The 55,853-nt window shown below is 61.0% G+C and carries 57 protein-coding genes (1 of these 57 running past the window's edge); 30 read left to right on the top strand and 27 right to left on the bottom strand.

Annotation, left to right across the window (positions count from 1 at the left end; genetic code table 11):
* Positions 1–392: 392 nt before the first annotated feature.
* The gene (locus tag ACR0KX_RS10455) at positions 393–1,586 is read right to left on the bottom strand and encodes a Zn-dependent hydrolase (RefSeq protein WP_170623173.1); all 1,194 of its coding nucleotides are present in this window, start codon (positions 1,584–1,586) and stop codon (positions 393–395) included.
* A 135-nt stretch (positions 1,587–1,721) separates the two neighbouring features.
* Between ACR0KX_RS10455 and ACR0KX_RS10460 the strand changes: the two genes are divergently transcribed.
* Genes ACR0KX_RS10460 through ACR0KX_RS10475 form a run of 4 tightly spaced genes read left to right on the top strand, consistent with a single transcriptional unit; the run spans position 1,722 to position 5,213 of the window.
* The gene (locus ACR0KX_RS10460; protein WP_170453666.1) at positions 1,722–2,372 is read left to right on the top strand and encodes a histidine phosphatase family protein; all 651 of its coding nucleotides are present in this window, start codon (positions 1,722–1,724) and stop codon (positions 2,370–2,372) included.
* Positions 2,373–2,382: 10 nt separating this feature from the next.
* The gene (locus tag ACR0KX_RS10465) at positions 2,383–2,997 is read left to right on the top strand and encodes a glutathione S-transferase family protein (RefSeq protein ID WP_480708401.1); all 615 of its coding nucleotides are present in this window, start codon (positions 2,383–2,385) and stop codon (positions 2,995–2,997) included.
* 14 nt (positions 2,998–3,011) lie between these two features.
* Positions 3,012–4,067 (top strand): saccharopine dehydrogenase, encoded by a 1,056-nt coding sequence (locus ACR0KX_RS10470; protein WP_170453664.1) that lies wholly within the window; start codon positions 3,012–3,014, stop codon positions 4,065–4,067.
* 3 nt (positions 4,068–4,070) lie between these two features.
* Positions 4,071–5,213: a saccharopine dehydrogenase C-terminal domain-containing protein gene (locus ACR0KX_RS10475; RefSeq protein WP_170623177.1), complete on the top strand. Its 1,143-nt coding sequence runs from the start codon at positions 4,071–4,073 to the stop codon at positions 5,211–5,213.
* Positions 5,214–5,333: 120 nt separating this feature from the next.
* Here the strand turns inward: ACR0KX_RS10475 and ACR0KX_RS10480 are convergent, their stop codons facing one another.
* The 4 genes from ACR0KX_RS10480 to ACR0KX_RS10495 form a co-directional block, all read right to left on the bottom strand.
* Positions 5,334–5,534 (bottom strand): YjiS-like domain-containing protein, encoded by a 201-nt coding sequence (locus tag ACR0KX_RS10480; RefSeq protein WP_170453662.1) that lies wholly within the window; start codon positions 5,532–5,534, stop codon positions 5,334–5,336.
* A gap of 49 nt (positions 5,535–5,583) precedes the next feature.
* Entirely contained in the window at positions 5,584–5,811 is a 228-nt protein-coding gene (locus ACR0KX_RS10485) for a YjiS-like domain-containing protein (protein WP_170521357.1), read from the bottom strand.
* 148 nt (positions 5,812–5,959) lie between these two features.
* The gene (locus ACR0KX_RS10490; RefSeq protein ID WP_170521355.1) at positions 5,960–6,277 is read right to left on the bottom strand and encodes a DUF3775 domain-containing protein; all 318 of its coding nucleotides are present in this window, start codon (positions 6,275–6,277) and stop codon (positions 5,960–5,962) included.
* Between the two features lie 87 nt (positions 6,278–6,364).
* Positions 6,365–7,135 (bottom strand): DUF1365 domain-containing protein, encoded by a 771-nt coding sequence (locus ACR0KX_RS10495; protein ID WP_170623178.1) that lies wholly within the window; start codon positions 7,133–7,135, stop codon positions 6,365–6,367.
* A gap of 247 nt (positions 7,136–7,382) precedes the next feature.
* Here ACR0KX_RS10495 and ACR0KX_RS10500 point away from each other — a divergent pair, with 247 nt between their 5' ends.
* The 3 genes from ACR0KX_RS10500 to ACR0KX_RS10510 all read left to right on the top strand — a co-directional run bounded on the left by ACR0KX_RS10500 (position 7,383) and on the right by ACR0KX_RS10510 (position 9,054).
* The gene (locus tag ACR0KX_RS10500) at positions 7,383–7,940 is read left to right on the top strand and encodes a sigma-70 family RNA polymerase sigma factor (RefSeq protein WP_480626599.1); all 558 of its coding nucleotides are present in this window, start codon (positions 7,383–7,385) and stop codon (positions 7,938–7,940) included.
* Between the two features lie 10 nt (positions 7,941–7,950).
* Complete coding sequence (locus ACR0KX_RS10505) at positions 7,951–8,601, top strand: ChrR family anti-sigma-E factor (RefSeq protein WP_170623180.1); 651 nt, start codon at positions 7,951–7,953, stop codon at positions 8,599–8,601.
* A gap of 66 nt (positions 8,602–8,667) precedes the next feature.
* Positions 8,668–9,054, top strand: a complete 387-nt coding sequence (locus tag ACR0KX_RS10510) for a hypothetical protein (protein ID WP_170623181.1) — start codon at positions 8,668–8,670, stop codon at positions 9,052–9,054.
* Between the two features lie 3 nt (positions 9,055–9,057).
* On the opposite strand, the gene ACR0KX_RS10515 is transcribed toward ACR0KX_RS10510, so the two are convergent.
* From ACR0KX_RS10515 to ACR0KX_RS10540, 6 genes are all read right to left on the bottom strand, one after another.
* Positions 9,058–10,287 (bottom strand): DNA recombination protein RmuC, encoded by a 1,230-nt coding sequence (locus ACR0KX_RS10515; RefSeq protein WP_170623609.1) that lies wholly within the window; start codon positions 10,285–10,287, stop codon positions 9,058–9,060.
* A 57-nt stretch (positions 10,288–10,344) separates the two neighbouring features.
* Entirely contained in the window at positions 10,345–12,201 is a 1,857-nt protein-coding gene (gene mutL, locus ACR0KX_RS10520; protein WP_480708402.1) for a DNA mismatch repair endonuclease MutL, read from the bottom strand.
* 288 nt (positions 12,202–12,489) lie between these two features.
* Positions 12,490–13,419: a metal ABC transporter permease gene (locus ACR0KX_RS10525; RefSeq protein ID WP_170623185.1), complete on the bottom strand. Its 930-nt coding sequence runs from the start codon at positions 13,417–13,419 to the stop codon at positions 12,490–12,492.
* On the bottom strand, positions 13,416–14,621 hold the full coding sequence (locus ACR0KX_RS10530; RefSeq protein ID WP_170623187.1) for a metal ABC transporter permease: 1,206 nt from the start codon (positions 14,619–14,621) through the stop codon (positions 13,416–13,418). The genes ACR0KX_RS10525 and ACR0KX_RS10530 overlap by 4 nt, the downstream gene beginning before the upstream one ends.
* Before the next feature lie 3 nt (positions 14,622–14,624).
* On the bottom strand, positions 14,625–15,428 hold the full coding sequence (locus tag ACR0KX_RS10535) for a metal ABC transporter ATP-binding protein (protein ID WP_170623189.1): 804 nt from the start codon (positions 15,426–15,428) through the stop codon (positions 14,625–14,627).
* Between the two features lie 3 nt (positions 15,429–15,431).
* Positions 15,432–16,385: a metal ABC transporter solute-binding protein, Zn/Mn family gene (locus ACR0KX_RS10540; protein WP_170623191.1), complete on the bottom strand. Its 954-nt coding sequence runs from the start codon at positions 16,383–16,385 to the stop codon at positions 15,432–15,434.
* A 203-nt stretch (positions 16,386–16,588) separates the two neighbouring features.
* On the opposite strand from ACR0KX_RS10540, the gene deoC reads away from it, so the two are divergent.
* The 3 genes from deoC to ACR0KX_RS10555 are packed head-to-tail and all read left to right on the top strand — an operon-like array spanning position 16,589 to position 20,766.
* Positions 16,589–17,587, top strand: a complete 999-nt coding sequence (gene deoC, locus ACR0KX_RS10545) for a deoxyribose-phosphate aldolase (protein ID WP_170623193.1) — start codon at positions 16,589–16,591, stop codon at positions 17,585–17,587.
* A gap of 10 nt (positions 17,588–17,597) precedes the next feature.
* Positions 17,598–19,931: an aldehyde dehydrogenase family protein gene (locus ACR0KX_RS10550; protein ID WP_170623195.1), complete on the top strand. Its 2,334-nt coding sequence runs from the start codon at positions 17,598–17,600 to the stop codon at positions 19,929–19,931.
* Positions 19,932–19,956: 25 nt separating this feature from the next.
* The gene (locus tag ACR0KX_RS10555; protein WP_170453649.1) at positions 19,957–20,766 is read left to right on the top strand and encodes an SDR family oxidoreductase; all 810 of its coding nucleotides are present in this window, start codon (positions 19,957–19,959) and stop codon (positions 20,764–20,766) included.
* A 105-nt stretch (positions 20,767–20,871) separates the two neighbouring features.
* On the opposite strand, the gene ACR0KX_RS10560 is transcribed toward ACR0KX_RS10555, so the two are convergent.
* From ACR0KX_RS10560 to ACR0KX_RS10595, 8 genes are all read right to left on the bottom strand, one after another.
* Entirely contained in the window at positions 20,872–22,047 is a 1,176-nt protein-coding gene (locus ACR0KX_RS10560; RefSeq protein WP_170623199.1) for a S41 family peptidase, read from the bottom strand.
* Between the two features lie 146 nt (positions 22,048–22,193).
* Positions 22,194–23,504 carry a M16 family metallopeptidase gene (locus ACR0KX_RS10565; RefSeq protein ID WP_170623201.1) on the bottom strand — a complete coding sequence of 437 codons (1,311 nt, stop codon included), beginning with the start codon at positions 23,502–23,504 and terminating at the stop codon, positions 22,194–22,196.
* The gene (locus ACR0KX_RS10570) at positions 23,501–24,838 is read right to left on the bottom strand and encodes a M16 family metallopeptidase (RefSeq protein WP_170623203.1); all 1,338 of its coding nucleotides are present in this window, start codon (positions 24,836–24,838) and stop codon (positions 23,501–23,503) included. Before ACR0KX_RS10570 ends, ACR0KX_RS10565 begins: the two co-directional genes overlap by 4 nt.
* 80 nt (positions 24,839–24,918) lie before the next feature.
* Positions 24,919–25,434 (bottom strand): DUF3035 domain-containing protein, encoded by a 516-nt coding sequence (locus ACR0KX_RS10575; protein ID WP_170623205.1) that lies wholly within the window; start codon positions 25,432–25,434, stop codon positions 24,919–24,921.
* A 49-nt stretch (positions 25,435–25,483) separates the two neighbouring features.
* Positions 25,484–25,960: a signal peptidase II gene (lspA, locus tag ACR0KX_RS10580; protein ID WP_170453644.1), complete on the bottom strand. Its 477-nt coding sequence runs from the start codon at positions 25,958–25,960 to the stop codon at positions 25,484–25,486.
* Positions 25,960–27,549, bottom strand: a complete 1,590-nt coding sequence (purH, locus tag ACR0KX_RS10585; protein WP_170521328.1) for a bifunctional phosphoribosylaminoimidazolecarboxamide formyltransferase/IMP cyclohydrolase — start codon at positions 27,547–27,549, stop codon at positions 25,960–25,962. Before purH ends, lspA begins: the two co-directional genes overlap by 1 nt.
* Before the next feature lie 22 nt (positions 27,550–27,571).
* Complete coding sequence (locus tag ACR0KX_RS10590; RefSeq protein WP_480708403.1) at positions 27,572–29,311, bottom strand: heparinase II/III family protein; 1,740 nt, start codon at positions 29,309–29,311, stop codon at positions 27,572–27,574.
* A 90-nt stretch (positions 29,312–29,401) separates the two neighbouring features.
* Positions 29,402–30,658, bottom strand: coding sequence for a transcription antitermination factor NusB (locus ACR0KX_RS10595; protein ID WP_170623212.1), 1,257 nt, complete (start codon positions 30,656–30,658; stop codon positions 29,402–29,404).
* Positions 30,659–30,747: 89 nt separating this feature from the next.
* Between ACR0KX_RS10595 and ACR0KX_RS10600 the strand changes: the two genes are divergently transcribed.
* Positions 30,748–30,924: a DUF1674 domain-containing protein gene (locus ACR0KX_RS10600; protein WP_170623213.1), complete on the top strand. Its 177-nt coding sequence runs from the start codon at positions 30,748–30,750 to the stop codon at positions 30,922–30,924.
* Between the two features lie 4 nt (positions 30,925–30,928).
* Here ACR0KX_RS10600 and ACR0KX_RS10605 read toward each other — a convergent pair whose 3' ends face one another.
* A complete protein-coding gene (locus tag ACR0KX_RS10605) occupies positions 30,929–31,783 on the bottom strand; it encodes a LysR family transcriptional regulator (RefSeq protein ID WP_170623215.1) in 855 nt (284 codons plus the stop codon).
* Between the two features lie 97 nt (positions 31,784–31,880).
* Between ACR0KX_RS10605 and tmpA the strand changes: the two genes are divergently transcribed.
* From tmpA to ACR0KX_RS10620, 3 genes are read left to right on the top strand one after another with little or no spacing between them, the layout of a single operon-like run.
* On the top strand, positions 31,881–33,017 hold the full coding sequence (tmpA, locus tag ACR0KX_RS10610) for a 2-trimethylaminoethylphosphonate dioxygenase (RefSeq protein ID WP_170623218.1): 1,137 nt from the start codon (positions 31,881–31,883) through the stop codon (positions 33,015–33,017).
* Positions 33,014–33,604, top strand: coding sequence for a (R)-1-hydroxy-2-trimethylaminoethylphosphonate oxygenase (gene tmpB / locus ACR0KX_RS10615; RefSeq protein WP_170623220.1), 591 nt, complete (start codon positions 33,014–33,016; stop codon positions 33,602–33,604). Before tmpA ends, tmpB begins: the two co-directional genes overlap by 4 nt.
* The gene (locus tag ACR0KX_RS10620; RefSeq protein WP_170623222.1) at positions 33,601–34,269 is read left to right on the top strand and encodes an ureidoglycolate lyase; all 669 of its coding nucleotides are present in this window, start codon (positions 33,601–33,603) and stop codon (positions 34,267–34,269) included. The genes tmpB and ACR0KX_RS10620 overlap by 4 nt, the downstream gene beginning before the upstream one ends.
* Here ACR0KX_RS10620 and ACR0KX_RS10625 read toward each other — a convergent pair.
* Both ACR0KX_RS10625 and dapB read right to left on the bottom strand, forming a co-directional pair.
* Positions 34,256–34,918, bottom strand: a complete 663-nt coding sequence (locus ACR0KX_RS10625; protein ID WP_170623225.1) for a DUF2306 domain-containing protein — start codon at positions 34,916–34,918, stop codon at positions 34,256–34,258. The two genes, ACR0KX_RS10620 and ACR0KX_RS10625, sit on opposite strands and share 14 nt — an antisense overlap.
* 60 nt (positions 34,919–34,978) lie before the next feature.
* Entirely contained in the window at positions 34,979–35,788 is an 810-nt protein-coding gene (dapB, locus tag ACR0KX_RS10630; protein WP_170735815.1) for a 4-hydroxy-tetrahydrodipicolinate reductase, read from the bottom strand.
* A 91-nt stretch (positions 35,789–35,879) separates the two neighbouring features.
* Between dapB and rbfA the strand changes: the two genes are divergently transcribed.
* From rbfA to ACR0KX_RS10665, 7 genes are all read left to right on the top strand, one after another.
* On the top strand, positions 35,880–36,275 hold the full coding sequence (gene rbfA / locus ACR0KX_RS10635; RefSeq protein ID WP_480708404.1) for a 30S ribosome-binding factor RbfA: 396 nt from the start codon (positions 35,880–35,882) through the stop codon (positions 36,273–36,275).
* Positions 36,272–37,015: a phosphodiester glycosidase family protein gene (locus ACR0KX_RS10640; protein ID WP_480708405.1), complete on the top strand. Its 744-nt coding sequence runs from the start codon at positions 36,272–36,274 to the stop codon at positions 37,013–37,015. Before rbfA ends, ACR0KX_RS10640 begins: the two co-directional genes overlap by 4 nt.
* Positions 37,016–37,069: 54 nt before the next feature.
* Positions 37,070–37,975 carry a tRNA pseudouridine(55) synthase TruB gene (truB, locus tag ACR0KX_RS10645; protein ID WP_480583826.1) on the top strand — a complete coding sequence of 302 codons (906 nt, stop codon included), beginning with the start codon at positions 37,070–37,072 and terminating at the stop codon, positions 37,973–37,975.
* A 21-nt stretch (positions 37,976–37,996) separates the two neighbouring features.
* Positions 37,997–38,500, top strand: coding sequence for a DUF1643 domain-containing protein (locus tag ACR0KX_RS10650; RefSeq protein WP_170623226.1), 504 nt, complete (start codon positions 37,997–37,999; stop codon positions 38,498–38,500).
* Positions 38,501–38,595: 95 nt separating this feature from the next.
* Positions 38,596–39,618 carry a calcium-binding protein gene (locus ACR0KX_RS10655; protein ID WP_170623228.1) on the top strand — a complete coding sequence of 341 codons (1,023 nt, stop codon included), beginning with the start codon at positions 38,596–38,598 and terminating at the stop codon, positions 39,616–39,618.
* Positions 39,619–39,761: 143 nt separating this feature from the next.
* Entirely contained in the window at positions 39,762–40,031 is a 270-nt protein-coding gene (rpsO, locus tag ACR0KX_RS10660) for a 30S ribosomal protein S15 (RefSeq protein WP_170453629.1), read from the top strand.
* A 242-nt stretch (positions 40,032–40,273) separates the two neighbouring features.
* The gene (locus ACR0KX_RS10665) at positions 40,274–41,365 is read left to right on the top strand and encodes a Hint domain-containing protein (RefSeq protein WP_170521302.1); all 1,092 of its coding nucleotides are present in this window, start codon (positions 40,274–40,276) and stop codon (positions 41,363–41,365) included.
* A 65-nt stretch (positions 41,366–41,430) separates the two neighbouring features.
* Here the strand turns inward: ACR0KX_RS10665 and ACR0KX_RS10670 are convergent, their stop codons facing one another.
* Positions 41,431–43,032, bottom strand: a complete 1,602-nt coding sequence (locus ACR0KX_RS10670; RefSeq protein ID WP_170623230.1) for a BCCT family transporter — start codon at positions 43,030–43,032, stop codon at positions 41,431–41,433.
* Positions 43,033–43,234: 202 nt separating this feature from the next.
* Positions 43,235–43,993, bottom strand: a complete 759-nt coding sequence (locus ACR0KX_RS10675; RefSeq protein ID WP_170623232.1) for a DUF3299 domain-containing protein — start codon at positions 43,991–43,993, stop codon at positions 43,235–43,237.
* Between the two features lie 283 nt (positions 43,994–44,276).
* Here ACR0KX_RS10675 and pnp point away from each other — a divergent pair, with 283 nt between their 5' ends.
* The 6 genes from pnp to ACR0KX_RS10705 all read left to right on the top strand — a co-directional run bounded on the left by pnp (position 44,277) and on the right by ACR0KX_RS10705 (position 50,413).
* A complete protein-coding gene (gene pnp / locus ACR0KX_RS10680) occupies positions 44,277–46,427 on the top strand; it encodes a polyribonucleotide nucleotidyltransferase (protein ID WP_170453626.1) in 2,151 nt (716 codons plus the stop codon).
* A gap of 208 nt (positions 46,428–46,635) precedes the next feature.
* Positions 46,636–46,908, top strand: coding sequence for a PepSY domain-containing protein (locus tag ACR0KX_RS10685; protein WP_170453625.1), 273 nt, complete (start codon positions 46,636–46,638; stop codon positions 46,906–46,908).
* Positions 46,909–46,931: 23 nt separating this feature from the next.
* Positions 46,932–47,441 carry a helix-turn-helix domain-containing protein gene (locus ACR0KX_RS10690; RefSeq protein WP_170453624.1) on the top strand — a complete coding sequence of 170 codons (510 nt, stop codon included), beginning with the start codon at positions 46,932–46,934 and terminating at the stop codon, positions 47,439–47,441.
* 153 nt (positions 47,442–47,594) lie between these two features.
* Positions 47,595–48,284 carry an outer membrane beta-barrel protein gene (locus ACR0KX_RS10695; protein WP_170453623.1) on the top strand — a complete coding sequence of 230 codons (690 nt, stop codon included), beginning with the start codon at positions 47,595–47,597 and terminating at the stop codon, positions 48,282–48,284.
* A 240-nt stretch (positions 48,285–48,524) separates the two neighbouring features.
* Entirely contained in the window at positions 48,525–49,538 is a 1,014-nt protein-coding gene (locus ACR0KX_RS10700; RefSeq protein WP_170623236.1) for a Hint domain-containing protein, read from the top strand.
* A 113-nt stretch (positions 49,539–49,651) separates the two neighbouring features.
* Positions 49,652–50,413, top strand: coding sequence for a glycosyltransferase family 25 protein (locus ACR0KX_RS10705; RefSeq protein ID WP_170623610.1), 762 nt, complete (start codon positions 49,652–49,654; stop codon positions 50,411–50,413).
* 40 nt (positions 50,414–50,453) lie between these two features.
* Here ACR0KX_RS10705 and ACR0KX_RS10710 read toward each other — a convergent pair whose 3' ends face one another.
* Positions 50,454–51,104, bottom strand: coding sequence for a peroxiredoxin (locus ACR0KX_RS10710; RefSeq protein WP_170521286.1), 651 nt, complete (start codon positions 51,102–51,104; stop codon positions 50,454–50,456).
* A gap of 211 nt (positions 51,105–51,315) precedes the next feature.
* Between ACR0KX_RS10710 and ACR0KX_RS10715 the strand changes: the two genes are divergently transcribed.
* A complete protein-coding gene (locus ACR0KX_RS10715; protein ID WP_170623238.1) occupies positions 51,316–52,755 on the top strand; it encodes an aldehyde dehydrogenase family protein in 1,440 nt (479 codons plus the stop codon).
* Between the two features lie 54 nt (positions 52,756–52,809).
* Here the strand turns inward: ACR0KX_RS10715 and ACR0KX_RS10720 are convergent, their stop codons facing one another.
* Together ACR0KX_RS10720 and ACR0KX_RS10725 are read right to left on the bottom strand one after the other, a co-directional pair.
* Complete coding sequence (locus ACR0KX_RS10720) at positions 52,810–53,244, bottom strand: glyoxalase superfamily protein (RefSeq protein WP_170623240.1); 435 nt, start codon at positions 53,242–53,244, stop codon at positions 52,810–52,812.
* Between the two features lie 177 nt (positions 53,245–53,421).
* A complete protein-coding gene (locus ACR0KX_RS10725; RefSeq protein WP_480708406.1) occupies positions 53,422–54,273 on the bottom strand; it encodes a methylated-DNA--[protein]-cysteine S-methyltransferase in 852 nt (283 codons plus the stop codon).
* A 130-nt stretch (positions 54,274–54,403) separates the two neighbouring features.
* On the opposite strand from ACR0KX_RS10725, the gene nth reads away from it, so the two are divergent.
* Positions 54,404–55,048, top strand: coding sequence for an endonuclease III (gene nth, locus ACR0KX_RS10730; RefSeq protein ID WP_170453702.1), 645 nt, complete (start codon positions 54,404–54,406; stop codon positions 55,046–55,048).
* Positions 55,045–55,853 carry the 5' portion of an adenosine kinase gene (locus ACR0KX_RS10735; RefSeq protein WP_170521279.1) on the top strand. It continues 181 nt past the right edge of the window, so 809 of the gene's 990 nt are visible here — the first part of the coding sequence; it begins with the start codon at positions 55,045–55,047; the stop codon falls past the right edge of the window. The genes nth and ACR0KX_RS10735 overlap by 4 nt, the downstream gene beginning before the upstream one ends.

Here is a 55,853-nt window from a genome sequence, read left to right on the forward strand (position 1 = left end):
CAGCGGATACTGGACAGGCATCTCCCAGCCCGCAAAATCAACCAGCTTACCTCCCAACTCAACGTGCAAGGCGTACAAGGGCGTGCGTTTCGGTGAGGTCATGGCGAAAACCTTCTGTGGTTCAATTTGTCAGAACGCATATCCGCCAGTCTGACCAAAGTTGCATTTTTTGCAACGATTCAGCCCAGGATTTCCGGCCAGAGCCGCCACCGGACCGGCCAGTATACGGGTGCATGCATCCCTGATGTTCCTATAGGAAACTTTTTTCCGTTACGCAACACTCGCAAAACGATCACGGTGGCACAGCTTCGTGAAGATCCGCAGCGGAGGCCAAACCTGTATGACATAGCTTAGAATTTTCCACCATATATCAGTGAATTGGCAACCAAGTGTCAATTCTGACCGTTCAATTCGGCGACGGCATGTTCCAGCACCCGGAGACCGGCGATCAGGTCACTCTCAGCCGTGTCTTCGGCAAAATCATGGCTGATTCCGTTGATCGAGGGCACAAACAGCATCGCAACCGGCATCAGGCGTGACACGTTGGTGGCATCGTGCAAGGCCCCCGAAGGCATCTGTTGCCAATTGCCCGGCGCGACCTGCTCGGCACCCCGCTCTAACGCACTGCGCAGCGTCTTATCCATGGCAACAGGCTCGAGCCCCAGCATCGTGCCGAAATGCAGCACCATCCCCAGTTCCACGGCCACGCTTTCGGCAGTTTCCCGGACGATATCTTCCATGCGGACCAGACGATCTGCATCGCCATCGCGCCATTGCGTCGAGAATCGCACCCGCCCCGGCACGATGGAGGAGGCATTGGGATGAAGATCCACGCGCCCGATGGTCCAGACGGTTTGCGGCGTTACCACATTCTGAAACCGATCATTCAGGCGCGCATTGAACAGGGAGAGGGCCTGAAACGCATCACGCCGCAGATGCATGGGTGTGGTGCCCGCATGGTTCTGCTGACCCTCGAACGTGATCGACATATCGCGAATGCCGACAATATCCGTGACAACGCCGATCTGCTGATCTGAGGCGTCAAGCGCAGGGCCCTGTTCGATATGCATCTCGATGAACCCGCTGAACCGGGAAGGGTCCACAAAGCCTTGTGAAAGGTCGGCCATACCCGATCGCGCCTCAGCAAATCGGACACCGGAACCGTCGGTCAACGCATCCGCCTTCTCCAGCGGCAACCCGCCGGACCAGACCGCGGACCCGGTGGTGACGCCAAAGCGCCCCTCTTCATCCTGAAAACTCACGACCGAGATTGGGCGGTCGCTGGATCGCGCCACTTCAAGCGCAGCGATGACGCCCAGCGCGCCGTCCAGCCAACCGCCTTCGGGCTGGCTGTCGGAATGCGACCCCATCAGCAAAGACGGACCGTCTGCCAACCCGAACAAGTTCCCGACCGGGTCGAAATGCGGTGTCAGGCCAGCCTCGGCCATGCGCCTGGCCAGCCATTTCCGCGCAGCGATATCGGCCTGTGAATAGGCGGGACGGACCACCCCCTTGCCAACACCAGACGCGCCGAATGTGCGCAGCATGTGCAGATCGGACAAGAACCGTTTGTGATCGACTGGCATTGACCCCCTCCTACGCTATCCGCGCCGAACATAGCCACAAATGACCCCGCAGCGAGGATTTTTTCGGGCGGGCGCGAAACCCCTCTGGTCCCTGCATGGAACGTGCCCTAAGACGTCTGCGTAAGAGGGACCGACATGTCACATATCACTTTGGTGCGTCACGGGCAGGCCAACACGGCGGCGCGGGACGAGAAGAACTATGACAAGCTCAGCGATCTGGGGCATCAACAGGCCCGCTGGCTGGGTGCGCATCTGCGGGACACGCGCAGCCATTATACGCGCGTCTATTGCGGCACCCTGACCCGCCACGCCGAAACCGCCTCCAGCATGGGGCTGAATGATCCGATCCGAGACGCGCGGTTGAACGAGATCGAGTATTTCACGATTGCCCAACTGTTCGAGGAGCAGCACGGCGTTGCGGTCCCCACGGATCGCGAAGGCTTTGTCGAGCACCTGCCCAAGACCTTCGCCGCCTGGGCCAAGGGTGACATCGAGAACGCGCCGGAAACTTTCGACCAGTTCGAAACCCGCGTTCGCGATGCCCTGCGCGACATCGGAACCGAGGGAGGGCCAGCCATCGTTGTCACCTCGGGCGGGTTGATCTCGATGGTGGTGCGGCAGGCGATGGGGCTGGACATACCATCCATGGCACGAGTGGCCCTTGCCATCATGAACACGTCGATGCATCGTCTGCACCCGATTGGCGCGCATCTCAGCCCGGTCCTGTTCAACGCCGTCCCGCATCTGGAGGCCCCCGACCGGCAGTTCGCGCAAACCCATCTGTAAGGAGGCCCCGATGCAGCTTTATTATGCCCCCCGCACCATCTCGGTCGCTGTTGCCATCGCGCTGGAAGAGGCGGGGCTGGACTATGAGGCCATCAGGCTGGACTTCGCCGAGGGGGAGCAGACGAAACCCGCTTACAAGCAGCTCAACCCCAAGGGTCGGGTGCCGGCGCTGGTGGTCGATGGTGGTATCCTGACCGAAACCGGCGCGTTGCTGGACTATATCGCAGCCGTTGCCCCCAAGGCGGGGCTGGTGCCGAATGATCCGGTTATGGCGGCGCGAATGCGCGAGGTGATGTATTACCTCGCCTCAACCATGCATGTGAACCACGCCCACAAAATTCGCGGGCCTCGCTGGGCTGACAGGAAATCCAGCTGGAAAGACATGAAGGACAAGGTCCCGCAGACGATGACCGCGTCCTGCGACTATATCTCGTCGAACGGGCTGCGCGGGCCGTTTGTGCTGGGCGATCAGTTCTCGCTGGCGGATGCGTATCTGTATGTCGTTTGCAGCTGGCTTGAGGGCGACGGCGTTGACGTCTCGGCCTTTCCCAAGATTCTGGCCTTCCGCGAGGCGATGGAGGCGCGCGCATCGGTACAGGCGGTGCGGGCCGCCGGAATGCTCTGACAAAAGGACAACGCATGACACATCTCTGGGTCCGGGCAGAACAGCGCCCGAACGAGGAACGGGTGGGGCTGACCCCCGACGGGGCCGCCGCCCTGATCGCGGCTGGTATCCACGTGACGGTCGAGGAAAGTTCGGTTCGCGCCATTGCGATTGATGGCTACAAGGCCGCCGGTTGCGAGATCGCTGCTGAAAATTCCTGGCCCGAAGCGCCGCTAGATGCGATCATCTTCGGCCTCAAAGAACTGCCCGAGGACGGCACCCCCCTGCCCCATCGCCACATCATGTTCGGCCATGCGTATAAGGGCCAGCATTCGGGCCGCGCATTGCTGGAACGGTTCAAGGCTGGCGGCGGCACGCTGTATGATCTGGAATATTTGGTGGATGAGGATGGCCGCCGGGTCGCCGCTTTTGGCTACTGGGCGGGCTATGCCGGGGCTGCCGTCACGCTGAAAACATGGGCCGCGCAGCAACGCGGACAGCAATGCCCACCGGTTGGCGTCTATCCCGGCAAAGATGCGCTGAATGCCGAACTGCTGGCGGAACTGGACGCCACGGGCGCAAACCGCCCCCGCGCCATCGTCATCGGTGCCCTTGGCCGTGTCGGCACCGGGGCGGCGGATCTGTGCGAGGCGATGGGTGTTTCCGTCACCAAATGGGACATGGCCGAGACCGCCAGCGGCGGGCCGTTCCCCGAAATTCTGAACCACGACCTGTTCCTGAACTGCATCTTCGCCCGCCCCGGCACACCCGCCTTTGTCCCGCAAGAGGCCTTGACCGCCCCGCGTAATCTGACCGCTATCGGCGACGTCGCCTGCGACCCGGACAGCGATTACAACCCGGTGCCCGTGTACGACCGCGCCACCACATGGGACGCCCCCGCCCTGCGCGTGGCCACAGACCCGGTGATGGACGTGATGGCCATCGACAACCTGCCATCGATGCTGCCGGTCGAAAGCTCGCAAGACTACGCCGCGCAACTGCTGCCCTCTCTGCTGACGCTGACCGATCTGGACAGCGGCGTCTGGGGCCGGGCAGAAGCAACCTACAAAACCCATATCGAAGGGATCTGAACGATGACCATTCACTGGTGTGGCACCGGCCTGTCGGCCATCCCCGGCCTGCGCCGCCTGATCGAAGGCGGGCACAAGGTCACCGTCTGGAACCGGACCGTCGAAAAAGCCCAGGCCGAGGTCGGAGACCTGACCGACGACATCCGCGCCTTTGACATCGACGCCTTGGGCGCGGTTCTGGCAAAAGGCGACGTGATCGTTTCGATGCTGCCGGGCGACTGGCACGTGCCTCTGGCGGAACTGGCGATTTCGAAACAGGCCAACTTCGTCTCGTCGTCCTACATCGCGCCCGAGATGCGCGCGCTGGACGACAAGGCCCGCGAGGCCGGTGTGGCGCTGGTCAACGAGGTCGGGCTGGACCCCGGCATCGACCACCTGATGGCGCACGCGCTGATCGACGACTACCGCGCCTCGGACGCGTTTGATGCGGAAAACCACCTGAGCTTTATCTCGTATTGCGGTGGCATCCCCAAGCACCCCAACCCGTTCCGCTACAAGTTCAGCTGGTCGCCGCTGGGTGTGCTGAAAGCCCTGCGCTCACCTTCGAAATCGATCCGCGACTACGCCCCGCTGGACGTCGTCCGCCCATGGGACGCGATCAGCAGCTACATCGCCCCCCTGCCCACCCCGGAAAGCTTTGAGGTCTACCCGAACCGCGACTCGATCCCCTTCATGGCGCAGTACCATTTCGAGGATCACTGGCCGGTCAAGGAATTCGTCCGCGGCACCCTGCGCCTGAACGGCTGGGCGGATGCGTGGGCGGATGTGTTCACGGAAATCGAGACCCTCTCGGGAGCGCAAGGCGACGCCCGCCTGAAAGAGATGTCGGACCAGTTCTGGACCGAAAACGCCTATGACGAGGGCGAGCCCGACCGCGTGGTCCTCTGCGTCGCCCTGAAGGCCGAGAAAGACGGCATTCCGGTCTGGCACAAAACCTACGTCATGGACGCCTGGGGTGACCAACGCGGCACCGCCATGGCGCGGCTGGTGTCGATCCCGGTCTCACTGGCCATCGAGGCCGTCCTGGACCGCGCCATACCCGCAGGCGTGCACGCGGCCCCCAGCGATCCGAAACTGGTACAGGATTGGATGGCTGAGATCGATACGCTGGCGCAGCATCTGCAAGTTGTGGATCATCTGGCCTAAGGCTGGTCACGACACCCGAAACACCAAATAGCCATTCCGTTTCGACTGGAATGGCTATTTGATTTCAGCGGTCACCAAAGACAACGCAAGCTCTTGACGTGGTCGCGTCAGACGACCCCTTCAAATGTAGCGCTGGATTGTGTCCTCGACATCACTTCGGTTTATGCCAAGCTCCGACAGCTCGTGATCTGACATCCGGTTCAACTCCTGAGCCGCACACACAATATCGGCACTGATCGCGCGTATCTTCATTGCACGATCAAACAGTAATAAGGCGCTTGCCGCAGGCGTCATTTCACTCACAGGGTTTCCGTCAAACATCTTTCAACCTCCCGACATGTTCCAAAACCAATGGTGTTCCGTTGCGCCTTCATCTGCGGAGGCGCGGGCCGTTGTAGGTATTGTCATATGCAATCTGGTTGATCTGACTGCGAGGGACGCCAATGTCCTGCAATTGACGGTCGCTCAGGTTTTCCAATACGCGGGTGGCTTGTGCATATGTCCGACGCCGGTTGAGTTCGATGCGGGCGTCTGCGTAGGTGGACATCAGGGAAGCAAGCAGGCTGTTCTGCGGTCTGGCGGTGTGCAAAAGTTCCATTTCTCTCTCCTCCTTGAACTCGGGGTTTCAGGCCGTCTGAGTTCAAATAAAGGAGCGGGTCATTAACGAAGCTACGCGGCCTCGTTAATGTTCGTTAACTTTTTGAGATGGGGGATCGCACCGTATCAAACCAGGGCGCTGGCCGAGGCTACATCAGATCATTCTCAACATCCTCAGCCGAAATCCCCAGCGCATCCAGCCCGTTCTCCAGGTGATCCGACAGGTGCGGCGTGCCGATCAGGTAATCCGCACAGGGGGTCGAGGCTTCGGATTTGGCCGTTGCGATGGCTTCGGCAAGATCTTCGGCGAAAAAGCTCTCGCGGCCGATCCACATGATGGCCACCAGTTCGGCCTGTTCGTCCTCGCTCATGCGGTCGACAAAGGCGCGCAATTCGCCCTCTGCCCGTTCCAGCTCGCGGCCCATCATGGCCACCTGGGCGACTTTTCTTGCCGAAATTTCCAGCATGTCTTCAGCTCCTCGTGTTCGCGGTTCACGGCCATCTGACCTGTTCGCCACGCCCGAGTCTTTGATCTTACGCAAACAAGGCCCGCGCTAGCGCCGGACCCGCGATACCGGGTGATCGGGCACCGGCGCGGTGCGAAACGGGCGGAAGCGCGCCTTTTTCAGCCACAGCTTCATCGCCTGCCAGACGATCAGCGTGAATGTCCGCCGCGCCCCAAACGGGCGGCGCAGCAGCGACCAAAGGATCGTGCGGTTGGTTAGCGGTTGGCGTGGTCCGGTCAACGTGGCGATCAGGCCACCGCCCTTTCGTCCGTAATCGATCCAGACCCCAACCCGCTCGGGCCGATAGTCAAAGCGGAACGTGTACCTTCCTTCGACGACCTGAAACGGCGAAACATGCATCAGCTTGTCCGCAACCACCCGATCCGACGGGTCGATCGGCACGAAATCCGGCTTGTGGCAGACATAGCTGTGGCGGGTGCCATAGGTGTTCGTGACCTCGGCCACCACGGCGTATAGCTGATCCTTGCTGTCGAAGCAGAACCAGAAGCTGACCGGGTTGAACACATGGCCCAGCACGCGGGGCTGCGTCAGCAACATGATCTGCGCGGGCGGCGGCACATCCATGTCATCGAACCGCGCCCGCAGCCATTGTGCGCCGACACCCTGCCCCGGTTCTCCGCCATGATCGGTGCCGCGCCAGTTGGTAACGTTTGCCCGGTCGATCGAGAACAGGAAAGGTGTCTCGGGGTCGGCCTCGGGGTCCAGCAGGATATAGTCGACCGAATAGCGAAACGCATTCCGTATCGCGCCTTTGCGTCCGTGATAGGTGTGACCTGCGATATGATCGATTTTCTTCATTTCGCCGCGTATCCGCTGTGCCTGTAAACTGTTCAAATGGCGCTCTTTTCCGCGAACACCGTTTGTATCCAATACGAAACCTAGCGCAGATTGGATTATTTTGTCGCGCGAAAGTGATCCGTCTTGGGCCACCCACCGTAATGTGGTTATGTTTACCGAGATCAATACCGTGACCTTGGACGAACCCGCGGCCGAACGGGCCGCCCCTCAGCCTTGGCGCGCAAAGAAACGCTTCAAGGGTAGACAGGTGAACGGAACGAAAGCCAGTTGCGACACCAGAACCGAGTGGGTGGACCATGTCCGGCGCATCCGGGACGCGCAGGATCAGGCGGCTTTTGCCGAGCTGTTCCAGCACTTCGCTCCACGCATCAAGGCGTTCCTGATGAAATCAGGATCAGACGCCGCGATGGCTGAAGAATGCGCGCAAGAGGTGATGGCGACCTTGTGGCACAAGGCCCATCTGTTCGATCCGGCACGGGCAACGGTGGCCACCTGGGTGTTCACCATCGCTCGGAACAAACGCATTGACGTGCTGCGCAAGCAACGCCGCCCCGAACCCGAAGAGCTAGGATGGGGACCCGAGGCCGAGCCGGATCAGGACGATGTCATTGCGCTGCAACAGGAAACCGCGCAACTGCGCAATGCCCTGTCGGCGTTGCCAGAGGCGCAGAGACAGCTGATCGAGAAGGCGTATTTCGGAGACCTGAGCCATCGAGAGATTGCATCTGAGACCGGATTGCCGCTGGGCACGATCAAATCACGGATACGGCTGGCGCTGGACCGCTTGCGCCACGCGATGAACTGAGATGAGTAAGATGAGCAACCCGATCAAACATCACCTGACGGACGATCTGCTGATGGCTTATGCCGCCGGCTCTCTGCCCGAAGCGTTCGACCTGATGGTCGCGACGCATCTGTCGCTGTGCGACCATTGCCGCGCACGGGCCGAGAGCTTTGACGCTGTGGGTGGGCATGTTCTGGAAGAGCAATCCGATGCAATGAGCATGAGCGATACGTCTCTGGCTGCCACAATGGCCCTGATCGCCCAAGGCGCGCCGACCCCCAAGCCCGCCCGTCCGGGCTGCGCCGTCCTGCCGACCCCTCTGCAAGACTATGTCGGCGGAACTGTGGACGACATCAAGTGGAAGCCCATTGCCATGGGTGTCAAACAGGCGATCCTGCCGACCACAAACGAGGCGACCGCGCGGCTGTTGTTCATTCCGGCGGGTGTGGCCGTGCCGGATCACGGGCATAACGGCACCGAACTGACCATGGTTCTGCAAGGCGCTTTTTCGGACGAAGTGGATCGCTTTGCTCGCGGCGATGTCGAGATCGCGGATGAGGAACTGGAACACACGCCGGTGGCGGATATGACAGAGGATTGCATCTGTCTGGCCGTGACAGATGCGCCGCTGAAATTCACCAAACTGGTGCCGCGTTTGCTTCAGCCCTTCCTGCGTATCTGAGCCACCGATTTCGCGCCCGCGAGAACACGCGACGTAAGGGGTAGGAATGTGATCCCAAGAATCCTGATGACATTGGCGTTTGTTTGTGTTGCCCCCATCGCCTCGGCCCAGATGAAGGCCGAGGTGCAGTTCGAGCCGGGCAATTTCGGCACGATGGTCAGCGGGACTGTCACTGGCGATGAGTATTTCGACTATTCGCTGGATGCGCAGGCCGGGCAAGAGATGTTCGCCGAACTTCAAGTCAGCGACACCAATGGAAATGGAGTGATTTATTTCAACATCCTGCCACCCGGCAGCGATGGCGTGGCGATCTACAACGGGTCAATTGAGGGCAACACCGCCCGGATCACCCTGCCCGCAGATGGAGACTATACAATCCGTGTCTATCTGATGGGCAACGACCGCGACTCGGGAAAGACGGTTGGGTACAATCTGGACCTGTCGATCCAATAGGCCCTAGCCTTCGGTCTTGCCCAACGGAACCACGTTTGTGTGATCGTCGGGGGCCAGTTCCTCGAAATCGAAATTGTCCAGCCGCTGCGCCCTGCGGCCCGCCTTTTCCGCGCTGATCTTAATTTCCGAGATATCCTTGGCCGCCTGTCCGAAATGCCGGTCCAGATTGGATACCCGGTCGCCCAGACGTTCCACATCCTTGTGCAGCAGGCCCAGTTCCTTGCGGATTGCCCCTGCCTGTTCCCGCATCCTTGCGTCTTTGAGGATCGCGCGCATGGTGTTCAGTGTCGCCATGCAGGTGGTGGGCGAGACGATCCAGACTCGTTTCGAAAAACTCTCCTGCACCAGTTCCGGGAATTTGGCGTGCAACTCGGCATAGACCGCCTCGGACGGCAGGAACATCAGCGCGCCGTCGGCGGTTTCGCCGTCCAGAATGTATTTCTCGGAGATATCGTTGATATGCTTGCGCACCGTGCTGCGGAACATCTGCACCGCCGCTTTCAACTCGGCGTCGTTGGTGGACGCGATCAGCGCCTCATATGCCTCGAGCGGGAATTTACTGTCGATCACAATCGGCCCCGGCGGGTTCGGCAGGTTGATCAGACAATCGGCGCGCCGTCCGTTCGACAGCGTCGCCTGCAACTGAAAACTGTCCGAGGGTAGCGCCTTGGAGACGATGTCGTTCAACTGAATCTCACCAAACGCCCCGCGCGTCTGTTTGTTCGACAGAATATCTTGCAGCGACAGCACATCGCCCGACAGTTTGGTGATATTGTCCTGCGCCTTGTCGATGGCGGCCAGACGTTCCTGCAACTGTGTCAGGGATGTTGCGGTCTGTTTCGATGAGCCGTGCAGCGATTCCTTCATCCGCTCCTGCATCTCGGCCAGCGCGCGCGCTGATTTCATCGCGTTATCGGCCAGCCGGTCATTCATCTGCTGCTGCACCGAGGACAGGCGCGATTCGACTGTCTGGATCACCTGCACCTGCGCGTTGGCCTGCGTGTCCGAGACATGCTGCAACCCGCCGCGCAACTGTTCCTGCCCCTGCCCCAACTGCTGCACATGCTGGCCCAGATGCGCCATCTGCCGCGCCAGCGGTTCCGTCATCCGGGCCGAGCGGTTGGCCGCCCGCAACGACAGGAACAACAGAAGCAGAATCAGCGCCACCACGCCCCCAACAGTCAGGACCACGGGGTCATTCAGCGCGTATTGGGTGCCTGCAATCTCGATCATGTCGCTCAATATGTTCTCGTTTTGTTTCGATCTTCTTAACGCGTTCGCAGCACCGGATCAACTGCGCCCGAACAGCCGTTCGATATCGCTGAGTTTCAGTTCCACATAGGTCGGTCGCCCGTGGTTGCACTGGCCGGAATGGGGCGTCGCCTCCATCTCGCGCAGCAGGGCGTTCATTTCCTCGGCGCGCATCCGGCGACCCGAGCGGATCGAGCCATGACAGGCCACCCGGCTGAGGATCGCCTCGATCCGCGCCTGCACCATCTGGCTTTCGCCCTGATCGGACAGTTCATCAAGGATATCCAGTATCATCGCGCGGGCATCGACCTCACCCAAAATGGCCGGAGTTTCGCGCACGGCAATGGCCCCGCCGCCGAAGGGTTCCAATGTCAGGCCAAGCCTCGACAGGTCATCAGCCACAGCCATCAGGCGGGCGCAATCGCCCTCGGACAGTTCCACGATATCCGGGATCAGCAGCACCTGCGCCGCGACGCCGTTTTCGGCCATCTGGGTTTTCAGCTTCTCATAGACCAGCCGCTCATGCGCTGCGTGCTGGTCGACGATCACCATGCCATCGGCGGTCTGGGCGATTATGTAGTTCTCATGTACTTGTCCTCGTGCCGCGCCCAAAGGCAGGTCCTGCGCCGGTGGCTCTTCGGCGACCGGCGCGGCCGGACTCGGTTCGACAATGCTGCCGCTGTAATCATTGGCCAGTTCAGCAAAACCCGGAGACTGCGCGCGGTACGCGGCCTGCCGTGCTGCAGGAGAAGACCGGTCCATCTGATAAACCCGCGCGGGCGCAGGTTGCGCCGGTTCCGGACGCATCGCCCCCAAGGTCGCGTTGGCCACGGTCGAGGACGCGCGATGACCGGCCTCGGCCAGGGCGTGCCGCAGGGCGGACACGATCAGCCCCCGCGCCACACCGGGGTCGCGGAACCGGACCTCGGATTTGGCAGGGTGCACGTTCACATCCACAAGTGTCGGATCACAGTCGATGAACAGCGCCGCCGCCGGGTGACGGTCACGGCTAAGGAAATCGAAATAGGCCGCACGCAGAGCGCCGGTCAGCATCTTGTCACGGACGGGGCGGCCATTGACGAACAGATACTGCGCCACCGCCGCACCGCGCGAATAGGTGGGCAGCGCGGCATAACCGTACAGACGGATACCCTCGCGCGTGGCGTCGATCCGCAGGGCGTTTTCGGCGAACTCGCGGCCAATAACGCGGGCCAGACGGGCGTGCAGCGCGTCGAACAGATCGCCATTCTCGCGGTCGGCGCGGAAGGTCACCCGCCCCTCGCCCCCGCCCGAGACATCGCGCAGGGTGAAGGTCACAGCCGGTTCGGCCATGGCCAGACGTTTGACGGTATCGGTGATCGCCTGCGCCTCGGCCCGGTCGGTGCGCATGAACTTCAACCGGGCGGGCGTGGCGAAGAACAGATCGCGCAGTTCGACAACGGTTCCTGCGCGCAGAGCGGCGGGTTTGACCGCCTCAGCCTTGCCGCCCGCAACATGGATTTGCGCAGCCTCGGCCCCAGGCACCCGGCTGGTGATCGTCAACCGACCCACGGCGCCCAGTGATGGCAGCGCCTCACCCCGGAACCCGAATGTGTGGATATTCAGCAAATCCGACCCATCGATCTTCGAGGTCGCATGCCGCGACAAAGCCAGCGGCAGATCATCCGGCGCGATGCCGCAGCCATCATCGGTGACCCGGATCAGGGTCTTGCCGCCATCGGCAATATCAATGGCAACCCGTGTGGCCCCGGCATCGATTGCGTTCTCGACTAGCTCTTTCACGGCCGAGGCCGGACGCTCCACCACCTCGCCTGCCGCGATTCGATTGATCGCAGCTTCGTCGAGTTGCCGGATGACAGGGCGAATGTCGCTGATATTGGGGTTTGATTGCGCCATACCACCACACCTAGCATAGCCGCACGCGATTCTGCCACCGGTTTGAACGGTGATTCAGCTTGGATTAGCGTTCAGAGAGGGGGAAGTCCGGGCAATCGACGGCGGGCGCATTCGCTGGCCTCGCACCGCAACTGCCCGGACATGCCGAAGTGAGTGGTAGGTATTCAGCCTTCAATGAACACGATCTAACACGCGCTTGCCTAAAAGGCTTATTAAGACTGTCGCTTTGGCCGTCTTGGCAGAGTTCAGCCGATGACCTGCGGACAGCACTGGCAGGAAAACGCCAATTCACGCAGTCGTGTGCGCCCCGACCCGCGTCCGACATGGACCAAAGATTGCGGTCAGGGCCAGGATCAACCCGGACATCGTGGCGATCATGCCTGCGGCGCTGACAGCATCCGCCGCACCCAGCCAGAGCGGGCCGTAGCCCGCCAACACATAACCCGACACGGCTGAAATTACCGCAAAACCAACGCTCCACGCGATTTGGGTTTCCAGCCGGTTGGTCATCATCCGGGCCGCTGCGGGCGGGCAGATGAACATGGCGATCACGATGATCGACCCGACCGCATCAAACGCGGCGACCGCTGCAATCGCCGCCACGATCACCAGGGCCAAACCCAACGCATTGGTGCGGATGCCCATGGTGCGTGCGAACCCTTCGTCAAAGGTCGAGATTTTCAGCGGACGCCAGAACAGGAAGGTGAACAGCAGAACGCCCAGCAGAGCAATGGCGATCCGGGGCAGTTCGGGCGGCAGGCCCGCCAGCGCCTGCCAATCCCAAAGCGAGGACCAGCCGGTTGCATCCAGCCAGATCAGGCTTTCCAGATTGCCGTAAAGCGCATGTTCCACATCCAGATGCACGGTCGAAGTGTCGGTCTGCTCCAACAACAGCACGCCCGCTGCAAACATGGTGGTAAAGACCACGCCCATGGCGGCCCCCGGTTCGATCTGACCCAGCCGCCGGATCGCCTCGATCAGGATCACGGCCACAATCGCCGCGCCCGCCGCGCCCAGCATCATGGGCCAGGTCGAAATCGCTCCGGTCACCAGAAAGGCCACGACAATGCCGGGCAGGACCACATGGCTGATTGCATCCCCGATCAGGGCCTGTTTGCGCAGCACCAGAAAGTTGCCGGGCAGCGCGCAGGCAATGGCCGCAAAGGTACCGATCAGCAGCGGCGTCAGGGACAGGGGGACAAATTCCTCACCGCTCATGCCGGAACCTCCTGCGGGTTGCCGATCCGGCGGTCGATGTCAGCGATCTGGTCGCGGGTCAGCACGGTTTCAATGTCGCGCAACCCGTCATAGAGCGCCGCCGTCGCCTCATGCGCTTGGTCCGCGCGCACGATCTCCCACCGTTTTTCGTCACGCAGGGCCTTGGCGGCGCGGGCCTTTCCGGCCTCGGTCGCCACCCCGTCGGCGCGGACCAGATCGGCGCGGCGCAGCAGGCGCAGGGTCAGCGGTTCGTAGATCTTTTGACCCTGCGCCAAGGCCAGCAACCCCTGACGGATGTGAACGCGGCGCTGGAAACGCAGGTGACGCAGCACAGCCGCCAACACACCGCGCACCGGCGCAAAGAACAGTGACAGAACGAAGAAGCCGAAACTGACCAGAACGATGATCGGCCCGGTCGGCAGGTTTGGCGCGGTTGCAGACAGGGCGGCCCCAATATAGCCCGCCAATCCACCTGCCAGACCGGCCAAAATCACCACGTGGTCTGACCGTTCCGACCAGAACCGGGCAGTGACCGGAGGGATGATCAGCAAGGCGACAATCAGGATCAGGCCGACGATCTTCAGACCAACCACAGTCACGGCCATAACAAGGCCCATCATGGCAAGATCGATGCGATGCACCGGCAGCCCTCGGGCCGCTGCGTATTCGGGATCGAAGGCAACCAATGTCATGGGGCGGCGCAGGATCAGGACCAGCACCAGCGTAGCCGCACCGCCGATGGCGATGATCAAGGCATCCGCCCATAACATCCCGGCGGTCGAGCCCAGCAGGAACCCCTCAAGCCCCGCCTGACGGCCAACGCCCATGGTTTGAACGACCGTCAGCAGGACGATGCCAAAACCGAAAAACACCGACAGGACCGCGCCAATCGCGGCGTCCTCGGCCAGGCGCGTGTGGCGGGTCAGCCAGTTCATACACAGCAGGCCAATCCAGGCCGAGACCGCAGATCCGGCCAGCAGACCCAGCAGATTGCGCCCATCCCCGCCCAACGCCACCAGCACCATGAAGGCCAGACAGACGCCCGGCAGGGTCGCATGGCTGATCGCATCGCTGACAAGTGCACGTTTGCGCAGAAACAGGAAAGTCCCGGTCACACCTGCCGAGACGCCCAGCAAACTTGCACCGATAGCGACCAGCGTGGCGTTATAGCCAAGCTGCAGACTCAGAGCATCCCAGAGCATGTGTCACCCCAGCGCGCGCGAAATCTGGTCGATTTGCGCGGTGGCCAGACGGCCCCCATAGGCGGATTGCAGGGTTTCGGCGGTAAACGCCTCGGCCACCGGGCCTTCGGCAACCTTACGGGTGTTGATCAGGAAGACATGATCGAAATAGTCGGTGACGGTGGCCAGATCGTGATGCACGACCACGACGGTCTTGCCCGCCTCTTTCAGCGATTTCAGCACCGCGATGATGGCCTTTTCGGTGGCCGCATCGACCCCGGCAAAGGGTTCGTCCAGCAGGTACAGGTCAGCATCCTGCGCCAGAGCACGGGCCAGAAACACACGCTGTTGCTGTCCGCCCGAAAGCTGCCCGATCTGGCGATCCGCAAAATCGCGCATGCCCACGCGGTTCAGGCAATCCATCGCCGCCGCCTTATGGCGCGCACGGACCCGGCCCAGCAGGCCCAGCTGCCGCGACAGCCCCATCAGGACCACATCAATCACGCGGGTCGGAAAGTCCCAATCGACACTGGCCCGCTGCGGCACATAAGCGATCCGGGCACGCTGCGCCTCAAGCGGTTCGCCAAACACCGTTACCCGGCCCGACAAAGGGGACACGATCCCAAGCGCCGCTTTCAGCAAGGTCGATTTCCCGGCCCCGTTCGGGCCGATAATGGCTGTCATGGCCCCCGGCTGAACGGTCATGTCCACCGAAAAGACAGCCGGTTTCTGCCCGTAGGACACAGTCAGACCCCGAATGGCCAAGGGGCTGTCGCCTATGCTGTGCTCAACGACCGAGACACCCTTATCTGTGGCCAGTTCAAGCATCGCTCAAAACCCCGCCGACAATCTGCCGTTCAAACCGCGTTCCGGTACATCGGCCCCCAACGCCCCGCCAATCACCGTGATGTTGTGATCCAGCATGCCGATATAGGTGCCCTCATACGTGCCCGGCTCGCCCATTGCATCCGAGTACAATTCGCCACCCACAGTCACCTCATGACCCTTGGCCGCAGCCCCTTCGATCAGCGCGCGCATCGAGCGGTCAGAGACCGAACTTTCCACAAAAACAGCGGTCAACTGGCGGTCCACCAACGTATCGACCAGTTCGCCGATCCGGTTCAGACCAGCCTCGGACTGGGTCGAGATGCCCTGAACGCCCATCACCTCATAGCCATAAGCTGCGCCGAAATAGCCAAAGGCATCATGAGCGGTGACCAGCACGCGGTTGTTTTCAGGGACAGCGGTCAAAACCTGATCAGCATAGGCTGTCAAAGCATCCAGTTCGGTCAAATGCGCCTTGGCGTTTGCGGCAAAAACCTCTGCCGCTTCGGGGCGCGCCTCGGTCAGTGCCGCCTGAACCTCGGTCACCACATCGCCCCAAAGGGTCGGGCTCATCCAGACATGCGGGTCGTATTTGTCGGCGTAATCGTCATGGGCGCGCAGCTTGGTCTTGTCGATGCCTTCGGCCACCGCGATCACGGTCCGTTTGCGTCCGAGATCCCCGAAGAAATCTTCCATTTGTGCTTCGAGGTAGAGACCATGCCACAGCACAAGATCGGCTCGGGTCATCGCAACGATGTCACTGCGGGTCTGGCGATAGGCATGCGGGTCGACGCCGGGGCCCATCAGGCCTTTCACCTCGACCTGATCGCCACCCACCTGTCGTACGGCATCCGCGATCATCCCGGTGGTGGCGACAACTTTCAGCGGTGCCTCCGCCCATGCGGCGAACGGCATCGATGCGGCAAAAGCCATGGCAGCAAGAAAACTGCGACGAATCATGTTCAGACCCCAGATTAGGTTCCGTGTTGAGATTGAATATGAGAACCATTCGCAACTAAGTCAACGCAATTGCGAATTATTCGCAACAAAACCTGCAATTATTTTTCCAAATGGTCAAAAAATTTGCACCCAAGCGCACCTGATACCTTCCATTTGCGGGCGTCCCGTGCGATTTTGGCGCAAACCTCCCAAAGGACGTGATGATGGATACGCAGAGCTCAGAAAGCCCCGTGCGCACCGCGCATCTGCCGCAAGTGACCGAACCCAGAAACCCCGGTATGGAACTTGATCTGGACTGGGTCCGCGCGGTGCAGGCCAATACCTCGGCCATTGAACGGCGCGCGGCCACCCTGCCCGGTCGGCGGTCGGTGAAGAAAGAGTATCAGGCGGCGTGGCTGCTGAAGGCGATCACGATGATCGACCTGACCACCTTGTCGGGTGATGATACGGTCGGTCGCGTGCGCCGCCTGTGCGCCAAGGCGCGGCAACCGATTGCGTCGGCCACCCTGCAGGCGCTGGACATGCCGCCGATCACCACCGGGGCTGTTTGCGTCTATCACGACATGATCGACACGGCGGTTCAGGCGCTTGAAGGCACCGGTATTCCAGTCGCCGCGGTTTCTACCGGCTTTCCCGCCGGATTGTCGCCGTTCCATCTGCGCGTGGCCGAGATCGAGGAAAGCGTCAAAGCCGGGGCCGAAGAGATCGACATCGTCATCTCGCGCCGTCACGTGCTGTCGGGGGATTGGCAGGCGCTGTATGACGAGATGAAGGCGTTCCGCGTGGCCTGTGGCGATGCCCATGTCAAAGCCATTCTGGCGACCGGCGAACTTGGGTCGCTGCGCAACGTCGCCCGCGCCTCGCTGGTCTGCATGATGGCGGGAGCCGATTTCATCAAGACCTCGACCGGCAAGGAAAGCGTTAATGCCACCCTGCCCGTGTCGCTGGTGATGATCCGCGCGATCCGGGATTACTATGACCGCACCGGCTATCGCGTTGGCTACAAGCCTGCGGGCGGGATTTCCAAAGCCAAGGACGCGCTGGTCTACCTGTCGCTGATCAAGGATGAGCTGGGCGACCGTTGGCTGGAACCCGACCTGTTCCGCTTTGGCGCATCGTCGCTGCTGGGCGATATCGAGCGGCAGTTGGAACACTATGTGACAGGCGCATATTCCGCCGGTTACCGTCACTCCATGGGCTGAGGAAAGAACAATGACAGTCAAAGAAATCTTCGAGACCATGGAATACGGCCCCGCCCCCGAAAGTGCAGCCGAGGCGCTGGCCTGGCTGGTCGATCAGGGCGACAAGTTCGGTCACTATATCGATGGGGCCTTCACCAAGCCCGGCAAAGGCTTTGACAGCCGCAACCCGGCGACCGGAGAGGTGCTGGCCAAGCTGACGCAGGCGAAACAGGGTGACGTGGACGCCGCCGTCGCCGCCGCCCGCAAGGCGCAGCCGAAATGGGCGGGTCTGGGCGGCGCTGGTCGTGCACGATACCTCTATGCCATTGCACGGCTGCTGCAGAAACATGCGCGGCTGTTTGCGGTGCTGGAGAGCATGGATAACGGCAAACCGATCCGTGAATCGCGCGACATCGACATCCCGCTGGCGCAACGGCATTTCTATTACCACGCGGGCATGGCGCAGTTGATGGAGAGCGAATTGCCGGACGCTGAAGCGTTGGGCGTGTGCGGTCAGATCATCCCGTGGAACTTCCCGCTGCTGATGCTTTCGTGGAAGATCGCGCCGGCGCTGGCGATGGGCAACACGGTCGTTCTGAAACCGGCCGAATATACCTCGCTGACCGCTTTGCTATTTGCTGACATCTGCTCGCAGGCCGGATTGCCGAAAGGTGTCGTGAATATCGTCACCGGTGACGGCGCGGTGGGCGAGATGATCGTGAACTCGGACGTGGACAAGATCGCCTTCACCGGTTCGACCGTTGTTGGGCGGCGAATTCGTGAGGCGACGGCGGGTTCCGGCAAGGAACTGACGTTGGAACTGGGCGGCAAGTCGGCCTATGTCGTGTTCGATGACGCCGATATCGATTCCGCCATCGAAGGGCTGGTTGATGCGATCTGGTTCAATCAGGGTCAGGTCTGCTGTGCGGGCTCGCGCCTGCTGGTGCAGGAGGGCATCGCCGATCGCTTCCACGAGAAACTGCGCGCCCGCATGGACGGGTTGCGCATCGGCGATCCGCTGGACAAATGCATCGACGTAGGCGCGGTTGTGGACCCGGTTCAGTTGCAGACCATCAAGGGCATGGTCGAAAGCAACACGGTGGGCCATGTCCATCAGGCCGCCTGTGACCTGCCTGCAAATGGCTGTTACTATCCGCCGACGCTGATTTCGGGGCTGGAGACCTCGGACCCGTTGATGCAGGAGGAGATTTTTGGCCCGGTTCTGGTGTCCTCGACCTTCCGCACGCCGGAAGAGGCGGTGGAACTGGCCAACAACACCCGCTATGGGCTGGCGGCGACGGTCTGGACCGAGAATGTGAACCTCGCGCTGGATATCGCGCCCAAGCTGGTTGCGGGTGTGGTCTGGGTGAACGCGACCAACCTGTTCGATGCTGCGGCCGGGTTCGGCGGGGTGCGCGAAAGCGGCTTTGGTCGTGAAGGCGGCTGGGAAGGTCTGACGGCCTACACCAAACCCAAGGGCAAGGCCAAACCTTTGGCCAAGGTCGAGGCGGCGACCGGCGAAGGCACTCCGGTCGATCCCATCGACCGCACCGCCAAGATGTATGTGGGTGGCAAGCAGGCGCGGCCCGATGGCGGCTATTCGAAACCTGTCTGGGGCAAATCCGGCCTGCTGGGCCATGTGGGTCTGGCCAATCGCAAGGATGTCCGCAACGCGGTTGAGGCTGCGGCGGGGGCCAAAGGCTGGTCCAAGACCACCGGCCATCTGCGGGCGCAGATCCTGTATTACATCGGCGAGAACCTCTCGGCCCGCGCCGGTGAGTTCGCCGCGCGGATCGACGCCATGACCAGCAAAAAGGACGGCGCGAAAGAGGTCGAAGCCTCGATCCAGCGCCTGTTCACCGCTGCCGCCTGGGCCGACAAATATGACGGTCAGGTGCATGGTGTGCCGATCCGGGGCGTTGCCATTGCGATGAAAGAACCCGTTGGCGTCATCGGTGCGCTGTGCGCGGATGAGGCACCGCTACTGGGTCTGGTCTCGGCCATGGCCCCTGCGATTGCGATGGGCAACCGGGTGGTTCTGGCGGCGTCCGAGCCCTATCCGCTGGCGGCGACGGATTTCTATCAGATCCTCGAAACCTCGGACGTGCCCGCTGGCGTGGTCAACATCCTGACCGGCAGCCATGCGGAACTGGCGAAACCGCTGGCCGCACATCTGAACGTGGATGCGGTCTGGTCCTTCTCATCCACCGATCTGTCGGCGCAGATCGAGGCGGCATCAGCCGGGAACCTGAAACGCACATGGGTCAATAACGCGACGGCAGTCGATTGGGGCGTAGACCATTCCCGCCGCTTCCTGCAAGCTGCGACCGAGGTGAAGAACATCTGGGTGCCCTACGGCGAGTAGGGCTCCCGCATCACGGGAGGCCCATATGGATTTTTCAGGACAAACCGTCATCGTCATCGGCGGCACCAGCGGCATCAACCGAGGCATTGCCGAGGCGTTTGCCGCCTCGGGGGCCAAGCTGGCCGTCGCCAGCCGGTCTCAGGAGAAGGTGGACGATACTGTTGCCGCATTGAAAGAGGTCGGTGCGGCGGATGCCATCGGCGCGGCCTTTGACGTGCGCGACCCGGATGCGGTGGCCGAGGGGTTGAAACAGTTCCACGAGGCGTTCGGGGATTTCGACGTTCTGATCTCAGGCGCGGCGGGCAACTTCCCGGCGCTGGCCTCTGAAATGTCGGTCAATGCGTTCAAAACCGTGATCGATATCGACCTGATGGGCACGATCCATGTGATGAAAGGGGCCTATCCCTACCTCAAGCGCCCCGGCGCGAGCATCATCAATATCTCGGCCCCGCAATCCTATCTGCCGTATGAGGGCCAGTCGCATGTTTGCGCCGCCAAGGCAGGGGTCGATCAGATCACCCGCACCTTGTCGATGGAATGGGGGATCGAGGGCATCCGTGTGAACTCGGTCGTACCGGGCTTTATCGAAGGCACCGAAGGCGCCAAACGCCTGACGCCATCGGACGGCGCACATGAAGAGATCCGCAAAGATGTGCCGCTGGGCCGCTGGGGTCAGCCGCAGGATGTGGCCAACGCGTGCCTGTTCCTCAGCTCGGACATGGCCAGCTATATCAGCGGCACGGTTCTGGCCGTTGATGGCGCACTGTATCAGCGCGGCTCGGGCAAGTTCGGGCAGATGATGGGCGACATGCTGCGTAGCATGAAAAAGGGCTGAACCCCTTACAAGACGCGCAGCAACGTCCAAAGTAACCCGAGGCGCAACGCTCTTACAAAACGGAGCAGCCTCGCAGAAATCTGCGGGGGGCTTTCTGCGGTTCGCCTAATTGCTTACGCTTTTGAGAACTTGTTGATGGAACGCGCCTTGTGCATCCACATCAGTAGGTCTTACCACCCATTCCCTATCCAATTTCAGTGCTCCTGCGGGTACGATTTGCCGCGCGATCTCGGGCGGTGTGGTGTCGTCATACGTTCCGTTCTGCCAGTCGTGAAAGGCTGAAGAGTATCGCACGACCGCCTCGCTGGTCGGCAACTCCAGCATCCCGCCCTCGGCAAAGAATACCAACCCATCGCCCATTTCTTCCCCAATGAGTTTGAGCCTGTTTCCCAAACGATGTTTGAGGATGGCAACAAACACGATCGCGGCAGAGAACGTGAATTTGTCGACAAGCACAACGACCTGCTTGCTTGCGCTTTGCGAGATTGCGTCGATCAACGGCATCGTCAGAAGAAAATTGCCGCCAGTGTTTCCGCGAACGTCAATTAAGAGTGTTTTGTTTGAGCAGGCACCTACGCGGTCCGCTGCATCTGAAATGGCTTCAGGCAGATCACGTTCGCCCGGATCAAAGAAACTTGGCAACAGAATTGAAAGCCCAAGTTCGTGCCAGTCCTTTATGTTCACAAAGGTTTCGGGTTCCCATGCCGGATCAGCCCTGCCATGCTCGTTTCTCGGGTAGAGCGTTGATGCAGGAACCCTGGACCCGTTCTCTAGTTTGACATCGGTTATCTGCCCATTCTCGTCCTGCACGCGATACTCGGTCGTATCGTCCTCTGAGGCAAAACCCAAGCGAGCCAGAGCATAAGGCCACGCAAGAAGGATCGATCCGATGACCCGTTTCCTTTGGCGCGTTCCCGCCAGAAAACGTCTTGAGGCGGCTTCGATTTGCCCCAATGATGCGCCGTTGACGGCAATCAACTCTCCTCGTGGCGCGGGTGTTTCTGGTGTTGCACCAACCAAATGGTAGCCCGTCCCGACGCTTACAAACCTCAGCGGAAGCACCGAGATGGCATCGTTTGGAATCAACCGCGTGTGCCCGTTGTCGGGAAGCGCCAAAAGGCGCATCGCGGAAAACAGAAAATCCTCTTTGGACCCCTCCAATGCGTTTCGTCGGGTTTCACTGATGCAGTTATCTATTACTGATTGGTCGATCCGCCAAAAGCTGGGATCGGACGGCAGGGCAGTTTCCAATATTTGCGCAAAGTCTTGCGTCAGCGACATACGTCACGGTGCGCAGAACTGATGGACGATGTCCAGACTGGGCCCTGCTCTGACACCAAGATCCAGCAGGTTTGGCGGACCGCAGAGCCGCTGCCCCTTAAACAGCAACACTTCCGGTAGGAAACCGGGTCCGGGTCATCCCTGACTCAATTTGTGGTATCCAAACCCACTGGTTTTCCCACCACGGTGAAATGCAGGCCCTCGGGGTCCAGCAGTTCGCTGGCGACGCGGTTCACATCCTCAAGCGTCACGGCGTTTACCTTGTCGTTGCGGGTGGCGATGTAGTCGATGGGTAGGCCCTGCATCTGCATCCCGACAATGATCCCGGCGATTTGGCCATTGCCATCAAAGCGCAGCGGATAGGCGCCGGTCAGATAGGTCTTGGCGTCGTCCAGTTCCTTCTGGGTCACGCCCTCGTCCGCGGCGCGGGCCCATTCAGCGCGGATCACCTCGACCGCTTCGGCAATACGGTCATTGGCCGAAGACACCGATCCAAGATAGACCGAGGCCAGATCCTTGGGCACCAGATAGGTTGCCACCCCATAGGTCAGACCCCGCTTTTCACGCACCTCCTGCATCAGGCGGCTTTCGAAGCCGCCGCCGCCCAGAATGTGGTTCAGAATAAAGGCGGGGAAGAAATCCGGGTCGTCGCGATCCATGCCTTCATGGCCAAACAGGGCCACGGATTGCGGCGTGTCGAACTCGACCACGCTGATCCCGCCCTCGATCGTCACATCGGCCTTGCCGGGGATCGGCTTTCCGGTGTCCGGCAGATCGGCCAGCAGATTGTCCAGCAGCGCACCCAATTCCTCGGCTGTGATGTCTCCGACCGCGCCGACATACAGACGGTCCTTGGCGAAGACATTGCCATAGGCCTCGACCACATCATCACGGGTCAGGGCCGAGACGCTTTCGATGGTGCCCTTCCCTTCGGACCCATAGGGATGATCGCCATAGGCCATGGCAGAGAAATTGCGGCCCGCAATGTCATTGGGGTCGGTCGCGTCCGACCGCAGCCCCGACACAATCTGCGCTTTGACCCGATCCACCGCGTCCTGATCAAACCGGGGCTCGTGGATGGTGGTCCGCAACAGATCCGTCACCTCATCCCGGTTTTCGGTCAGAAACCGGGCCGAGATCGAAACGCTGTCATCCGAGGCGTTGTAGCTGAACGATGCGGCCAGAGCCTCCAATTCACGCGTATAGGAGCGCGAATCCATGTCTCCCGCACCTTCTTCAATCAGCCCACTCATCAGGTACACGGCCCCGCGCTTGTCGGGGTCGTCCAGCGATGTCCCGCCGCGAAAGCGCAGTTCCAGCGCTGTAAAGGGGATCGAATGATCCTCGACCAGCCAGGCGGTGATGCCCCCGGGCGAGGTGACCTCTTTGATCTCGATCTCGGCCCAGGCCGGTACAGCGAATAAAAGCGCGATCAGGGGGGCAAAAAACCGTTTCATTGCGTCACCTCATCTTCGCGCATCAGCCAGCCGGTGACCGATGCCTCGCGTTGCAACACGTCGCGCGCGGCGGCGATGATCTCATCGCCCGTCACCGCTTGCAGAATATCGGGCCAGGCCTGCACGTCCTCGACCGTCAGACCACTGGTCAGGGCCCGACCATAGCGGTTGCCGATGCCGTCCACATTGTCGCGCGCATAGATCTGGGACGCGCGCAGCTGCATCTTGATCCGGTCCAGATCCTCTTCGTTCACGCCCTCGGCGATGAAATCGGCCACGGCCTGATCCATGGCATCCTCGGCCTCTTGCAAGGACACGCCTTCGGCTGGAACCACCAGCAGATCAAAGGTCGTGTCATCCAGCGAAACCCCGCGGTAGAACGACCCGGCATAGACGGCGATCTGCTGATCCAGTTGCAGCTTTTCATTCAGGTAAGAGGTTGTGCTGCCCCCCAAGAGTTCCGCCAGCAGGAACAGGGCCGCTGCCGTTTCCTGCGCGCCCGGATCGCGTTCAGGGGCCAGATAGCTGCGCTGCACATAAGGCTGCGCCACGCGCGGGTCCTTGAAGGTCAGGCGGCGTTCGGCGGTGTGCGGTGGTTCTTGCGACCGTACCCGTTCGGGCAGGTCCGGATTGGCCGGGATCACGCCATAGTACTTTTCGGCCAGCGCCCGTACCTCATCCGAATCCACATCCCCGGTCACGACCAGAATGGCGTTGTTGGGCGCATAATGGGTTTCGTAGAAGGACAGCGCGTCCTCCATATCCAGCGTCTCCATCTCGTGTTTCCAGCCGATGATCGGTACGCCGTAGCGGTGGTTCAGGTACTGGGCCGCGTTCATCTGCTCGCCGAACAGGGCGCGCGGATTGTTCTCGGTGCGCTGGTTGCGTTCTTCCAAAATCACGTCGCGCTCGGTCAGGATGTCATTTTCCGACAGGCGGATATTGCGCATCCGGTCCGCCTCCATCCGCATCATCAGTTCAAGCCGGTCGGCGGCGACGCGCTGGAAATAGGCGGTATAGTCATACGAGGTGAAGGCGTTGTCATTGCCGCCATTGGCCGCCACGGTGGCCGAAAACTCACCCGGGGCCAGCGTGTCCGTGCCCTTAAACAGCAGATGTTCCAGAAAATGCGCAACACCGGACGAGCCGACGGGTTCATCGGCAGACCCCGCGCGATACCAGACCATATGTTGCACGACCGGGGCGCGGTGATCTTCGATCACCACGACGTCCATGCCGTTGTCCAGCGTGAAGGTTGTAACCGCCTCTTCCTCGTCAGCAAAAAGGGGCGTCGCGGCGATCAGGGCAGCCGACAGGGCAAGGGCCCGAACCATGGGGCATCCTCCGTTTCGTTATCCGACTAAAACTACGGTGGTGCGCGGCAGGTTCAAGGGAGATGACGGAAAGTTAAGAATTATTCATCCGGCGGTGACGACGGTGTCTCAAACCCTGCGCGGCGGGCGGCTTCGGTTTCAGCCTGCGGGTTGATCGACTGCCGCTCATAGACCTGTGCGTAACGATCCACAGGGAACAGGCGCAGGCCGGTCCAACGGCCGCGGCGTTTGCGGAACGCATCATCTTCGGCCTGAACCACCTGACGCGTATCTGGCGGCACACCGTAACGGCCCGATGCAGCCACCAGCGCAGCATCAGACGAAGGAACCGCCCCGTTCGGGTTCAGTGCGCCTGCGTTTCCGCCCAGCGCCGCAACCACATCAGCCTGCGGGTTCGGATCGGTCAGGTTGCCCCCACCCAGAGTGGGCGCAGGCAGGAACGCATAATCCTGTGGCTGTGTCAGCGGTTTGACCGGCAGGACCGAGAATTCATCGGGCCCCTGTCCCGGTGGTTCCAGCGTGCGCAAACCAGAGTTCGAGCACGCCGCAACAGCGACGGCAAAGATCAAAGCAATTGGGGCGCGCGACAACCGCATCAGAGTCTCCAGCCTGTTTGGGCCGTTTTATCGCATATCCTTGGGCGCGTCACGAGGGCTTTTTTCCATCGAACAAAACCAGCCCGATCGCGCCCGCAAAGACGAAAACATCCGCCAGATTAAAGACATAGGGGTTGTTGATGCCGCAACACGACATGTTCAGGAAATCGAGAACAAAGCCATACAGCACCCGATCCACCACATTCCCCAATGCCCCGCCGATCAACAGACCGCCGCAGATCAGCATCAGTTTCGACGGCGTGGTACGCCGCAGCCAGACAAAAACGGCAACACAAATGGCAATCGAAATGCCGATCAGAACCCAGCGCGCGGCATCGGAATCGCCCTGAAACAGGCCGAAATTGATGCCGCGGTTTTCGCCGTATTTGAACACCACCAAGGGCGGCAGCACATCGATACCGCCGGGCTGTTCCGCCACGCGCATGACACGAACGACCAGAAACTTGCTGATCTGGTCGATCGCGATGGCCAAAAACGCGGCCCAGTAGAACAGCCGATACGACATCAGTGACGGAAGTGACGCATGCCGGTGAAGACCATGGCCAGACCGGCCTCATCCGCCGCCGCGATCACCTCATCATCCCGCATCGAACCGCCGGGCTGGATGACGCAGGTTGCACCGGCTTGCGCCGCCTCCATCAACCCGTCGGGGAAGGGGAAGAACGCATCTGAGGCCACGGCGGAGCCGATGGTCAGCGGCTGTGGCAGACCCAGCGCGTCGGCCATGCGCTCGGCCTTTTTGGCCGCAATGAGCGCCGAGTCCACACGGCTCATCTGGCCCGCACCAACACCCACGGTCGCGCCGTCCTTGACATAGACGATGGCGTTGGACTTGACGTGTTTGGCGACTTTCCACGCAAACAGCAGGTCGCGCATCTGTTCCTCGGTCGGGGCCTTTTTGGTGACCACCTTCAGGTCATCCATGCCGACAAAGCCGTTATCCTTGTCCTGCACCAGCAGACCACCGGCCACCTGACGCACGGTCTTACCACCGGTGGTCACATCCGGCAGCGCCTCGGTCGTCAGCAGGCGCAGGTTTTTCTTGGCGGCAAAGATCGCCTTGGCCTCGTCCGAGGCACCGGGGGCGATCACAACCTCGGTGAAGATGCCGGTGATTTCCTGCGCGGTTTCGGCATCCAGCGGCTGGTTCAGCGCCACGATACCGCCAAAGGCCGAGGTGCGGTCGCAATCGAAGGCCGATTTATAAGCGTCCAGCAGGGTCGCGCCTTTGGCAACGCCGCAGGGGTTGGCGTGTTTGATGATGGCACAGGCTGCGCCTTGGGTAGGGTCGAACTCGGCCACCAGCTCAAAGGCCGCGTCGGTGTCGTTGATATTGTTGTAGCTCAGTTCTTTGCCCTGATGCTGCACGGCGGTCGCCACGCCGGGGCGGTTCGTGCCGTCAGTGTAGAACGCCGCCTGCTGGTGACTATTCTCGCCATAGCGCAGGGTCTGTTTCAACTCACCGGCAAAGGCGCGGCGGCGCGGAGCCTCGGCAGCCAGCGCATCGGCCATCCAGTTCGACACGGCCGCGTCATAGGCGGCGGTGCGGGCATAGGCCGTCTGCGCCAGATTTTGCCGGAAGGCGTAAGAGGTCTGACCGTCATTCGCCTCCAACTCGGCCAGCAGGGCATCATAGTCCTGCACATCCACCACCACATTGACGAAAGCGTGGTTTTTCGAGGCCGCGCGGATCATCGCCGGGCCACCGATATCGATATTCTCGATGCAGGTGTCGTAATCGGCACCTTTGGCCACGGTGGCCTCGAACGGGTAGAGGTTCACCACCAGCAAGTCGATCGCGCCGATACCGTGCTCGTTCATCGCCGCCACATGGCCGTCATTGTCCCGCAGCGCCAGCAGGCCCCCATGCACCATCGGGTGCAGGGTTTTCACGCGGCCATCCATCATCTCGGGGAAACCGGTGATCTCGCTCACGTCCTTCACGTCCAACCCCGCATCGCGCAGCGCCTTGGCGGTGCCGCCGGTCGATAGCAGTTCAACCCCGCGCTCGGCCAGTGCCTTTCCCAGATCAATCAGACCGGTCTTGTCGGATACGGAAAGCAGCGCGCGGCGCACGGGGTGAAGGTCGGTCATGGGTCCAAAGGTCCTTTTGGCGTCAGTCAAACTCGGGCTCGTCCCGGTGAATGTCACGCACGGCATAGGCAGTATCCTGCGCCTTGCTCAACGTCCACTGGATGCGCGTCGCATACTCCATTGCGCGGCCAGATAGAACGATCTGTTTTGTCGCGCGTGGCTTCAGGCGGCCTTTTTCAAGGTAAACGCTTGGCTCGACAGACAATTTTCCAACGCCATCATGGCGGAACACCCAAATCTCACCGCTTTTGAGCGCCATCGACACCGCCGCGCCACCCAGATCAATGGCCGCATCGACATCCGGGTGCAGGTGAAACCGGATGTCAAACCCGATACCCGAAAGCCCCGAGGCATCCAACGCCCTGTCAAACTGCCGCTTGGCCTTGTCGGTCGCGGTCAGCAGAATATCCTCGCCAGTCAGTTCTCGCCCGTCAAAGCGCAGCTCGTATGTGCGGGCATGGGTCAGACCGAAGGTTTTGGAATAGCCGTCATGCCCGGCCATGAAGCGAATACCTTCGAATGCGTCTTCGAACTCAACCGGAACCTCACGCGGGGCGTCCACCAGCGCCTGATGCTCGCTACCCGGTGTCGGCTTGGCCAATCTTGCGCTGGAATAACCGTCCAGACACAGCGTCGAATGAGACGGGGTCGCCCGACCCGCCCGCCGCCAGTCCAACCCGAAACTGGCCCCGGACCCGCAATTCACGATCAAAGGACGACGGCCCGATGTCACCTCAAACGCCAGTGTCGAGGCATGGGCGTTCAGTGACGCGGCCCCTGTTGGCGGAGAGCTTGCATCAACAATCACAGTCGTCCGCGCAGCGGATAGTCTTGCATAGCCCATCGGCAATTCGGTCGCGGCCTTATGCTTGACCCCGCTTTGCGCCAGCGCCTGTTCCAGCCGGCCTTCGACTCCGCGCCCACCGCCGTGGAACCGGGCCAGCGCCCCGTCCGCGTGGCGCAAGCTGCGCAGAGTGGGGGCGATCCGCTTGATGGCATTGGCCTGCGCCACCGGCGTGCCCCGCCCCACGTCGTTCAGCGCGGCCGAGGTCCAGCTGAGCAGCGTGAACACCTCAAGCAATTCCTCCGGGTTGCGGGTGGGAATGCCGCCCTGGGCGTCCACCTGACGTTCACATTCGCGGGCCAAAGCACGCAGGGCCGGATCGGCCATTGCCTCAAGCCCTTCGAGCGCCAGTCCGGATTGCACCAGACCGGCCAGCGCTTCGAATCTTGGCAGGCCCGGCGTGGCGGCCTGCCAGCGTTTCGACAGGAACCAGGTTTGTTGCGCAAGGGATCGGAAAAACAGCTTGCTGTGCTTGTCATCAACGCCGCGCAACAGAAAGATCGCGTGGTTGATCCAGCGCATGACCCGCCGCCCGGTCAGGTCCGGCACCCATCCCGGACCATGGCCACGCCCATGCGCCTCGATCCAGCCCCAGACCCAGCGCTGCGCCTTTTCCCGCGCCCGCATGTCACCCACAGCTGCCAGATCGTCCAGCCATGCAAAACCGTGGCGCTCATCGTCAAATCCCACGCTGGGGGCTGCGACCTCCCACAAGCCGGTATCCTGTGCCTCGACCAGATAACCGGCGAACAGCAGGTTCCCGGCGACCAGTTGGCGGCCTCGGGCGAACGACCCGACAGTGCGCGGTTCGGGCTGCGATACAAACCCCGTGACCGCCTTTTGCCGCTGGCTCAGGCGCGCGTAAAAACGGTTCTGAAACCGCATCCACCGGCTGGTCATGGTGTCCGTTTCTGACATGACGCGTGTTACTCTGCCCCTTGCGCTCTGCTGGCGCTTGAGACCCAACGATAGACCGTGCCGATCGTCAAGTCATCGAAAAGCGTGTGCTCAGGCGGATTTGGTGAGGCAGGCGATATAGAACCCGTCCATACCACCGCGATCCGGCCAGTAATCGGGGCGCAGACGCAGGCCACCTTCTTCGGTGATCCAGTCCGGCTCGACCCCGTCGATGTTCAACGCGTCGCGGTTGACGGTCATGCCGGGGAACATGCCCAAGGCTTCCTCAACCTGCACCTCGCCTTCGTCGGGCAACAGCGAACAGGTGCAATAGACCAACCGCCCGCCGGGTTTCAGCAAGGTCCAGGCACGGGCCAGCATCTGCGCCTGCAACTCGATCAACCCGCCGAATTCCGAACCGTCCTTGGCAAAGGGCAGATCGGGATGGCGGCGGATGGTGCCGGTGGCGGAACAGGGCGCGTCCAGCAGGATGGCATCGTATTGGCCTTGGTGGTCCAGCGCATCGCCTGCGATGACATTTGCCTTCAGCCCGGTCCGCGCAAGGTTTTCGCGGACGCGTTCCAGTCGCCCTTCCGAGATATCCAGTGCCGTGACCTCGGCCCCGGCAGCGGCCAGTTGCAGCGTTTTGCCGCCCGGTGCGGCGCAGAGGTCCAGAATTTTCTCACCGGCATTGGGTGCCAGAACACGCACCGGCAAGGCCGCCGCTGCATCCTGAACCCACCAATCGCCCGTGTCGAACCCCGGCAGGGCCGACACCTGCCCCGCAACCCGCACTCGCATCGACCCCGTTGGCAGAGCGTCACCGGGTCCGCTCGCACCGGGTTTCAGCGACAAGTCCAAAGGCGCACCGGCGAAATGGGCCTGCTCCATGCCCGCGACGGCCTCGGCCCCCCAGGCCATAACCAGCGGGTCGCGCAGCCATTCGGGCAAACGCGGCACCCGCATCTTCGGCCAGGCCTCCGGGCCTTCGGCGGCGACTTTGCGCAGCACGGCGTTCACCAGCCCCTTGAGACGCCCGTGCTTGCGCGACCGGCCGACAATCTCGACCATCGAGTTCACAACACCATGCGCGGCCTCGCCGTGACACAGCTCGACCGCGCCCAAACGCAGGGCATTGTGCACCGTCAGGGCCGGGGTCCGGTTCAGGTGATTGTCCAGCAGCCGGTCCGCACGCTCCAACCCGCGCAGGGTTTCCAGCGTCAGGCGCTGCGCCCGCGCGCGATCTTCGGGGTCCAGCCGATCCAGCGCACCTGTGGCCAGACATTCGGACAACAGCCGCCCCTCTCCCAGAATCTGATCCAGCAGATAGATCGCGCTGCGTCGCGCTGCCGTTGCGTTATCGGACATGGAACCGCCTTTGATGTGACCCTCGCCCGCATTGCCAAGGGCGGACGGGGGCGTATATCAAGCCCCTGCACGGAAAGGAACCCGATGTCATGAGTGACGACCGCACAGACCTGCCCCCCGCCGCCCAGCGCGCATTGGCCGAGGCCGAGGAGCGCCGCAAACAGGCCGAGGCCAAAGAGATGCCCAAGGAGTTGGGCGGGCGCGACGGCCCCGACCCAGCCCGCTATGGCGATTGGGAGAAAAAGGGCATCGCCATCGATTTCTAGGCGCTCAACCCCGCAGCGCCTGAAGAAAATCACCAATCAGGGCGCGTTGTTTTTTCGATTTGGCCCGGTCCTCGGGCCATGTCAGCCAATAACCATCCTTGGTCTGCAATTCGGGCAGGTCCAGCCTGCGCAACCGTCCCGCCTGCAAATCCGCCTGCGCCAGAGGCACCGAGCCCAGCACCACACCCATCCCCTGACGGGCCGCTGACAGGGCATGTTCCATCGAATCAAAACTGACCTGAGACGGAGGCAATTCCGCCTGCCCCGTCTTCCGCGCCCAGTCCCGCCAACCGGGCCGTTCGCCGCGCAGATCAATCAGCGGCGCGCCCCAGCCAATACCGGGCGCGGCCATCGGCACCAGCACCTCGGGCGCGATCAATTCGGCATCCCGCCCCGGCCACGCCCCTCGGCCATAGCGGATTTGCAGCCATGTCCGTTCCTCATCCAGCGAGGATCGCCGCGCCACGGAATCGGTCATCACCCGCACCTTGGGCCGCATATCCTGAAACTGAGGTAGCGCAGGCAAGACCAGCGCATGAATGTTCGAGGCCAGCCCGGCCACCCGCAATTCGCGCGGAGATTTGCCGAACAGATCCTCGGTATTGCGTTCCAGCGCCTGCAAACTGTCCTGCACCAACGGCAGATAGCTTTCGCCTTCCACCGTCAGCGACACACCCCTCGCCTCGCGCACGAACAGGGTCCGGCCCAGCCACGCTTCAAGATTGCCGATCCGCTGGCTGACTGCCGCCTGAGTCAGGCCGAACTCTTTCGCCGCTGCCGAGAAGCCGCCCAGCCGCCCGGCGGCCTCGAACACGCGCAGCCAGTCCAGCGGGGGCAATCCGATCTTTTTCTTAGCCATAAGTTTTTCCAAGCCTCAGCCGAAAGAAGGATTAATTGTCGTAATGCCACGAGGCGCGTATTTCCTCAACCAAAGCCGCGCTGAACAGGAGATCCCCATGCTGCGCACCGCCACCCATGACACCTCGGTCGTGACTGTCGCGTTCGACACCGGCACCACGGCCCGTTTCCACGCCATCTGGCTGCGCGACAACGCGCTGGACTCTGAAACCCGCGCGCCGGGCAATGGCCAGCGCCTGATTACCATCGGTGATATTCCCGCCGACATTTCGGTCAGCGCCGCCGAAGTCGCCAATGGCGATCTGACCGTGACGTTCCAGCCCGAAGACAAAACCGTCACCTTCCCCGCCACCTGGCTGGCCGATCACAGCTATGACCGCGCCCATGCGCAAGACATCGGCCGCACCGCCCCCGGCATCACCACCTGGGAACGCGGCATAGCCGCGCCCAGCGGCGATTGGGATCAGGTCCACGCCAACCCCGAAGCCAAGCGCGGCTGGCTGGCCGCCGTCGCGGAATACGGTTTCGCCAAGCTGACCGGCGGCCCGACCGAGCCGGAATCGCTGCTGAAAGTGGCCGACCTGTTCGGCTATGTCCGCGAGACCAACTATGGCCCCTATTTCGAGGTGCGGACCGAGGTGAACCCGACCAACCTCGCCTATACCGGGCTGGGGTTGCAGGCGCATACAGATAATCCATACCGCGACCCGGTGCCGACGCTGCAAATCCTTTATTGCCTTGAGAACTCAGCCGAAGGTGGCGATTCCATCGTCGTCGACGGCTTCCGCGCCGCTGAAAAGCTGCGTGAACAGAACCCCGAGGGTTTTGCCCTGCTGGCAGGTTACCCCGCCCGGTTCGAATACAAGGGCTCGGACGGCGTCTGCCTGCGCTCGCGCCGCCCGATGATCGAACTGTCGCCGGATGGGGAACTGATCGCCATCCGCTTCAACAACCGGTCCTCGGCCCCGTTCGTAGACATCCCGTTCGACCGGATGGAAGCCTATTACGCCGCCTATCGCCAATTGGGCGAGATCATCGACGATCCGGCCATGGGCGTGTCGTTCAAGCTGGAACCGGGCGAAAGCTTTATCGTCGACAACACCCGCGTCCTGCACGCGCGTCTGGGGTATTCCGGCGCAGGCTCGCGCTGGTTGCAGGGCTGCTACGCCGACAAGGACGGGTTGCTGTCCACACTGGCAGCGATGCAGATGGCACAGCCAGAGGCAGCGGAATGAAACCCGACTTCTCGACCCTGAACCGGGACAATATCGTGGCCTTCATCGGCGACATCTTCGAGCGTCGCGGTGGTGAGGAATATCTGGGCGAACCCGTCACCATGGCCGAACATATGCTGCAAGGTGCCACCATCGCCGAACAGAACGGCCAGCCCGAGGAAATCATCGTCGGCGCCCTGCTGCACGATATCGGGCACTTTACTTCCGAGTTCGGCACCTATCACCCCGACGACACCGAAGACCGCCATCACGAGGACGCGGGCGCCGAGGTGCTGGAGCAGTTCTTCCCCTCGGTCATCACCGATTGCTGCCGCTACCACGTGGCGGCCAAACGCTATCTCTGCGCCACCAAGCCCGAGTATTTCAACCGCCTGTCTGCCGCCTCGGTCCATACGCTGGAACTGCAAGGCGGCCCGATGAGCGCCGAGGAGGTTGCCGCGTTCGAGGCCAACCCGAACCTGAAAGAGATCATTCAGGTCCGCTATCTGGACGAGGCCGGCAAACGCGCCGATATGGAAACGCCCGATTTCGCCCATTTCGCGCCGATGGTGCAGCGGATGGTCGATAAACATCTGGGGTCGGCATGAGCGCGCCGGAATATATTTTCAAGGCCAGTTCCAAACCCTCGTTGCCGTGGCATGAGGTTCCCCTGATCCGCGCCACCGACGCGTCGGTCAAGCGATATGGCTGTCTGGTCGATGACCCCGACACGTTCGAAATCGAGATCACCCGCTGGCCCCAGCAAGGCTGGCGGCCCATCGACGAAGGCACCGGTGACGAAGGCGGCTGGGTCGAGGGGACGTTCAAATGCGACTGGCAGGGCGATGTGCTCTATGGCGAGAACGAGGCGGTCAAGGGCCACTATGTCCTCGGCTGGTCCGCTGACCCTCAGCAGGCACAGACCGACCGGCAAACCGCGCCCCGCGATCAGGTTTTGCTGTGGCATATGAACTATCACCCCGACGGCGGGCAGATGTTCTGGCCGCTGGACAACAAACCCTTCATCGTCCCCGCCGCCCTGCCCGGCGACAATCTGACACCCGACAAAGTGGTGGCGTTCTGGTGCGACGGCTCACGCGGGCTCTACATCCATCCCGGCATCTGGCACGAGGGGATTTTCCCGGTCGAAAACCACCAGCGGTTCCTCGACCGGCAGGGACGGGTTCATGCCCGTGTCAGTGCAGATATCGGGAAAGAGTTCGGCGTCTACCTCGCCTGCCCGCTGCGGGCGGACAAGATCAGGGATTTGTGACCAGCACTCCTTCATGGCCCGAACGCCTACGCATGATCCATATCTGAACGATCAGCAGATAGGGCACAAAGAACGCAAAATTCTGCACCAGATCGAAAGGGCCCGAGAAATCGGGCTCTAACCCCAGCCCTCCGGTCAGCAGATACCAAAGCGTATAGTGCACCCGGTAGAGCCACGACCCCAGCGCCAGCCAGAACAGTCGTAATCCCCAGGCCCAATGGCCCGCGCGATCCCGAATGATCGCCATGCGCGCCAACATCAGCGCCGAGGTAAACAGGCTCAGGCCGTACAGGAAAAAGCCAGCAGACATAATCGGGCCGCCGATTGTTCCGCGCAAGGGGATATAGGTCATCCCGGCCAGCCCGGTGATCAGCGCCAGCGCAATCAGCATCGTTCCCAATGCACGGTGAAACCGGTTGAACCTCTGCCGAAGGGGGCGGATCAATTGCAACGGCACCAGCGTCACCAACACCGTTCCGGCAAATATATGCAGAATCATCGCCGCGTTGCCGACGCTCTGACCGTCCGCAAACAAATAGCTTTGCGCGGGCGCATCATCAGACAACCCAAGGCCGATCATCCCGAAACTATGCACCACAAACGGCAGCAGCGTCAGATAGAACACTGCCAACAATAACCCGGTTGCCATACGAGATTTCAGGATCCGCATAAGCAGACCTTAGCGCCATAAGGCGATCCGTCTATGGGCCTACAACCCCAGCACATCCACCATGTCATACTGACCCGGCGCTTTGCCCTGCCCCCACAGCGCCGCCTTCAGCGCGCCGCGGGCAAAGATGGCGCGGTCCGACGCCAGATGGCGCAGGACGATGCGCTCTCCGGGTGCGGCGAACAGGACGTCGTGTTCACCGACCACATCTCCGCCGCGAATGGCGTGAAAGCCGATATCGCCGCGTTTGCGCGCGCCGGTGATGCCGTCGCGGCCCCGGTCGGACACATCGTTCAGCTTGACGCCGCGCCCCTCGGCGGCGGCCTCGCCCAGCATCAGCGCGGTGCCCGAGGGGGCGTCGACCTTGTGGTGGTGATGGCCTTCGATGATCTCGATGTCGAAATCCTCATCCAGCGCGGCCGCGACCTTTTTTGTTAGCTGCATCAACAGGTTGACGCCAAGGCTCATATTGCCCGCCCGCACGATGACCGCATGGCGCGAGGCTGGCTCCAGCGCCGCGATCTGTTCGTCACTCATGCCGGTGGTGCCGATCACATGCACGCAACGCGCCTGCGCGGCCAGCGCGGCAAACTCCAGCGTCGCCTCGGGCGCGGTGAAATCGATCACGGCCTGCGCCTGCGCGAATGCCTCCAGCGGGTCGTCTGTTACAGTCACGCCCAGCGCGGGGCCACCCATCGCCTCGCCCACGTCCCGACCGATCCAGTCGTGGCCTTTACGCTCGACCACACCGACCAGACGCGCCTGATCGCTGTCAGACACGGTCTTGATCAGCATCTGCCCCATACGGCCCGAAGCCCCTGTGATGACGATCCCTGGAATATGGGTCATTGCGCTGGTCCTTTTCGCTAAGTCGGCTCAAAGCCTCCTACCCCGTTCGCGCCCGCTTGGCAAAGCCCTGCTTTGCGCTTAGATCGGGGATATGGCAAAGAACAAATTCCACGATGGCACCGGCCCGTCCCAACGGCAACTGCGTGTCGGCGAACTGATCCGCCGCACCCTGTCCGAGGTTCTGGCGCGCGGAGATGTCCACGACCCCGACCTGAACCGCATGTCGATCACCGTGGGCGAGGTGCGTACCTCGCCCGATCTGAAGATCGCTACCGCTTATGTGCTGCCCTTGGGCGGCAAAGGGCAGGAGGACGTGATCGAACTGCTGGCCCGCAACAAGGGTGAACTGCGGCGCGTGATCGGCAAGAAGCTGAACCTGAAATTCTCGCCCGATCTGCGGTTCCGTCTGGATGACACGTTTGACCGTCTCGACGACACTCGCCGCATGTTCGAACAGGACGCGGTGCGCCGCGATCTGGACGAGTGATACGTACCCTTGTCACCTTGGGCGCTGCCATGTGGGCGGCGCAGGCGGGCGCGGTGACCTGCGAAAAGCTGACCCATGAGGACAAGCGATACACCGTCTGCGAAGTGGACGCCGCCAACGAAGACCTGCGACTGTTTCTGAATGATGAAAACGGCGCGGTGCTGGGGCATTTTTCATCCGTGAACGAAGCGCTTGCGCCCAGCGGTAAGCAACTGGCCTTTGCGATGAACGCGGGCATGTACCACGACGACCGCTCGCCCGTCGGGCATTATGTCGAAGAGGGACACGAGCAAATGCGCGTGATCCCGAATGCAGGCCCCGGCAATTTCGGCCTGTTGCCCAACGGCGTATTCTGCATCCGTGACGGTCGCGCCGATGTGTATGAGACATTGACCTATGTCGATCAGGCCCCCGATTGCCGGTTCGCCACCCAGTCCGGCCCGATGCTGGTGATCGACGGAGAACTGCATCCGCGTTTCCTGCCCGATTCGACCTCGCTCTATGTGCGCAACGGGGTGGGCACCAGCGCCGATGGAACGCAGGCGGTGTTTGCGATCTCGGAGGATTACGTGACCTTTCACGAGTTCGGCAGCCTGTTTCGGGATGTGATCGGCACCCCGAATGCGCTGTTCTTCGATGGCAATATCTCGCGCATGTATGATCGGGCGGGCGGGCGTTCGGATCTGGGGTTCTCGCTGGGGCCAATTGTGGGTGTGGTGGAAGATACGCCCACAAATTGACAGCGGCAAAACGATCCGCTAACCCGCGCGCCTCAGCAAAAGGCAAGGTGCAAGATGGGACGCAAACGCAAGGGCCGCGACATTTCCGGTTGGCTGGTGGTGGACAAGCCTGCGGGCATGACCTCGACATCCGTAGTCAACAAGGTGCGTTGGGCGATGGATGCCAAAAAGGCGGGCCATGCGGGCACGCTGGACCCCGAGGCAACCGGCGTTCTGGCCGTGGCTTTGGGTGAGGCGACCAAGACCGTTCCTTACATCACCGACGCCTTGAAAGCCTACACCTTCACCGTGCGTCTGGGTCAGGCCACCAATACCGACGATGCCGAAGGCGAGGTGATTGCGGAAAGCGATGCACGCCCCTCGGATGACGATATCAAACAGGCGCTGGCTCCGTTTCTGGGCGACATCATGCAGGTGCCGCCCAAGTTCTCAGCCGTGAAGATCGACGGACAGCGCGCCTATAAGCTGGCCCGCGATGGCGAGGATGTGGAACTGTCTGCCCGGCCCCTGTGGGTCGAGGAACTGGTGGTGGTCGACCGCCCCGACGAAGACCACGTGGTGCTTGAGATGACCTGCGGCAAAGGCGGCTATGTTCGCTCGATCGCGCGCGATCTGGGTGCAGCGTTGGGATGTTACGGCCACGTCAAGGAACTCCGCCGCATCTGGTCCGGCCCGTTCGAGGCCGAAGACGGCCTGTCCATCGAACAGATCGACGAGATGGCCAAGACCGAGGCACTGGACGAGTACCTGCATCCGCTGGAAACCGGCCTGTCGGACCTGCCCGAGCTGAAATGCACCCCCGAGGGTGCCACCCGCCTGCGCAACGGCAATCCGGGCATGGTGCTGGCGTCGGACGTGGAATATGGCGACGAAGCCTGGGCCTCGCTCGATGGCAAGGCCGTGGCCGTGGGCATCTACAAATCCGGCGAATTGCATCCCAGCCGGGTGTTCGTCGCCTGAACGCTGTGCTAGCCGAAAGACATGATCACACGCACCCATACCAAGGGCGACGCGCCCTCGACCGCCATCTATTCGGATTGCGAGAAGTATCGCTATAGCCTGACCCGCGTTTGGAATGCGGCGGGGCGCAAGGCGCTGTTTGTGATGCTGAACCCCTCAACCGCGACCGAGGTGCAGAACGACCCAACGGTGGAACGCTGCGAACGCCGCGCGCGGGCGCTGGGGTTCGGGGCGTTTCAGGTGACAAATATCTTTGCCTGGCGCGACACCGACCCGCGCAAGATGCGCGCCGCTGCCGATCCGGTGGGGCCCGAGAATGACGCCGCGATTCTGGACGGCGTACAATGGGCCGATCAGGTGATCGCCGCCTGGGGCACCCATGGCGCGCATCTGGAACGCGGCCCGGCGGTGGAAACCCTATTGCGCGGCTCAGGCCAGCCTCTGTTTCATCTGGGGCTGACAAAGGACGGGCACCCCAAACACCCGCTTTATATCGCATACACCCAGCAGCCCGAGGCGTGGTGACAAAGGGTTAACCACGGACTCAGGCTTGCTTTGACCAAACCGGGAGCCGGATGGGATAGTTCAACCTCGGAGCAGTGTGCTTTCGGAGGGTTCCCATGTTTCTGGCCGGATTGCTTGGATTGGCCGCCGTCGGCGGCGCGGCTTACGCCATGAGCGACGTGTTCGCGACCGAAGAGGAACCCGAAGACGACGAACCGAAAAACGACACGCCCGAGGAACCAACCGAAGGCGAATTTCTGGATATTGGCGAGAACGTTGAAGAACCTGAAACACCCGAGGGTCCGGAGATCTCGACCGGCACCGTAATCTCCGAACATCTTGGTGATCTGGTGATCGCAGGCTCTGACGGTACAGATGAAATCACCGGGCAGGAGGGGGACGACCAGATCAACGGCTATGGCGGAGACGACATCATCAATGGCGGTTGCGGCGATGACGTTCTGCACGGGGGCGACGGTCAGGATGTGATGTCCGGCGGGCACGGATCGGACATTCTGCATGGCGAGGCGGACGACGACCTGCTGTCCGGAAATGCAGGAGACGACAAGCTGTATGGCCATTTCGGCGCCGATGAGCTGGACGGCGGAGAGGGCGCGGATGCGCTCTACGGTGGTCAGGGCGACGACAGGCTGGCAGGCGGCGCAGGCGATGACGCGCTGCACGGTGGATATGGCAATGACACACTATCCGGGGGCGAAGGCGAAGATGTGCTGTTTGGTGGTGATGGCGATGACGTGCTGTTTGGCGGCGAAGACGGCAATTCGCCCAGCACCGACTTTCTGAACGGTGGCACCGGCGACGACACGATCCTGGCCCAGGGCGGAGATGTGGCCAATGGCGGCCAAGGGGCCGACCAGATCATCCTCGACACCGAAGGGGATGACGAAGAGGTCACCGTCATGGGTTTCCAGCCCGGTGAGGACAAGTTGCTGATCACATGGGACGCCTCGGACGATCCCGACATTCAGATCCAGCAGGACGAAGAGAACACCAACCTGACCCGTGTTGTCATCGACGGACAGGAGGTTGCGCATCTTTACGGGGCCGACGGGATGACCAGCGACGACATCCGATTGATTACCGAGGCCCAGCTGGCCCAGTACGGGCAGATGCTCTAGCCTCGCAGAATCCCTTTGCCATTGGCAAAAAAAGCGCCTATACGGGCCCATCCGCATCGGAATCGGTGCGGGTTTCTCCATGGGCCTGTGCTGGACGACATCCCGGCCTGCGCCATCAACTCTAACCTTTAAAGGAGACCCCGATGTCGATCACTACTGCTGAAAAAGCACGCGTCATGAAAGAATTCGCGACCAAAGAAGGCGACACCGGTTCGCCTGAAGTTCAGGTTGCGATCCTGACCTCGCGCATCAACACCCTGACTGAGCACTTCAAGACCCACAAGAAAGACAACCACGGTCGTCGCGGTCTGCTGAAAATGGTTGCTCAGCGCCGTAAGCTGCTGGACTACCTGAAGGGCAAGGAAGAAGCGCGCTATCAGGACCTGATCAAAAAGCTGGGCATCCGCCGCTAAGCGTTTGCACGTCTCGTCCCAAGCACGAGGCCCGGTTCAAGAAAACGCAACGCCCGCCAACAGGTGGGCGTTGGTGCATTTGGGCAACCCTTTGCACACCGCAAATCGTCAAGAAATTGCCGATCAAGCGACAGGCTAATGACACGATCATCATTAGTAGTATTATAAATTTGGCAGTTGCGCTTAACCGGTCCTTAAGCGTGCGACTGCAAGTTGGGTAACAAGTTTTGTGAGTAGGCGCGATGGCGACACTGGATCAGGCCATATGGCTGGATGGTACGGGCACGGCCCAGGATGGCAGCACCGTTGTATCGGACGGGGCAAATTCTACAACGATCACGGCAGATTTCACCGGTGATTGGGTGAGCGACAACCCCGGAAATTCGGGCGCAGACATCAACTCCAACTTTGCGACCACTCCGAACACAGCGGATTTCAGCTTTTCAAACCCCGTAAACAATCTGTCGTTTGATCTTGGGGGGGTAAACGCCAGCGGGTCATTCAACGACGGGTATCAGATTCTGATTCTGGATGAAGACGGAAACCCAATCCCATTGTCCGAAATCACGATCACTCAAAGCGCCGGCGGGACGATCAACATCACCCAGGACGCCGCAGGCAACATTCTGATTGACCCGGATACCGCAATCCCTAACGTCCTGTCGTTTTCGACCGCTGGTCCGGTGTCTCAGGTCATCATTACCTCGACCCCGTCGCCTGATGGCTCATCCACAGGCGGCTCGGGGATTGGCGACTTCTCGTTCGACGTTCCCCCGCCGCCACCCTGTTTTGCGCGTGGTACGATGATCGAAACCCCGGACGGGCCAGTTGCTGTGGAAGATATTCAGGCCGGTGATCTGGTGGTCACCAAGGATAACGGCGCGCAGCCGGTCCGATGGATCGGATCACGCCGCGTTCCCGGCAAGGGCAATCGGGTGCCGGTGGTGTTTCAGGCCGGCACAATCGGCAATGACCGTGACCTGACGGTCTCGCAGAACCATCGCGTTTTGCTGTCCGGCTGGAAGGCCGAGATGCTGTTTGGCGAAACCGAATGTCTGGTTGCGGCGAAAAGCCTGATCAATGGCGAAACGATTTACCAACGGCCTTGCGCCGAGGTCGAATACTTCCACATCCTGTTTGACCGGCACGAGATCATTTTCAGCGACGGGGCCGCAACGGAAAGCTTTCTGCCCGGTACCGTTGGCCTGTGCAGTCTGGATCATGACCTGCGCTCGGAAATTCTGGACCTGTTCCCAGAGTTGGGGGCATCGGGCAGCAATTCCTACAGCCCAGCCAGACCCCTGTTGAAGTCTTTTGAGGCGGTTGCCCTCTGATCCGGTTGCGACAGACCAAAAGAAAACGCCCGCCGGTTGGCGGGCGTTTCTGTGTCTAAAGGTGCTTACATCTTGGCGTGCTCTGATTTCAGCGCCAACCACAGGCAGTAGCACATCATCAGCACCACCAGCGTGAATGGAATGCCCGTCGACACTGCCGCCCCTTGCAGCGCGGACAATCCGCCGCCCAGCAACAGTGCGATGGCCACCAGACCTTCCAGCGTGCACCAGAATACGCGCTGAACAACAGGCGCGTCCATCTTGCCACCCGCCGTGATCGTGTCGATCACCAGCGATCCCGAGTCGGACGAAGTGACAAAGAACACCACGATCAGGATCAGCGCGATTGGAGCCACGATGCCATAAAGCGGCAGTTCCTTCAGGAACCCGAACAGTGCGCCTTCGGGGGCGTAGCTGTCGATTACTGTGGCGCGGACACCTTCTGCGCCGCCCGCGTTCAGCATGTCGATCGCGGCACCGCCAAAGGTCGACATCCACAGCGCACAGACGGCCGTTGGAGCCAACAGCGCGCAGAGGATAAACTCACGCACCGTGCGACCCTTGGAGATGCGAGCAATGAACATGCCCACAAAGGGCGACCACGCGATCCACCAGGCCCAGTAGAAGGTCGTCCAGCCATGGAAGTAACTGGTGTCTTCGCGCCCGAACGGGTTGGACAAGGCCGGAAGGTGCGTCACGTAATCCACCATGACGTTGAAATAGCGCGCAATAGCTGTGCCAACACCGGTGACGACGATCACGAAGATGAAGAGGCCGACGGCCATGATCATATTGATCTCGCTCAGCCGTTTGACGCCCGCATCCATACCCATCAGGACCGAGCCCAGCGCGATCAGCGTGATACCGATGATCAGCAGGACAACCACAGTCGGGCTGGGTTCGATGCCAAACACCTCATTCAAACCCGCCGCAACCTGCTGCGCCCCAAGACCCAAAGAAGTGGTGAGGCCGAACAGTGTTGCGAACACCGCAAGCGTGTCGATGATGTGGCCCCACCAGCCCCAGACCCGCTCGCCCAGCAATGGGTAAAAGGCCGACCGCAGGGTCAGCGGCAGGTCCAGATTATAGGCAAAGATCGCAAGGCTCAGACCCACGGCGGCGTAAACCGCCCAGCCTTCAAGGCCCCAATGGTGGATCGTGCCCACGATGCCCGCGTATTCGTTACCCGGCACGGCAATGTCGATTCCTAAGGGCGCGGCGTTGCCGCCTTCGGCGAAGTTGTAATAGACCGGCTCCATCACGCCAAAGAACAGCAGACCGATGCCAATACCGGCGGCGAACATCATCGCGATCCAACCGGCATAGGAATAGTCAGGCTCGGCGTCCTTGCCGCCGATCCTCACCTTGCCGACAGGCAGAACGATCAGCACCAGACAGAACAGGGTGATTGCATCGACCGAGAGCACAAGGAACCAGTCAAACGTGCTGGTCAGCCAGGGCCGAAGCCAGCCAAAGAACGAGGCCGCGGCCTCCTGATTGGCCAATGCGATCAGGACGAACGCAAAGATCAGGATACTCGAGATCAGGAAGACCGGATTGTGTATGTCCAGACCGAATGGCCGGACGTTATCCTGCCCCAGCTCATATTCGGTTTCGAAGTCATAAATCCGGGGATCCGGATCAAGCATTTTCTTGGTTTCAGCCATTCGACTTTCCCTCAGTTTGCTACGTGCAAACGCCAAGGTATTCGGTCGAAGACGGCCTTATTTTTCTAGTCCCTTGGCGCGTTCCCGTCCTTGCGACCGCAGGTCTTGTGGGTCGAGCCTACACCCTCATCATAATATGGCAAAATTATTCTTTTTTCGGAATGTGTTGTTCAGGGCATCAAGGTAAAGGGCGCAAACCGGTTCAGGGGCCTTCGACAGGCCCGCCGGATTTCTGCCGAAGCGCCGCGCGCAAGCGATCATGCACCGTCAGGAACTCCTGAAAATGCTCCTCGCCGCTGCCCAAGGGTTCGGCATTGTGGACATCCAAACGGAACGTGGCCCGCATCGGAACCTGCCCGTCGATCACAAACATCTCGTACTCCGTCGGCGCAATGGTCAATCGCCCGGTCAGGCGAACACGCTCATAATACAAGGTCGGGGCCCACTGGTCCGAAAGCCGGACACGGATCATCTGATTGGGCGGGGGTGGCGGCAGGTGGCTGCACATACCGGGCTGAGGCACCAGATAGGCCACACCATGCCCCTGTTCATCCGAAGGCGCGGGGATCACATAGCCGGTGATTGTGACAACCTGATCGTTGACCTTGGGGTTCCCGGCGGTATCAGCCATCTCGCGACGCTGAATCACCGCATCACGCTGGGACATGAGCCGGTCGATATCGATCTGATCGGCGGCCAGCGCCTGTTCCGTTTCGGACAAAAGCTCTTGCCATTTGTGTTGTTCGTCCGCGCTGCCGACATCCTGCTGCAAGCGCCCACGCAAGCGCAGCGCAAAGCGCAGGTCATCAAACTGCTCGGCGCTCAGCTCGCGAAACGGGTCTTCAAAGTCCTGCGCGGCAGGGTCCGGCAGATCAGACCACTCGACAGGTTGGGACGCCAGTGCCGCAAAACCCCACAGGGTCAGCAACGCGACGCTCAGCAACCGCAGGCAAAAGGTCATGGCATCCTCGGGTATGTGACATGTGTTACCATGTAAGCAATCCTGCGTGTTTTGCCACACACGGTTGTTCAGCAACGGTCACACTCCGGGCATGGCGGTCCACCGCCGCCTTGTGCGGTTTCGCTTTCCTTCCAACGTTTTCTGCTGTATGCGCGCGGTATCTGAGACGTTGTGCCCTGACCCCGGCACTCGAATGGAAGATAAAGTGGGGTCGGCGGCAATGGGGCCGCCATGCAAACCGGAGACCCGCAGGGGCGGGAGTGCTCCGTTCTAGGATACGCATATGTTTGATGTAACGAAGAAATCAATTCAGTGGGGCGAAGAGACGCTGACACTGGAAACCGGCAAGGTTGCCCGTCAGGCCGACGGCACCGTGATCGCCACGCTGGGCGAAACCAGCGTCATGGCGAACGTGACCTTTGCCAAGCAACAAAAGCCCGGTCAGGACTTTTTCCCGCTGACCGTGCACTATCAGGAAAAATACTATGCCGCCGGTAAAGTTCCGGGTGGCTTCTTCAAGCGCGAGGCGCGCCCGACCGAGAAAGAGACGCTGACCGCGCGTCTGATCGACCGCCCGATCCGCCCGCTGTTCGTTGACGGCTTCAAGAACGAAGTTCTGGTCATGTGCACCGTGCTGAGCCACGATCTGGTCAACGACCCCGACATCGTCGCGATGATTGCCGCTTCGGCTGCCCTGACCATCTCGGGCGCGCCGTTCATGGGCCCGATCGCCGGTGCTCGCGTTGGTTTCGTGGATGGCGAATACGTCCTGAACCCGACCGTGGACGACATGCAGGACCTGCGCCTGAACCCCGAACAGCGTCTGGATCTGGTTGTGGCCGGCACCAAAGACGCCGTGATGATGGTGGAATCGGAAGCGTACGAACTGTCCGAGGCCGAAATGCTGGGCGCCGTGACCTTCGCGCACGAGCAAATTCAGCCGGTCATCGATCTGATCATTTCGCTGGCCGAAGAAACCGCAAAAGAGCCGTTCGATTTTGCAGCCCCCGATTACTCGGAGCTGTACGCCGCTGTTGCCGCAGCCGGTGAAGAGCAGATGCGCGCCGCCTTCGCGATCACCGACAAGCAAGAGCGCACCGCCGCTGTTGCCGCGGCCCGCGAAGCCATCAAGGAAGCACTGACCGAGGAACAGCTGGAAGACGCGAACCTCGGCTCGGCGATGAAAAAGCTGGAAGCTGGCATCCTGCGCGGCGACGTCGTCAAAGGCGGCAAGCGCATCGACGGTCGCTCGACCACCGACATCCGTGGCATCGAAGCCGAAACCTCGATGCTGCCCCGCACGCATGGTTCCGCCCTGTTCACCCGTGGTGAAACGCAGGCGCTGGCCGTGACCACGCTGGGCACCGGTGACGATGAACAGTTCATCGACGCGCTGCATGGCAACTTCAAATCGAACTTCCTGCTGCACTACAACTTCCCCCCCTATTCGGTTGGTGAAGTTGGCCGCGTGGGTGGCCCGGGCCGTCGTGAGATCGGTCATGGCAAGCTGGCATGGCGCGCCCTACAGGCGGTTCTGCCTGCGGCAACCGACTTCCCCTACACGATCCGCATCGTGTCGGAAATCACCGAATCCAACGGCTCCAGCTCGATGGCGTCGGTCTGCGGCGGCTCGCTGTCGATGATGGATGCGGGCGTTCCGCTGAAAGCACCGGTTGCCGGTGTGGCCATGGGTCTGATCCTGGAAGATGACGGCAACTATGCCATCCTGTCGGACATTCTGGGTGACGAAGACCACCTGGGCGACATGGACTTCAAAGTGGCTGGTACCGAAAACGGCATCACCTCGCTGCAGATGGACATCAAGGTCGCAGGCATAACGCCCGAGATCATGGAGAAAGCCCTGGCGCAAGCCAAGGACGGCCGGATGCACATTCTGGGTGAGATGGGCAAGGCGCTCTCCGAGACCAACGAGTTTTCGGTCCACGCTCCGCGCATCGAGACCATGAACATCCCGACCGACAAGATCCGTGAAGTGATCGGCTCGGGCGGCAAGGTCATCCGCGAAATCGTCGAGACCTCGGGTGCCAAGGTCGACATCAACGACGACGGCGTCATCAAGATCGCCTCGCCCGATGGGGAGTCGATCAAAAAGGCCTATGACATGATCTATTCAATCGTGGCCGAGCCGGAAGAGGGTCAGATCTACACCGGTAAAGTGGTCAAGATCGTCGACTTCGGTGCCTTCGTGAACTTCTTTGGCAAGCGCGACGGCCTGGTCCACGTGTCCCAGATCGAAAACCGCCGCCTGAACCATCCGTCGGATGTTCTGAAGGAAGGCCAGGAAGTAAAGGTCAAGCTGTTGGGCTTTGACGATCGCGGCAAGGTCCGCTTGTCGATGAAAGTGGTCGATCAGGAAACCGGCGAAGAGATCGTGCCCGAAAAGAAAGAAAAGAAAGAGGAAGGTGCAGAGTAAATCTGCTTCCCTATTCTAATGATGAAGGCCCCGGTGATCCACCGGGGCCTTTTTTATGCCACTCTGCCGCCCGTGGGCTTTGATATAGCCTGATCGAACGCATAAACCTTGGTCCAATTGCATCCAATTCAACCAAAGCCCAATCGAAACGATCCGGGCACCCTCCCAACTCCATTGCGTTGAAACGCGCAAAAACAGGAGATGCGATATGGAAAACCTGAAAATTCTGACCCTTGCCGGTTTGATTGCAGCAGCCCCCGCGCTGGCCCTGGCCAATGTGGGGCTGGGCGAAAAACTGGGGACGGATGAGGCTGACATCCGTGCGGCGCTGGAGGCGCAGGGCTATGTGGTCGAAGAGATCGAATTCGAAGACGGCGAGATCGAGGTTGAACTCAGCAAGGATGGCGTGGAAACTGAACTGGTCCTGAACAAAGTCGATGGCACCGTAACCGCCATCGAACTTGAAGAGGATGACGACTGACCGCGCGACCCTGAAGGAGCATCATGAAGATATCGCAAACGTCTTTGTTGTGGCTCCTTTTGGTGGTGCAGGCCCTCTGCGCCACCTTTTTCCTGACCGATGCACTGCTGGATTGGACCGGGGGCGAAAGCGCCGGCTTCCGGTACTTGCACAGTTTTGAACTTTTGATCTCAATAGCGCTTTTGGGTGGATTGGCGGCAGCGATTGCGCTGATCCGCGCCCAGAACCGGCGCGTTCGGGATATACAACGGCAGCTTGGCGTGGCCCAAGGCGCGTTCGCACAGGTTATCGGCACCCAGTTTGACGAATGGCGGCTAAGCAAAGCCGAACGCGATGTTGCGCTGCTCTCGCTCAAGGGCCTGTCGATTGCCCAAATCGCGGAACTTCGGCAGACCAAAGAAGGTACGATCAAGGCCCAAAGTGCTGCAGTATACCGCAAAGCTGGCGTGTCCGGCCGCTTGCAACTGCTCAGCTTCTTTGTCGAGGAACTGCTGTCAGAACCCCTCATGGAACGACCAACATCCCGAGGGTAAGCCCGCCCTGCGACTGCAATTGTTCAATGGGCTACTTATTCACTCACCCACACCCAAAATCCCGTGACGCGAAGTGATGGTCGCGCGCCTTCCTTTTGACCTCCGATTGCCCACATCAGCGCCATGGACCATTCGGAACAAAGGACATGGATTATGGTTTCTCGACTTCTTCTTACCTCGGCGGCGCTGATTTTGGGTGTGACCGCCGCGTCAGCGCAAAGCCTGACGGACGGCACCTATATCCACGGCTTCCTGGGCTATAGCGACCTTCAGGATACCGACTTCAGCGGCAGCATCGGCGGCGCTTCCGAATCCGTCGACACCGATTTCGATGGCGGTGTCGGTCTGGGGATCGCAATCGGTAAAGAGATCCCTCAATGGTCCAATGACGCCATTGGCACGCGGATCGAGCTGGAGCTGTCCTATCGCGACAACAACGTGGACGGCGTCAACTTCTCCGGAAATGGCCCGGGGGCCGAGGGTAATATCTCGGGCGATGTGACCCAAACCTCGCTCTTTGCCAATGTGCTGTTCGACTTCAAGGGTAACAGCGCCTTCACCCCCTATGCCGGTTTCGGTCTGGGTGCGACCTATTCTGATATCGATTTCGCCTACGGCCCCGGCGTCACGCTGGATGACAGCGGCACCGATTTCGCGGCACAGCTGATCGCCGGTGTCGCCTATGACATCAACGAAGACACCGCCTTTACCGTTGATGCGCGCTATACCCGTGCCTTCGACGTCTCATCCGCGCGTCTGGCCCCCACCGGCGCTTCGACGGGAACGGTCGAGGATGACTTGGACACGTTCAGCATCAATTTCGGCCTGCGCTACGGGTTCTGAGCCCCACCAAGGGCGGTGTTCGTCTCCGGTTTCGCCGCCCCTGGCGTGCCTCCGCCCAAGTGGCGGGGGCATGTATTTTCAAAACTCCTGTTATCCGTGAAAGCCCGGTTCTCGGGATTCACCCCATCCCATATCCATGCGGTCGCGCGCTCGGTTTAGTAAACCATATGTTAACACTTATAAGTTGAATTAGCCCAAACTTAAGGAAAACTTTTGTAAATTCTGGGAAGACGTTCCGCCGTGGCCTCCATCACCATCTACGAACTCAGCGCGGACCCCTTCAGCACCAATAGCGTTTCAATCGAAGCCGCATATAGCGCGGACATCATCGATGATGACACGTTTCTGCAAAGCTCGGATTCCAGCACTCAACTGGATCTCAGCGGTGTCCCGAACTTCCACAACTCTTCCTCCAGCTTTCAGGTGTTCGAAACCTATCAGGGCGAAATCAACGGGCAGGCTGTGTCCTTTGTCCAATTGCAGTTCACCTCTCCGATCTATGTGGTTGTCACATCGGGTCAGGCCAACGTCGGGGACACGATTGCAGTCACCAGCAGGCCCTCATCAACACCCCCAACCGAATACAGCACACTACCGTCCTTTGTCTGCTTCACCTCCGGATCGATGATCCTGACACCAACAGGCCGCCGCCGGGTCGAGGCTTTGCGCCCCGGAGATCCCGTCATCGTTGCCGGAGGTCAGGTTCGGCCCGTCCGCTGGATCGGCAAACGCAGGCTGTCCCGGCAAGACCTGCGCCAATCCCCGCATCTCTGTCCGATCCGGGTCAGGTCGGACCATTTTTCAACCACCTGCACCAATCGCGATCTGGTGGTTTCACCGCAACATCGGATCGCGGTTTCCTCCCCAAAAATGGAGCTTTTTTGTTCCGCCCCAATGATGCTGGCCCCGGCCAAAAATCTGGTTGATGGCAAATCTGTCCGCCAGTTGCCACCAGATGAAGGCGTCGACTACATCCATATCCTGTTCGATCAGCATGAACTGGTGAATGTCGATGGCATCTGGTCTGAATCCCTTTATCCGGGCGACACGACGCTTAGCGCGATGACCGCCGAGACCCGAAAGGAACTGCTAAACCTATTCCCGACGCTCAGGCAGGGCGCAAAAGGATACGGCCCCACCGTCCTGCCCGTCCTGAAACCCTTCGAAATACGCCTGCTGCGGCACACGCTTATATTAAACTGCGGGCTGGAAAATCCCTGGTCGATAACCCGCCCCGCCGCCCACGCAGCTTGAACCCCTGGAAAACGGCCATTATCTGCCAAATGGAACATTTCAAACAGTCACGGCTCTGTGTTTCGCCATCACCACCCTTCCCCAACACGCCGGGGTGCTCTATGCACATGCCAATGCGCTCGTTCGTCATTCATATGTCTTCCAGCACCGCCCGGCGGGAAAACGCCGAAAGGCTTTGCGCGGACCTGCCCAACGCCGAATTGTTCGAGGCCGTGAACGGGCGCGACCCGGAACAAATTTCGGATGTCTGCCTGCATCCCGGCAATCTGCATCGGCCCCACTACCCTTTTGCGCTGCTGCCCACCGAAATCGGCGTTTTCCAAAGCCACCGCCGCATCTGGCAGAAAATGGTGGACGAAAACATCGATCTGGCACTCATCACCGAAGATGATCTGCGTATCGACCCTGCCCAATTGCAGCAGATCCTGGCGCTTTTGAAGCGTGAGGCGACCCCGGATCACTACATCCGCATACCGGTCAAACAACGCGAGATTCCGGCACAAACCATTGCCGAGGAAAACGGGCTGCGCCTGGTTCTGCCTTGGGTGGTCGGGTTGCAATGTGTCTGCCAGATGGTGGGACGTCGCGCCGCCGCGCGCATGTTGGCCGCTACGGATCAGATCGACCGCCCGGTCGATACGTTTCTGCAAATGCACTGGCTGACCGGCCAACCGATCCACACCCTGCTCGGCAGCGGCAACCGGGAAATCGCCGGTGAAATCGGCGGCTCGACAATCCAGAAAAGCCCGCCGCTCAGCGACAAGCTGACCCGCGAATTCAAGCGCGCGGCCTACCGGGCAAAACTCTACAGCTACCCACAGCGTCCGCCTGCTTCATCTGGCCATAAATATCCTCGGGGGGAGTCGCGCCTCTAGGCGCGGCGGGGGGCAGACAGCCCCCCTGACCCGGTCCGTCTTAAGACGGTGCCTTGGTCTTACGCAGGTAAGGAAAGATCGTCTCGAACTCGCCAAATTTCTCTTTGGCATCTTCATTCGACACGGCAGGCGGAATGATCACATCCTCGCCCGGCACCCAGTTCGCAGGCGTCGCAACACCCTTGGCGGACATCTGCAGCCCGTCCAGCGCGCGCAGGATCTCGGCAAAGTTCCGGCCCACGGTCATCGGATAGGTCATCGACAGTTTCAACTGCTTGTCCGGCCCAATGATAAAGACCGACCGCACGGTGGCACTGTCGGCGGGGGTGCGCCCGTCGGGCAGGTAGGCTTCGGCAGGCAGCATGTCAAACGCCTTGGACACGGCCAACCCATCATCGGCGATGATCGGAAATCCGGGATTGGCGTTCCCATAAGCCTCGATGTCTTTCTTCCACTTCTTGTGATCTTCCACGCCATCGACCGATACGCCGATCACCTTGGTGTTTCGGGCCGCCCATTCGTCATTCAACTGGGCCACAGCCGAAAACTCGGTGGTGCAAACCGGGGTGAAGTCTTTCGGGTGCGAGAACAGGATCGCCCAGCTGTCACCGATCCAGTCGTGAAACTGAACGGTGCCCTGATCCGTTTCTGCGGTGAAATTGGGAACCGTGTCATTGATGCGCAAACCCATGGTGCATCTCCTTTCCTGTGAAAAACCCGAGTCGGTTGCCGTAAACCTAAACACTCTGCGTCAGAGTTAAACCATTGGCCCGCGCAAGGATACGCCATTCCCCATGCAAGCGGTAAGAGATTTGATCAAAACGCCCTCTTGCCCCGCTATGCCGCCAGTGCCAGAGTGCCCGGAAACCGGCCCCAATGCCGTCTGATCAGGAGGGAGAGCCATGATCGAAAAGCGTGAATTCTACATCAACGGCCAATGGGTTGCCCCATCCGCGCCCAATGACTTCGACGTTATCAACCCGTCAACAGAAGAGCCCTGCGCGGTGATCTCACTGGGCGGGCAGGCTGATACCGATGCCGCCGTTGCTGCGGCCAGGGCGGCCCTGCCCGACTGGATGGCCACCCCTGTTGCCGAGCGGATTGCACTGGTCGAGAAACTGGCCGGGATCTACCAGACCCGCAACGATGATCTGGCACAGGCGATCTCGCTGGAAATGGGGGCCCCGATCGATTTGGCGCGGGCGGCTCAGGCAGGGGCGGGCATGTACCACCTGAACACCTTCATCCGCGCAGCCAAGGCCTTTCCCTTCGAACATCCGCTGGGCGATCACGCCCCAAACGACCGCATCATCCACGAGGCTGTCGGCGTTGCCGGTCTGATCACGCCCTGGAACTGGCCGATGAACCAGATCACGCTCAAGGTTGGGGCCGCCGCGATTGCCGGATGCACGATGGTTCTGAAACCGTCCGAGCAAAGCCCGCTGAACGCGATGATCTTTGCCGAGTTGATGGACGCCGCCGGCTTCCCGCCCGGCGTGTTCAATCTGGTGAATGGCGACGGGGTTGGCGTCGGCTCGCAATTGTCCAGCCATCCGGATGTGGACATGATCAGCTTTACCGGCTCGACCCGTGCGGGAACCGCAATTTCCAAAGCGGCTGCGGACACATTGAAGAAAGTACATCTGGAACTGGGCGGCAAAGGCGCGAATGTGGTCTTTGCCGATGCGGATGCCAGCGCGGTGAAGCGCGGTGTCTTGCATATGATGAACAACACCGGCCAAAGCTGTAACGCCCCCAGCCGGATGTTGGTCCAGCGCCCGATCTACGATCAGGCCGTCGAAACCGCTGCCGAGGTTGCGAACATGGTCAAGGTTGGCCCCGCTGCCGAGGAAGGCCGCCATATCGGCCCTGTGGTGAACGAGGTGCAGTGGCGCAAAATTCAGGACCTGATCCAGAAAGGCATCGACGAAGGCGCGCGTCTGGTCGCGGGCGGCACTGGACGGCCTGAGGGTCTGAACAAGGGCTATTACGTCCGCCCCACGGTCTTTGCCGATGCCAACAACCAGATGACCATCGCGCGCGAGGAGATCTTTGGCCCGGTCCTGACCATGATCCCGTTCGACACCGAGGAGGAAGCCGTCGAGATCGCCAATGACACGCCTTATGGCCTGACCAATTATGTCCAGACACAGGATGGCGAGCGCGCCAATCGCATGGCGCGGGCATTGCGCTCGGGCATGGTCGAGATGAACGGCAAATCGCGCAGCGCGGGGTCTCCGTTCGGGGGCATGAAGCAATCCGGCAACGGCCGCGAAGGTGGCATTTGGGGACTTGAGGATTTTCTTGAAGTCAAAGCCGTCGGAGGCTGGGCCGCCGAGTAACGCCTGTTTTCTACTATCAAAATGTGAGGCACCCCAGGGTGCCTCGCTTTATTTTCAGGCTGGTTGGACGACGAGCTGCGGCTCTCCGTCCGATGTATGACGGGTAGACCGCCCGTCCCAGCCGATCTCGCCGGTCACGCGCTGCCGGAAGGCCGAGAAGCTGTCAAACCGCACCACATCCACGGGCGCGTCGAATTGCAGCGTCACCCGGCGGTGCCCGCCGTCGCCCAGCAGTGTCAATCCGCGAATGACCGCTGTGAACGGCTGACCCAGATAGCGTCCTTTGACCCGGTCCCCGACCCTGAGGTGCAGCCGGTTGCCAGCCATCGCACGCAGCGTATTCCAGTCTTTGGCCCCTTGCTGATGGGCCACCAGTTCCAGCGCCTCGCTATGCGACAGGATCACATCCGCGCTGCGCAGCCTCTCGCGCAGTCGCTTTGCTTGCGCCTTAAGCTCCGAAACCGGAGCGATGTCTTGATCAATAGTCATGTCTTGCCTCGCTTCCTTATAGGGGCGCGAAATCAGGACGGTGTTCGCATTGCCATCCGTGCGCCAGGAAAGGGCAACAGATATGCATTCAACCGGGTTTCACCAAAGCCAAAGGCCGCGAACGGCAGGGGACCCGTACCTGGCGCGCCATATGACAGCGCCGGGACGGTCTGTCAATCAGGCATCCGCCTGCGCGGCTTCATAGGCCAGCATCGCGCGTTTGAGGGGCAGGCCCCAGTGATAGCCGCCAAGCCCGCCCGATTTGCGCAGCGCCCGGTGGCAGGGGATCAGCCAACTGACCGGGTTGCGCCCGACCGCCGTTCCGACTGCACGAACGGCCTGTGGCGAGCCCACCCGCTGCGCGATCTCGGAATAGGTCGTGACTTGACCCGAGGGGATGTGCATCAGCGCCTCCCACACCTTGATCTGCAGGGGTGAGCCAATCAGGTACAAAGGCGTCGGCTGCAAACGGTCGCTGACAGAGCCGAAGGCGCTCAGCACCCAAGGCCGCAGGTGCATCGGGTCCTCGACGAACTCGGCCGAGGGCCAGCGCGACAGCATATCCTCCATCGCCTCTTCCTCGCCGGTCTCGGCCCCGAAGGCCATGCCGCAGATGCCCTTGTCGGTGCCCATCACCAGCGCGGGGCCAAAGGGGCTTTCGAACCAGCCCCAATAGATCGTCAGACCTGCGCCTTTGCGGGCGTATTCGCCGGGGCTCATGGACTCCCATTTCAGAAACAGATCATGCAAGCGGCCACTGCCGGACAGGCCCACGTTATGGGCGGTTTCCAGCGTCGTGAACCGCTCGCGCAGCAGCGCTTTGGCATGGCCCAGCGTCAGGTATTGCTGGTAGCGTTTCGGTGATACGCCGGTCCAGCGCGAGAACAGTCGCTGGAAATGGGCCGGGCTCATATCCATCTGCTGCGCCAGTTCCTCAAGACTGAGGCCCTCGCCGCCCTGATCGATCAGCTCGATCGCGCGGCGCATGACGTTGTAGTGGTATCCGCTTTCCGGGGTCTGGACGTTCATGGCAGTCACCTCATCTGATGCCAAAACCATAGCGCGCGGGCCACGCCCCTGCGACCCGGAACTTGCGCATTGGCTTTGGGCCAGAACCAAGGGGTTGTGTCATGGCCTTGCGGGCGGCATTAAGGCGCGGATGGCAAAGCAACTCGATTACCACACGATCCGCGAGATCTTTACGCGTTTTCAGGCAGCCGACCCCGAACCCAAGGGCGAGTTGGAGCATGTGAACGTCTACACTCTGGTCGTCGCCGTGGCGCTGTCGGCGCAGGCGACCGATGCGGGCGTCAACAAGGCCACGCGCGAATTGTTCAAAATCGCCGACACGCCGCAAAAGATGCTGGATCTGGGCGAAGAAGGTCTGACCCAGCATATCAAGACCATCGGCCTGTTCCGCCAGAAGGCCAAGAATGTCATCAAGCTGAGCCGTATTCTGGTCGACGATTATGGCGGCGAAGTTCCCAATTCCCGCGCCGCGTTGCAATCCCTGCCCGGTGTCGGGCGCAAGACCGCCAATGTGGTGCTGAACATGTGGTGGCGGCAACCGGCGCAGGCGGTGGATACGCATATCTTCCGCGTCGGCAACCGCACGGGTATCTGCCCCGGCAAGGATGTGGACGCGGTCGAGCGCGCCATCGAAGACAACATTCCTGCCGACTTCCAACTCCATGCGCATCACTGGCTGATCCTGCATGGCCGGTACCATTGCAAGGCGCGCAAGCCGCAATGCCCGACCTGCATCATCCGTGATCTCTGTCAATTCGAGGACAAAACCCTATGAAGACCTACCAACTGACCGGCATCGGAAATGCCGTTGTGGACGTGATTTCCCAGGCCGATGACAGTTTCCTGGAACTAATGGGCATCGAAAAAGGCATCATGCAACTGATCGAGCAGGAGCGTGGCGAGGTGCTGTATGCTTCGATGGAAGGCCGGGTGCAGACACCGGGCGGCTCGGTCGCCAATACGATTGCCGGTGCCGGGGCTCTGGGGCTGGACGCCGCCTTTATCGGGCGTGTGCATGATGACGCCTTGGGTCGGTTCTATGCGGATGCGATGAACGAAGACGGCGTCGATTTCGTGAACCCGCCGGTGCCGGGGGGTGAGTTGCCGACCTCACGCTCGATGATCTTTGTCTCGCCGGATGGTGAGCGGTCGATGAACACCTATCTGGGGATTTCCTCGGAATTATCGTCCGAGGATGTCTCGGCCGATGTGGCCAATAACAGCCAGATCATGTTCCTTGAGGGCTACCTGTTCGACAAGGAAAAAGGCAAGGCGGCATTCCTTGAGGCCGCGCGCACTTGCCATAAGGGTGGCGGCAAGGCCGGGATCGCGATTTCCGATCCGTTCTGCGTCGAACGGCATCGCGTCGATTTCCTGCTGCTGATCGAGAACGAACTGGATTTCGTGATCGGCAATGAGGCCGAAATCAAATCGCTGTTCAAAACCGATGATCTGGAAGAGGCGCTGGCAAAAACCGCCGGTATCTGCCCTCTGGTCGTGTGCACCCGTTCCGGCGATGGCGTGACTGTTCTGCATGATGGCCAGCGCGTCGATGTGCCGGTCGAAAAGGTGGTGCCGGT

The organism is Ruegeria sp. BG5, assembly GCF_056538425.1.

Excerpts from the sequence above, each read along its gene's own strand:
- ACR0KX_RS10665 (WP_170521302.1), top strand. The coding sequence starts at position 40,274 with ATGGCGACACTGGATCAGGCCATATGGCTGGATGGTACGGGCACGGCC.
- ACR0KX_RS10515 (WP_170623609.1), bottom strand. The coding sequence starts at position 10,287 with ATGATCGAGATTGCAGGCACCCAATACGCGCTGAATGACCCCGTGGTC.
- pnp (WP_170453626.1), top strand. The coding sequence starts at position 44,277 with ATGTTTGATGTAACGAAGAAATCAATTCAGTGGGGCGAAGAGACGCTG.
- purH (WP_170521328.1), bottom strand. The coding sequence starts at position 27,549 with ATGACCGACCTTCACCCCGTGCGCCGCGCGCTGCTTTCCGTATCCGAC.
- ACR0KX_RS10530 (WP_170623187.1), bottom strand. The coding sequence starts at position 14,621 with ATGCTCTGGGATGCTCTGAGTCTGCAGCTTGGCTATAACGCCACGCTG.
- ACR0KX_RS10705 (WP_170623610.1), top strand. The coding sequence starts at position 49,652 with ATGCGCTCGTTCGTCATTCATATGTCTTCCAGCACCGCCCGGCGGGAA.
- rbfA (WP_480708404.1), top strand. The coding sequence starts at position 35,880 with ATGGCAAAGAACAAATTCCACGATGGCACCGGCCCGTCCCAACGGCAA.
- ACR0KX_RS10625 (WP_170623225.1), bottom strand. The coding sequence starts at position 34,918 with ATGGCAACCGGGTTATTGTTGGCAGTGTTCTATCTGACGCTGCTGCCG.
- ACR0KX_RS10550 (WP_170623195.1), top strand. The coding sequence starts at position 17,598 with ATGACAGTCAAAGAAATCTTCGAGACCATGGAATACGGCCCCGCCCCC.
- ACR0KX_RS10650 (WP_170623226.1), top strand. The coding sequence starts at position 37,997 with ATGATCACACGCACCCATACCAAGGGCGACGCGCCCTCGACCGCCATC.
- nth (WP_170453702.1), top strand. The coding sequence starts at position 54,404 with ATGGCAAAGCAACTCGATTACCACACGATCCGCGAGATCTTTACGCGT.
- deoC (WP_170623193.1), top strand. The coding sequence starts at position 16,589 with ATGGATACGCAGAGCTCAGAAAGCCCCGTGCGCACCGCGCATCTGCCG.
- ACR0KX_RS10670 (WP_170623230.1), bottom strand. The coding sequence starts at position 43,032 with ATGGCTGAAACCAAGAAAATGCTTGATCCGGATCCCCGGATTTATGAC.
- ACR0KX_RS10465 (WP_480708401.1), top strand. The coding sequence starts at position 2,383 with ATGCAGCTTTATTATGCCCCCCGCACCATCTCGGTCGCTGTTGCCATC.
- ACR0KX_RS10595 (WP_170623212.1), bottom strand. The coding sequence starts at position 30,658 with ATGTCCGATAACGCAACGGCAGCGCGACGCAGCGCGATCTATCTGCTG.
- ACR0KX_RS10590 (WP_480708403.1), bottom strand. The coding sequence starts at position 29,311 with ATGTCAGAAACGGACACCATGACCAGCCGGTGGATGCGGTTTCAGAAC.
- tmpA (WP_170623218.1), top strand. The coding sequence starts at position 31,881 with ATGCTGCGCACCGCCACCCATGACACCTCGGTCGTGACTGTCGCGTTC.
- ACR0KX_RS10710 (WP_170521286.1), bottom strand. The coding sequence starts at position 51,104 with ATGGGTTTGCGCATCAATGACACGGTTCCCAATTTCACCGCAGAAACG.
- ACR0KX_RS10560 (WP_170623199.1), bottom strand. The coding sequence starts at position 22,047 with ATGTCGCTGACGCAAGACTTTGCGCAAATATTGGAAACTGCCCTGCCG.
- ACR0KX_RS10510 (WP_170623181.1), top strand. The coding sequence starts at position 8,668 with ATGACATTGGCGTTTGTTTGTGTTGCCCCCATCGCCTCGGCCCAGATG.
- ACR0KX_RS10490 (WP_170521355.1), bottom strand. The coding sequence starts at position 6,277 with ATGCTGGAAATTTCGGCAAGAAAAGTCGCCCAGGTGGCCATGATGGGC.
- ACR0KX_RS10570 (WP_170623203.1), bottom strand. The coding sequence starts at position 24,838 with ATGGTTCGGGCCCTTGCCCTGTCGGCTGCCCTGATCGCCGCGACGCCC.
- ACR0KX_RS10565 (WP_170623201.1), bottom strand. The coding sequence starts at position 23,504 with ATGAAACGGTTTTTTGCCCCCCTGATCGCGCTTTTATTCGCTGTACCG.
- mutL (WP_480708402.1), bottom strand. The coding sequence starts at position 12,201 with ATGGCGCAATCAAACCCCAATATCAGCGACATTCGCCCTGTCATCCGG.
- ACR0KX_RS10695 (WP_170453623.1), top strand. The coding sequence starts at position 47,595 with ATGGTTTCTCGACTTCTTCTTACCTCGGCGGCGCTGATTTTGGGTGTG.
- ACR0KX_RS10540 (WP_170623191.1), bottom strand. The coding sequence starts at position 16,385 with ATGATTCGTCGCAGTTTTCTTGCTGCCATGGCTTTTGCCGCATCGATG.
- ACR0KX_RS10505 (WP_170623180.1), top strand. The coding sequence starts at position 7,951 with ATGAGCAACCCGATCAAACATCACCTGACGGACGATCTGCTGATGGCT.
- ACR0KX_RS10675 (WP_170623232.1), bottom strand. The coding sequence starts at position 43,993 with ATGACCTTTTGCCTGCGGTTGCTGAGCGTCGCGTTGCTGACCCTGTGG.
- ACR0KX_RS10655 (WP_170623228.1), top strand. The coding sequence starts at position 38,596 with ATGTTTCTGGCCGGATTGCTTGGATTGGCCGCCGTCGGCGGCGCGGCT.
- ACR0KX_RS10720 (WP_170623240.1), bottom strand. The coding sequence starts at position 53,244 with ATGACTATTGATCAAGACATCGCTCCGGTTTCGGAGCTTAAGGCGCAA.
- ACR0KX_RS10605 (WP_170623215.1), bottom strand. The coding sequence starts at position 31,783 with ATGGCTAAGAAAAAGATCGGATTGCCCCCGCTGGACTGGCTGCGCGTG.
- ACR0KX_RS10485 (WP_170521357.1), bottom strand. The coding sequence starts at position 5,811 with ATGGAACTTTTGCACACCGCCAGACCGCAGAACAGCCTGCTTGCTTCC.
- ACR0KX_RS10575 (WP_170623205.1), bottom strand. The coding sequence starts at position 25,434 with ATGCGGTTGTCGCGCGCCCCAATTGCTTTGATCTTTGCCGTCGCTGTT.
- ACR0KX_RS10600 (WP_170623213.1), top strand. The coding sequence starts at position 30,748 with ATGAGTGACGACCGCACAGACCTGCCCCCCGCCGCCCAGCGCGCATTG.
- ACR0KX_RS10685 (WP_170453625.1), top strand. The coding sequence starts at position 46,636 with ATGGAAAACCTGAAAATTCTGACCCTTGCCGGTTTGATTGCAGCAGCC.
- ACR0KX_RS10495 (WP_170623178.1), bottom strand. The coding sequence starts at position 7,135 with ATGAAGAAAATCGATCATATCGCAGGTCACACCTATCACGGACGCAAA.
- ACR0KX_RS10715 (WP_170623238.1), top strand. The coding sequence starts at position 51,316 with ATGATCGAAAAGCGTGAATTCTACATCAACGGCCAATGGGTTGCCCCA.
- ACR0KX_RS10690 (WP_170453624.1), top strand. The coding sequence starts at position 46,932 with ATGAAGATATCGCAAACGTCTTTGTTGTGGCTCCTTTTGGTGGTGCAG.
- ACR0KX_RS10535 (WP_170623189.1), bottom strand. The coding sequence starts at position 15,428 with ATGCTTGAACTGGCCACAGATAAGGGTGTCTCGGTCGTTGAGCACAGC.
- lspA (WP_170453644.1), bottom strand. The coding sequence starts at position 25,960 with ATGTCGTATCGGCTGTTCTACTGGGCCGCGTTTTTGGCCATCGCGATC.
- rpsO (WP_170453629.1), top strand. The coding sequence starts at position 39,762 with ATGTCGATCACTACTGCTGAAAAAGCACGCGTCATGAAAGAATTCGCG.
- tmpB (WP_170623220.1), top strand. The coding sequence starts at position 33,014 with ATGAAACCCGACTTCTCGACCCTGAACCGGGACAATATCGTGGCCTTC.
- ACR0KX_RS10455 (WP_170623173.1), bottom strand. The coding sequence starts at position 1,586 with ATGCCAGTCGATCACAAACGGTTCTTGTCCGATCTGCACATGCTGCGC.
- ACR0KX_RS10725 (WP_480708406.1), bottom strand. The coding sequence starts at position 54,273 with ATGAACGTCCAGACCCCGGAAAGCGGATACCACTACAACGTCATGCGC.
- ACR0KX_RS10620 (WP_170623222.1), top strand. The coding sequence starts at position 33,601 with ATGAGCGCGCCGGAATATATTTTCAAGGCCAGTTCCAAACCCTCGTTG.
- ACR0KX_RS10460 (WP_170453666.1), top strand. The coding sequence starts at position 1,722 with ATGTCACATATCACTTTGGTGCGTCACGGGCAGGCCAACACGGCGGCG.
- ACR0KX_RS10480 (WP_170453662.1), bottom strand. The coding sequence starts at position 5,534 with ATGTTTGACGGAAACCCTGTGAGTGAAATGACGCCTGCGGCAAGCGCC.
- truB (WP_480583826.1), top strand. The coding sequence starts at position 37,070 with ATGGGACGCAAACGCAAGGGCCGCGACATTTCCGGTTGGCTGGTGGTG.
- ACR0KX_RS10475 (WP_170623177.1), top strand. The coding sequence starts at position 4,071 with ATGACCATTCACTGGTGTGGCACCGGCCTGTCGGCCATCCCCGGCCTG.
- ACR0KX_RS10525 (WP_170623185.1), bottom strand. The coding sequence starts at position 13,419 with ATGAGCGGTGAGGAATTTGTCCCCCTGTCCCTGACGCCGCTGCTGATC.
- dapB (WP_170735815.1), bottom strand. The coding sequence starts at position 35,788 with ATGACCCATATTCCAGGGATCGTCATCACAGGGGCTTCGGGCCGTATG.
- ACR0KX_RS10555 (WP_170453649.1), top strand. The coding sequence starts at position 19,957 with ATGGATTTTTCAGGACAAACCGTCATCGTCATCGGCGGCACCAGCGGC.
- ACR0KX_RS10470 (WP_170453664.1), top strand. The coding sequence starts at position 3,012 with ATGACACATCTCTGGGTCCGGGCAGAACAGCGCCCGAACGAGGAACGG.